At 44.3% G+C, this 57,671-nt stretch carries 47 protein-coding genes and 2 riboswitches (2 of these 49 cut by a window edge); of the genes, 27 read left to right on the plus strand and 20 right to left on the minus strand.

Annotated features, from left to right (window positions below; all coding sequences use genetic code 11):
* From BMW86_RS31415 to BMW86_RS31430, 4 genes are all read right to left on the minus strand, one after another.
* Positions 1-853, minus strand: the 5' portion of a protein-coding gene (locus BMW86_RS31415; RefSeq protein ID WP_089787778.1) for an efflux RND transporter permease subunit. Its footprint begins 2,198 nt before the window's first position; the window shows 853 of its 3,051 coding nt (coding positions 1-853); its start codon is at positions 851-853; its stop codon lies beyond the left edge, outside the window.
* An 11-nt stretch (positions 854-864) separates the two neighbouring features.
* On the minus strand, positions 865-1,935 hold the full coding sequence (locus BMW86_RS31420) for an efflux RND transporter periplasmic adaptor subunit (protein ID WP_089787780.1): 1,071 nt from the start codon (positions 1,933-1,935) through the stop codon (positions 865-867).
* Positions 1,936-1,955: 20 nt separating this feature from the next.
* Positions 1,956-3,338: a TolC family protein gene (locus BMW86_RS31425; RefSeq protein ID WP_089787782.1), complete on the minus strand. Its 1,383-nt coding sequence runs from the start codon at positions 3,336-3,338 to the stop codon at positions 1,956-1,958.
* Positions 3,339-3,483: 145 nt separating this feature from the next.
* Positions 3,484-4,089, minus strand: a complete 606-nt coding sequence (locus BMW86_RS31430) for a TetR/AcrR family transcriptional regulator (RefSeq protein WP_089787784.1) — start codon at positions 4,087-4,089, stop codon at positions 3,484-3,486.
* A 91-nt stretch (positions 4,090-4,180) separates the two neighbouring features.
* Here BMW86_RS31430 and BMW86_RS31435 point away from each other — a divergent pair, with 91 nt between their 5' ends.
* The 4 genes from BMW86_RS31435 to BMW86_RS31450 all read left to right on the plus strand — a co-directional run bounded on the left by BMW86_RS31435 (position 4,181) and on the right by BMW86_RS31450 (position 9,290).
* On the plus strand, positions 4,181-5,101 hold the full coding sequence (locus tag BMW86_RS31435) for an NAD-dependent epimerase/dehydratase family protein (RefSeq protein ID WP_089787786.1): 921 nt from the start codon (positions 4,181-4,183) through the stop codon (positions 5,099-5,101).
* A gap of 167 nt (positions 5,102-5,268) precedes the next feature.
* A riboswitch (SAM riboswitch) is annotated at positions 5,269-5,382 on the plus strand.
* Between the two features lie 151 nt (positions 5,383-5,533).
* A complete protein-coding gene (locus BMW86_RS31440; RefSeq protein ID WP_089787788.1) occupies positions 5,534-6,706 on the plus strand; it encodes a trans-sulfuration enzyme family protein in 1,173 nt (390 codons plus the stop codon).
* Between the two features lie 54 nt (positions 6,707-6,760).
* Positions 6,761-8,077 (plus strand): amidohydrolase family protein, encoded by a 1,317-nt coding sequence (locus tag BMW86_RS31445; protein WP_089787789.1) that lies wholly within the window; start codon positions 6,761-6,763, stop codon positions 8,075-8,077.
* Positions 8,070-9,290: a YdcF family protein gene (locus BMW86_RS31450; protein ID WP_177189459.1), complete on the plus strand. Its 1,221-nt coding sequence runs from the start codon at positions 8,070-8,072 to the stop codon at positions 9,288-9,290. The genes BMW86_RS31445 and BMW86_RS31450 overlap by 8 nt, the downstream gene beginning before the upstream one ends.
* Here the strand turns inward: BMW86_RS31450 and BMW86_RS31455 are convergent.
* Positions 9,247-10,491 (minus strand): dicarboxylate/amino acid:cation symporter, encoded by a 1,245-nt coding sequence (locus BMW86_RS31455; protein WP_089787793.1) that lies wholly within the window; start codon positions 10,489-10,491, stop codon positions 9,247-9,249. The two genes, BMW86_RS31450 and BMW86_RS31455, sit on opposite strands and share 44 nt — an antisense overlap.
* An 85-nt stretch (positions 10,492-10,576) precedes the next feature.
* On the opposite strand from BMW86_RS31455, the gene ygiD reads away from it, so the two are divergent.
* Positions 10,577-11,458, plus strand: a complete 882-nt coding sequence (gene ygiD, locus BMW86_RS31460) for a 4,5-DOPA-extradiol-dioxygenase (protein ID WP_218149271.1) — start codon at positions 10,577-10,579, stop codon at positions 11,456-11,458.
* Positions 11,459-11,750: 292 nt separating this feature from the next.
* Here the strand turns inward: ygiD and BMW86_RS31465 are convergent, their stop codons facing one another.
* Positions 11,751-12,185: a hypothetical protein gene (locus tag BMW86_RS31465; RefSeq protein ID WP_089787795.1), complete on the minus strand. Its 435-nt coding sequence runs from the start codon at positions 12,183-12,185 to the stop codon at positions 11,751-11,753.
* Positions 12,186-12,246: 61 nt separating this feature from the next.
* On the opposite strand from BMW86_RS31465, the gene BMW86_RS31470 reads away from it, so the two are divergent.
* The 5 genes from BMW86_RS31470 to araA all read left to right on the plus strand — a co-directional run bounded on the left by BMW86_RS31470 (position 12,247) and on the right by araA (position 17,978).
* The gene (locus tag BMW86_RS31470; RefSeq protein WP_089787797.1) at positions 12,247-12,900 is read left to right on the plus strand and encodes an HAD family hydrolase; all 654 of its coding nucleotides are present in this window, start codon (positions 12,247-12,249) and stop codon (positions 12,898-12,900) included.
* 160 nt (positions 12,901-13,060) lie between these two features.
* Complete coding sequence (locus BMW86_RS31475) at positions 13,061-13,765, plus strand: NUDIX hydrolase (protein ID WP_089787800.1); 705 nt, start codon at positions 13,061-13,063, stop codon at positions 13,763-13,765.
* 359 nt (positions 13,766-14,124) lie between these two features.
* Positions 14,125-15,762, plus strand: coding sequence for a ribulokinase (locus BMW86_RS31480; protein ID WP_089787802.1), 1,638 nt, complete (start codon positions 14,125-14,127; stop codon positions 15,760-15,762).
* Positions 15,759-16,454 (plus strand): L-ribulose-5-phosphate 4-epimerase, encoded by a 696-nt coding sequence (locus tag BMW86_RS31485; RefSeq protein WP_089787805.1) that lies wholly within the window; start codon positions 15,759-15,761, stop codon positions 16,452-16,454. Before BMW86_RS31480 ends, BMW86_RS31485 begins: the two co-directional genes overlap by 4 nt.
* An 18-nt stretch (positions 16,455-16,472) precedes the next feature.
* Positions 16,473-17,978 (plus strand): L-arabinose isomerase, encoded by a 1,506-nt coding sequence (gene araA, locus BMW86_RS31490; protein ID WP_089787808.1) that lies wholly within the window; start codon positions 16,473-16,475, stop codon positions 17,976-17,978.
* A 34-nt stretch (positions 17,979-18,012) separates the two neighbouring features.
* Here araA and BMW86_RS31495 read toward each other — a convergent pair whose 3' ends face one another.
* Both BMW86_RS31495 and queG read right to left on the minus strand, forming a co-directional pair.
* Positions 18,013-18,555, minus strand: a complete 543-nt coding sequence (locus BMW86_RS31495; RefSeq protein WP_089787810.1) for an RBBP9/YdeN family alpha/beta hydrolase — start codon at positions 18,553-18,555, stop codon at positions 18,013-18,015.
* 91 nt (positions 18,556-18,646) lie between these two features.
* Positions 18,647-19,573, minus strand: a complete 927-nt coding sequence (gene queG, locus BMW86_RS31500) for a tRNA epoxyqueuosine(34) reductase QueG (protein WP_089787812.1) — start codon at positions 19,571-19,573, stop codon at positions 18,647-18,649.
* 90 nt (positions 19,574-19,663) lie between these two features.
* On the opposite strand from queG, the gene BMW86_RS31505 reads away from it, so the two are divergent.
* The 4 genes from BMW86_RS31505 to BMW86_RS31520 all read left to right on the plus strand — a co-directional run bounded on the left by BMW86_RS31505 (position 19,664) and on the right by BMW86_RS31520 (position 26,935).
* Complete coding sequence (locus BMW86_RS31505; protein ID WP_089787814.1) at positions 19,664-21,688, plus strand: transglutaminase domain-containing protein; 2,025 nt, start codon at positions 19,664-19,666, stop codon at positions 21,686-21,688.
* Positions 21,688-23,598, plus strand: coding sequence for a DUF3857 domain-containing transglutaminase family protein (locus BMW86_RS31510; protein ID WP_089787815.1), 1,911 nt, complete (start codon positions 21,688-21,690; stop codon positions 23,596-23,598). Before BMW86_RS31505 ends, BMW86_RS31510 begins: the two co-directional genes overlap by 1 nt.
* A 151-nt stretch (positions 23,599-23,749) precedes the next feature.
* On the plus strand, positions 23,750-26,356 hold the full coding sequence (gene clpB / locus BMW86_RS31515; RefSeq protein ID WP_089787817.1) for an ATP-dependent chaperone ClpB: 2,607 nt from the start codon (positions 23,750-23,752) through the stop codon (positions 26,354-26,356).
* A 99-nt stretch (positions 26,357-26,455) separates the two neighbouring features.
* Entirely contained in the window at positions 26,456-26,935 is a 480-nt protein-coding gene (locus tag BMW86_RS31520) for a nucleoside deaminase (protein ID WP_089788317.1), read from the plus strand.
* A gap of 198 nt (positions 26,936-27,133) precedes the next feature.
* On the opposite strand, the gene BMW86_RS31525 is transcribed toward BMW86_RS31520, so the two are convergent.
* The 4 genes from BMW86_RS31525 to BMW86_RS31540 all read right to left on the minus strand — a co-directional run bounded on the left by BMW86_RS31525 (position 27,134) and on the right by BMW86_RS31540 (position 30,839).
* Positions 27,134-27,313 carry a hypothetical protein gene (locus tag BMW86_RS31525; RefSeq protein ID WP_089787819.1) on the minus strand — a complete coding sequence of 60 codons (180 nt, stop codon included), beginning with the start codon at positions 27,311-27,313 and terminating at the stop codon, positions 27,134-27,136.
* A 175-nt stretch (positions 27,314-27,488) separates the two neighbouring features.
* Positions 27,489-29,687, minus strand: a complete 2,199-nt coding sequence (locus BMW86_RS31530) for a response regulator (protein ID WP_089787820.1) — start codon at positions 29,685-29,687, stop codon at positions 27,489-27,491.
* 126 nt (positions 29,688-29,813) lie between these two features.
* Positions 29,814-30,008 (minus strand): hypothetical protein, encoded by a 195-nt coding sequence (locus BMW86_RS31535; RefSeq protein WP_089787822.1) that lies wholly within the window; start codon positions 30,006-30,008, stop codon positions 29,814-29,816.
* A gap of 135 nt (positions 30,009-30,143) precedes the next feature.
* Positions 30,144-30,839: a LytR/AlgR family response regulator transcription factor gene (locus BMW86_RS31540; RefSeq protein WP_089787824.1), complete on the minus strand. Its 696-nt coding sequence runs from the start codon at positions 30,837-30,839 to the stop codon at positions 30,144-30,146.
* A gap of 128 nt (positions 30,840-30,967) precedes the next feature.
* Between BMW86_RS31540 and BMW86_RS31545 the strand changes: the two genes are divergently transcribed.
* The 4 genes from BMW86_RS31545 to BMW86_RS31560 are packed head-to-tail and all read left to right on the plus strand — an operon-like array spanning position 30,968 to position 37,004.
* Entirely contained in the window at positions 30,968-31,306 is a 339-nt protein-coding gene (locus tag BMW86_RS31545; protein WP_089787826.1) for a hypothetical protein, read from the plus strand.
* Between the two features lie 48 nt (positions 31,307-31,354).
* Positions 31,355-32,755 carry a TolC family protein gene (locus BMW86_RS31550; RefSeq protein ID WP_089787828.1) on the plus strand — a complete coding sequence of 467 codons (1,401 nt, stop codon included), beginning with the start codon at positions 31,355-31,357 and terminating at the stop codon, positions 32,753-32,755.
* 3 nt (positions 32,756-32,758) lie between these two features.
* Positions 32,759-35,956, plus strand: a complete 3,198-nt coding sequence (locus tag BMW86_RS31555; protein ID WP_089787829.1) for an efflux RND transporter permease subunit — start codon at positions 32,759-32,761, stop codon at positions 35,954-35,956.
* Positions 35,949-37,004, plus strand: a complete 1,056-nt coding sequence (locus tag BMW86_RS31560) for an efflux RND transporter periplasmic adaptor subunit (RefSeq protein WP_089787831.1) — start codon at positions 35,949-35,951, stop codon at positions 37,002-37,004. Before BMW86_RS31555 ends, BMW86_RS31560 begins: the two co-directional genes overlap by 8 nt.
* A 96-nt stretch (positions 37,005-37,100) precedes the next feature.
* Here BMW86_RS31560 and BMW86_RS31565 read toward each other — a convergent pair whose 3' ends face one another.
* On the minus strand, positions 37,101-38,036 hold the full coding sequence (locus BMW86_RS31565) for a metallophosphoesterase family protein (protein ID WP_089787833.1): 936 nt from the start codon (positions 38,034-38,036) through the stop codon (positions 37,101-37,103).
* A gap of 79 nt (positions 38,037-38,115) precedes the next feature.
* Positions 38,116-38,955, minus strand: a complete 840-nt coding sequence (locus BMW86_RS31570) for a phosphatase PAP2 family protein (RefSeq protein WP_089787835.1) — start codon at positions 38,953-38,955, stop codon at positions 38,116-38,118.
* Between the two features lie 105 nt (positions 38,956-39,060).
* A riboswitch (Fluoride riboswitch) is annotated at positions 39,061-39,139 on the plus strand.
* Between the two features lie 47 nt (positions 39,140-39,186).
* Here BMW86_RS31570 and BMW86_RS31575 point away from each other — a divergent pair.
* Both BMW86_RS31575 and BMW86_RS31580 read left to right on the plus strand, forming a co-directional pair.
* Positions 39,187-40,443 carry a voltage-gated chloride channel family protein gene (locus BMW86_RS31575; RefSeq protein WP_089787837.1) on the plus strand — a complete coding sequence of 419 codons (1,257 nt, stop codon included), beginning with the start codon at positions 39,187-39,189 and terminating at the stop codon, positions 40,441-40,443.
* 30 nt (positions 40,444-40,473) lie between these two features.
* On the plus strand, positions 40,474-41,421 hold the full coding sequence (locus BMW86_RS31580) for an NADP-dependent oxidoreductase (protein ID WP_089787839.1): 948 nt from the start codon (positions 40,474-40,476) through the stop codon (positions 41,419-41,421).
* A 43-nt stretch (positions 41,422-41,464) separates the two neighbouring features.
* Here BMW86_RS31580 and BMW86_RS31585 read toward each other — a convergent pair whose 3' ends face one another.
* Complete coding sequence (locus BMW86_RS31585; protein ID WP_255373053.1) at positions 41,465-42,427, minus strand: aldo/keto reductase; 963 nt, start codon at positions 42,425-42,427, stop codon at positions 41,465-41,467.
* Positions 42,428-42,653: 226 nt separating this feature from the next.
* Between BMW86_RS31585 and BMW86_RS31590 the strand changes: the two genes are divergently transcribed.
* Positions 42,654-44,825, plus strand: a complete 2,172-nt coding sequence (locus BMW86_RS31590; protein ID WP_089787841.1) for a bifunctional alpha,alpha-trehalose-phosphate synthase (UDP-forming)/trehalose-phosphatase — start codon at positions 42,654-42,656, stop codon at positions 44,823-44,825.
* A gap of 72 nt (positions 44,826-44,897) precedes the next feature.
* Here the strand turns inward: BMW86_RS31590 and BMW86_RS31595 are convergent, their stop codons facing one another.
* On the minus strand, positions 44,898-46,691 hold the full coding sequence (locus BMW86_RS31595; protein ID WP_089787843.1) for a glycoside hydrolase family 15 protein: 1,794 nt from the start codon (positions 46,689-46,691) through the stop codon (positions 44,898-44,900).
* A 116-nt stretch (positions 46,692-46,807) separates the two neighbouring features.
* Here BMW86_RS31595 and BMW86_RS31600 point away from each other — a divergent pair, with 116 nt between their 5' ends.
* The 3 genes from BMW86_RS31600 (at position 46,808) to BMW86_RS31610 (ending at position 50,740) form a co-directional block, all read left to right on the plus strand.
* Complete coding sequence (locus BMW86_RS31600; protein WP_089787845.1) at positions 46,808-49,279, plus strand: AsmA family protein; 2,472 nt, start codon at positions 46,808-46,810, stop codon at positions 49,277-49,279.
* Positions 49,280-49,368: 89 nt separating this feature from the next.
* Positions 49,369-49,782, plus strand: a complete 414-nt coding sequence (locus BMW86_RS31605; protein WP_089787847.1) for a hypothetical protein — start codon at positions 49,369-49,371, stop codon at positions 49,780-49,782.
* A gap of 46 nt (positions 49,783-49,828) precedes the next feature.
* On the plus strand, positions 49,829-50,740 hold the full coding sequence (locus BMW86_RS31610; protein ID WP_089787849.1) for a YihY/virulence factor BrkB family protein: 912 nt from the start codon (positions 49,829-49,831) through the stop codon (positions 50,738-50,740).
* Here BMW86_RS31610 and BMW86_RS31615 read toward each other — a convergent pair whose 3' ends face one another.
* Complete coding sequence (locus tag BMW86_RS31615; protein WP_089787851.1) at positions 50,741-50,983, minus strand: hypothetical protein; 243 nt, start codon at positions 50,981-50,983, stop codon at positions 50,741-50,743. It abuts the gene before it with no gap.
* A gap of 250 nt (positions 50,984-51,233) precedes the next feature.
* On the opposite strand from BMW86_RS31615, the gene BMW86_RS31620 reads away from it, so the two are divergent.
* Both BMW86_RS31620 and BMW86_RS31625 read left to right on the plus strand, forming a co-directional pair.
* The gene (locus BMW86_RS31620; RefSeq protein WP_089787852.1) at positions 51,234-53,423 is read left to right on the plus strand and encodes a S9 family peptidase; all 2,190 of its coding nucleotides are present in this window, start codon (positions 51,234-51,236) and stop codon (positions 53,421-53,423) included.
* 7 nt (positions 53,424-53,430) lie between these two features.
* Positions 53,431-53,817 (plus strand): hypothetical protein, encoded by a 387-nt coding sequence (locus BMW86_RS31625; protein ID WP_089787854.1) that lies wholly within the window; start codon positions 53,431-53,433, stop codon positions 53,815-53,817.
* A gap of 91 nt (positions 53,818-53,908) precedes the next feature.
* Here the strand turns inward: BMW86_RS31625 and BMW86_RS31630 are convergent, their stop codons facing one another.
* The 3 genes from BMW86_RS31630 to BMW86_RS31640 are packed head-to-tail and all read right to left on the minus strand — an operon-like array spanning position 53,909 to position 56,070.
* Positions 53,909-54,553 (minus strand): VIT1/CCC1 transporter family protein, encoded by a 645-nt coding sequence (locus tag BMW86_RS31630; protein WP_089787856.1) that lies wholly within the window; start codon positions 54,551-54,553, stop codon positions 53,909-53,911.
* Positions 54,554-55,786 (minus strand): ornithine--oxo-acid transaminase, encoded by a 1,233-nt coding sequence (gene rocD, locus BMW86_RS31635; protein ID WP_089787857.1) that lies wholly within the window; start codon positions 55,784-55,786, stop codon positions 54,554-54,556.
* A gap of 23 nt (positions 55,787-55,809) precedes the next feature.
* Complete coding sequence (locus BMW86_RS31640) at positions 55,810-56,070, minus strand: acyl-CoA-binding protein (RefSeq protein WP_089787859.1); 261 nt, start codon at positions 56,068-56,070, stop codon at positions 55,810-55,812.
* A gap of 130 nt (positions 56,071-56,200) precedes the next feature.
* Between BMW86_RS31640 and lepA the strand changes: the two genes are divergently transcribed.
* Positions 56,201-57,671: the 5' portion of a translation elongation factor 4 gene (gene lepA / locus BMW86_RS31645; protein WP_089787861.1), read on the plus strand. It continues 320 nt past the right edge of the window; 1,471 of the gene's 1,791 nt are visible here — the first part of the coding sequence; it begins with the start codon at positions 56,201-56,203; its stop codon lies beyond the right edge, outside the window.

The following is a 57,671-nucleotide window of genomic DNA, read 5'->3' on the forward strand; positions in this document are numbered from 1 at the left end:
TCTGTGCTGCAACAACGAATACACTGCGATGCCCGTTGAGGCGGGTGGCGTATGTTTCATCGTCATAACCATAATACACATTGGCAATATCTTTCAGAAAAACATTCTTTCCGGCGCTGTTGTATACAACGGTGTTTTTGATCTGGTCCAGTTGCTGATAACTACCACTGCTTTTGATGTTGAAGGTACGGTTGCCCGCATCTAAACTACCACCCGGCGTATTCACCATTTCATTCTGTAAGCTGGTCATCACATTATCCGCAGTGATACCCATCTGTGCTATTTTGTCTGTTGCCAGTTCTACGCGCACCTGCCTGTTGGGCAATCCATGGATCTCTACATTCTTTAAAGAACGGATACGTTCCAGTTCATCCTGTAATTTCTCTGCATAATACTGTAGCCTGTCGCGGGGTGCATTTTCAGATACCAGTGCTATCTGCATAATATTTACGTCACTGGGCTGAAAGCGCATCACTGTTACACCGATATTCTCCGGTAATTCACTGCGTTTGCCATTCATTACACGCAGCACTTCCTGGTATTTATCATCAACATTACTGTTGTATTTGTATTCTATTCTTATCACGGCAAGACCATCCCCAATGTTGGTGCGTACACGTTTGATATTCTCCTGTGCAGAGAATTCTTTTTCCAGCGGATCAACGATGAGGTTCTCCATGTCTTTAGGACTGGTACCCGGATATACGATGGCTACAGAATAGGTAGGAGCATGCATTTCCGGATCTTCCGAACGGGGCATATTAAGGATGGTGGTGATGCCCAACACAACGATCATAATAAAGATCACCAGCGTGAACTGGTAGTTCTTTACTGCGTATGAAGATATTTTCATGTTCCAGGATATTAATTATTCGTAATAGTGATAGGACTTCCTTCTGTTAAATAAGCACTGCCGGAGATGATCAGTGAACCTGCATTCTCCAATCCTTTGCTGATAATCACATGATCTTTTTCCATACCGGCGATAGTAACTGTTACCTTATGCGCTGTTTTATTATCGGTGGTAACAAATACATATCCTGTATTGCCATCGCCTTCCAGCAGCGCATCATAAGGAATGTCCCATGGGCCGTTACCTTCTGTGGCAGCAGGAACAACAGGTGTGATCTTCGCCTTGCCGAACATGCCAAAAGCAATGGCAGCAGGTTTTTCGCCCATCAGTTTAATGTCTGCTGTAAAGGAGTTATTAGCCGCATTGATACCTTCTGATTTGCGGGAGATAACACCATTAAATGTTTTACCGGGAATAGATTCCACTTCAACCTGTGCTTTATCCTGTATCCTGATGGCGGCCCATTCTTTGTTACTCACGGGTACGCGCAGTAACCAGTTGCCGGATTGAGCACCATTGGTTTCAAACACGGCAGTGCCGGGTTGCACCATTTGTCCTTCGCTGGCCAGTTTGCGTAATACAAAACCATTTGCCTGTGCCCTGATCTGAGAATGACTGCGGTTGAACTGTGCGCTTTTCAATTGTTCCTGTGCAATGTCTACAGCCGTTTGAGTGTTCTGTAACTGTTCCAGTGTAGCAACACTGTCTTTGTAAAGATTCTGTATACGCTGATGATCACGTACTGACTTATCATAGGAAAGCTGTGCCTGTTGTACCTGTGCATCAATCTCAGTAGGGTTGAGGGTAGCCAGTAACTGTCCCTGTTTAATGGCATCCCCTTCTTTTACGAGCAGGCTTTGTATGATCCCTCCGGTTTTAAAAGAAAGCATTACTTCATCATCAGTGGTAAATTGTCCTGATACATTGATCAGGCTGATAGCAGCTATCTGACCATTCAGCGGCAATAGTTTCACCGGTATTTTATCCGTTTCTTTTTTCTGTTCTGCTGATGTTTTTTCTCCGCATGAAACTGCAAAAGAGGAGAGGAGCGCCAGTAAGGCAATAACATGTAATGTTTTCATGTTTCAGTATTTTAAAGAGTTTATAGTTTATAGGTAGCTTGTGTTCTTTCAATTTCTGCGAGGGCAGTCTGCACCTGTGCAAAAGCAACGGAGAGCTGGAGTCTGGCGCTGGTCAGCTGGTTCTGTGCATCGAGTAATTCGATGTAGAGGAGTTGTCCTGCTTTGTATACTTTCAGCTGATCGTTGTAATATTTTTCAGAGAATTGTAACTGCGTTTGTGCGTTGGTGAAACTGGCAGCAGCGGTATGGTAATTATTCTGTGCGGTATTGACTTCCAGTTGTAATGCATTGTTGGTTTCATTGTAAGAAGCCTGTATCACCTGTATATCTGATGCCGCCTGTTTTGCCTTGTATTTGCGTTGCCCGCCGGCGAAGAGGTCCCATTGAAGGTTTACTCCCCACATGTAATAGCGGGATTTATTATCAACATTCCAGTTGTATGCCTGGGAGCCCAGGTCGAGGAATGTGCTGAGTTTAGGAATAAGATAGGAAGAGGATAGTTTGTATTGCAGATCAGCGATCTTTTTCTGTTGGTCCAGCTGAAGCAGTTCTTCACGGGAGCTGATAGAACTACCTGCTTCAAGAGAACCTTTCGCTTCAGAAATACCTGCTAACGCAGGGGTAAAAACAGTACTATCCAGGGTAATGGGAGTCATAAAAGGCTGATTAAGCAGGAAATTAAAATACGCCTGTGCATTCTGCTGTTTGTTCTGAGCTTCTGTAATAGAAGTCTCGATCTTTTGCTGTTCCGCCTGAGCACGTGTCAGAGAAGTATTATTACGCACCCCATTATCAAGGAAACTCTTATTCACCCTGATATTTTCCTGTACCTGTGCTAATGCAGTATTGTAAATCTCCACAGCTTTAACTGCCTGATAATACTGATAATAAGCAGTTTTGATATCCTTTACGAGAGAGCGTTTGTAAACATTGACAGTCGCCTGTTGCAAAGTGATAGCTTCTTTACGGATCTTTTGTGCATACCATATTTCCGTGTTAATCAAAGGAAGAGATGTGCGCACATGTAAATCGTAGTAGTTATCGGGGTTCAGTAAAACCGACTGGTTAGGCAATTGCGGAAATTTCTGACTGTTCGTCAGCGTATTCAATGTGCTATACACCGAATTCAACATATCCCCGACAGGAATATCGATGGTACGCCCACCACCCGCTTTGGTATAAGACCCTGCCACGCCCACCTGCGGATAAAAGAGCGCTTTCGCTTCCTTTAGGGCTAAAAGAGACTTTTCCAGCTGGAAATTACGCTGCTGCAAACCCTGATTATGCTCAAAAGCTTCTTTTATGTACCTGTCGAGTACATTTTCCTGCCCCAAAGCCGCCATAGCAGAGCTAATCAGCAGTAGCATTGTGAACGATAGTTTGTTGATGATGTTTGTTGACATAATGAACACTGTTTATTAATGGCGTTAAAAAAAAGACACATTGAGTGTCAGTTGTTTAAGATGTATAGTTGATGAAGTCAATTAAGTGGGATGGTACTGTTGATAGCGTCAACTAATTAGTGTTACTATCAACAGTATCAATCATTTATCGTGTAATATTATCAATATATTGATCTACAGCTGCCAGGAGCATATCCTGTAATTTATCTTCTGGTAATTCCAGCATTTTGCAGCGTCCCCTTACATTTAAAGAAACCAGGCCATGTACCATAGCCCAGCTGGACATGGCACCCAGCGTGACATCTTCATATTTCAGTTTGTCCATTCCGGCCTGGATGATATTCACCAGGAACTGGAAAGCACTGGAACCGCTTTTCCATTCTTCATTCTTCTCTGCATTCATAGGAGAGCGGAGGATGAACATGAGGTCATACAGATCCGGGTTACTCATACCAAATTCAACATATAATTTAGCCATTTGCCTCAATTGTTCTATTGGTTCTGCAGCAGTTATGCCTTCTCTGAATACCTCGGCTAATTTCTCAAAAGCTTCTGTCTGTAATCCCCATAACAATTCATCTTTATCTTTATAATAGAGATAAATGGTGGCAGGGCTATATTCTATTTTATCAGCTATATTACGGATGGAAGTTTTTTCATAACCATCTTTCACAAACATATCCATGGCAGCGTCCATAATCAGACGGCGCATCTCAAGTTTTTCACGTTCTTTTCTATCAGTGATGCCCATTGTTATTTTATTTACAATGCAAACTTACTAAACAGTGTTCAGTATTTAAAATATATTTTCTATTTTTACGTCAACATATAAAAAATACCCTATGGAATTGTACACAATACTTGGAGCGGGAGGAGTGATAGCGAATGAGTTAACTAAAGAATTACACGCAAATGGGAAGAAAGTAAGGTTAGTGAGCCGTAAGCCAAAGGCCATTGCCGAAGCTGAAACCATGGCTGCTGATATTACTGACCCTTTACAAACCCGCAGGGCTGTAAGTGGTTCTTCTATGGTATTCCTTTGTGCCGGACTGGCATACAATCATAAAATATGGGAAGTCGCCTGGCCCAAAATCATACAGAATGTTATTCATGCCTGCAGTGAGGCGGGTATCCCCCTCATTTTCTTTGATAATGTGTATATGTATGGACTGGTAGACGGCCCAATGACAGAAGAAACCCCTTATAACCCCCGTAGTAAGAAAGGGGAGATCCGGGCCATGATTGCCAATAAAATCATGGACAGGGTAAAAGAAGGCCGCCTGACCGCCAGCATTGCCCGCGCTGCCGATTTTTACGGCCCCGGAGCAGATACTACCGGTATTATGAACCTGCTGGTAATTGGTAACCTGTCAAAAGGGAAAGCGGCTAACTGGCTGGGTAGTGATCAGTATACCCATAGTTATACCTTCACCCCGGATGCAGGTAAAGCATTGTATTTACTGTCTCAGGACAACAGTACTTTTAACCAGATATGGCATTTACCAACCACTAATCCGGCGCCTAACGGGAAAGAGTATATAGAGATGGTGGCAGGGATCTTAAAAGTAAAACCCCGTTATATGAGACTGACTGGATTGATGATCCGCCTTGCCGGTCTTTTCGATACAACTACCGCGGAATTGCACGAAATGCTTTATCAGAGTAATCATCCTTATATTTTCGACAGTACTAAATTTGATAAGCATTTCAACTTTAAACCAACATCTTATGAAGATGGATTGAGGCAAACCATCGGGAGATAATAAAGGTAGTGACTCAGTTTTATTTTTGGGTGCAGGGCGAAGCCCTGCAAAACCCCTTTAATTTTTTGGTGATGGTGCGAAGCTCCATTACCAAAAAATTGCTCTTTGATAAAAAATATTTGGAAGTATAAATATTCCTGTTTTATATTTGCATCAGTTCTTTAAGATTCTTATCAAGAAAGACGGAGGGAAATGGCCCTGCGAAGTCTTAGCAACCATCCTGCTTTAACAACAGGAAAGGTGCTACATCCACCCGGTATAAAACCCGGGAAAGATAAGTCAGTTAGTTTGATCTATATTATTTCCGATATACGAAAACTCACCTGGCTCCCAGGTGAGTTTTTTTGTTTTATAGACAAATCATCTCTCTCTTAGTCTCTCTGATAAGCTGTTTAACAACAATCCTTCATCAAACTAAAAAACAAAAAAGAGATGAGTACAATTACGCAATTAATCCATTCCATTCCGGTAGACGAACAGACAGGTGCTATAGCAGTACCCATTTATCAGACCTCTACTTTCGTACAGGAAGCCCCCGGTGTTAACAAAGGCTACGACTACGCACGCACTAATAATCCTACACGTGAAATACTGGAAAAGATAGTAGCACAGCTGGAAGAAGGAGCGACTGGTATTGCTTTTTCAAGCGGACTGGCAGCTATTGATGCGGTGTTAAAACTCCTGAAATCAGGTGATGAAATAGTAGCAGTAGATGATATCTATGGTGGCGCATTTCGCCTGTTCACTAAAGTGTATGAAAAGTTCGGGATCAAAGTAACGTATGTAGATACTTCGGATATACAGGCAGTGTTTAATGCCATTACACCAGCTACCCGTTTGATATGGCTGGAAACGCCTACCAACCCTACTTTGAAGATCTCAGACATTGCTGCGATAGCCAGAATTGCCAAAGCGAGTAAATGCCTGTTTTGTGTAGACAATACTTTTGCTTCTCCTGTGTTACAGCAACCACTGGAACTGGGTGCAGATATCGTGGTACACAGCGCTACCAAATACCTGGGTGGTCACAGTGATCTGATTGCCGGTGTGGTAGTCACCAAAACAGCAGAACTGGGCGCAGAGATCCGCTTTTACCAGAATGCCTGCGGGGCTATCCTGTCGCCGTTCGACAGCTTCCTGCTGATACGTGGTATTGAAACATTACACCTGCGTGTAAGGCAGCATTGTGCCAATGCACAGCAGATAGCTGAATATCTTGAGAACCATCCGCTTGTAGATAAAGTGTATTATCCCGGCCTTTCATCCCACCCCAATCATTTACTGGCTAAACAGCAGGCTAAAGGTTTTGGTGGTATTGTTTCTTTTACCCTTAAAGAGGATACCGAAGAAGCAGCCAAAGCCTTTGTAACGAATACCCGCTATTTTAAACTGGCTGAAAGTCTGGGTGGTATTAAAAGCCTGCTTTGCCATCCGGCCAGCATGACCCACAAATCCATTCCTGATGAGAAACGCAGGGCGGCAGGAGTAGCGGACAGCCTGATACGCCTTTCCGTAGGGCTGGAAGAACCTGCGGATCTGCTGGAAGATCTGCAACAAACATTTAACAAAATAGATCAATTACAGCCCGCAGTTTCTGGTTTATAGTTCGTAGTTTGCAGTTTCAGGGAGACTGCATGCCATAACTATAAATTGTTAACTATGTATAGAAGGGTATTACTTAGTATAATCATTTCCGTTACCTGTTATCAAACTTTTGCACAAACACTTATAAGAGACGTTACGCTCATAGATGGCAGCGGAGATGCTGTACAATTGCATGCTAATCTGCTGATTGCAGGAGACAGCATTGTGTCTATCGGTACTACTCAGATCCCACCGCGTACAAAAGTGATCAGCATGACCGGTAAAACGGTGATGCCACTACTGATAAGCGGGCATGAACACCTGGGATTACTGAAAGGTAATACCTCTTCTGCAGAGAACTACACACGTGAGAATGTAGTGCGTCAGTTACAGCGTTACCTTAACTATGGGGTAGGAACGGTGTTAAGTCTGGGTACAGACCAGCCACTTGTATTCCCCCTGCGCGATTCTTCCCGTCAGGGGTTGATACCGGGAGCCACTTTGCTCACAGCAGGTTATGGCTTTGGCGCAAAGAACGGAGTCCCGCCCGCCGCTTTTGGAACAGAGATACTGCGTCCGGCAACTCCGGCAGAAGCCATCGCGGATGTGCGCAAACTGGCTTTGTTGAAACCGGATTTCCTGAAGTTATGGCTGGACGATGGGGGAGGTACTATGCCTAAAATGGAACCTGCCGTTTATGAAGCGCTGATAAAAGAAGCGCATCAGCAGGGACTAAAAGTAGCCGCACATGTTTATTACCTCGAAGATGCCAAAAGTCTGGTGAATGCAGGTGTAGACCTGCTGGCGCACAGCATCCGCGATAAAGAAGTGGATGCAGCGCTGATTACTGCCATGAAAGAAAAAGGCACATTTTATATTCCAACATTATCACTGGATGAATATGGTTTTATCTATGCAGGGCAACCTGAATGGTTGAATGATCCTTTCTTTATCCGTTCACTGGAACCGGGTGTACTGGAAATGCTTACCAGTGATGCCTACCGTCAGCAACAACAGCAGGATAAAAGCAGAGAGAAGAAAATGAGGGCCTTCATGACGGCCGTAGTTAACCTGCGTAAACTGGACAGTGCGGGTGTAAAAATTGCGATGGGCACAGATGCCGGTGCCTTTCCGGTAAGAGCGCAGGGATTCTCTGAACACCTGGAGCTGCAACTGATGGTAGAAGCAGGTTTGAGCCCTTTGAAAGTAATTAGCTGCGCAACACAGAATAGCGCTGAATTACTGGGTATTAATAAACAGGTGGGTACTTTAACACCAGGTAAAAAAGCAGATTTTATGATCCTGGAAGGAGATCCTTCTCAGGATATTAATAATACGAGGACGATTATAGAAGTTTGGAAAAATGGTAAAAAAGTTGAGCAGAATGATTAGAAACATATTGACGCTATGCCTGCTGATATTTACTGCTTCTTTGCAGGCGCAATCTTTTACGCCTGATGAACAGGTACAGATCCGGAAATCTTTTTACCTGCTGTATGTGCTGGAAAGAAAAAGTGATGTACACAATATTGTAGTAAAAAATACGGTTTTTAATAATGTGGCGCGTGAACGGCAGGCCAGGATCAGTAAGGCTTACAGTACATGTACTGATGTATCCTGTTTAACAGCTGCTTTGTTATGGACACCTGAAGAAATAAAGGAAACAAGTGCGGAGTTTCAACGTTTATCTGTATCTGACAAGGACTTTAAAGCTTTGATAGAACGGTTGAAAGCAGAAGAGCGTTACCCTGTATACAGTGATGATGCCGATACGGCTTTTATCAGGAAAGCATGGCAGGATGTTACAGAGGGCATCAATTTTATTTGCAGAGTATATTTACAGGGAGTACCACCCCGTTATCCAAGGATAGATTCCATCTCTTTCCGTCCTTCAGATCCTGCTTTTTTCCAGTTGGTAAAAACAAACTTAAAGACGGTAGTAACAGCAGGCAAAGGGAATGCTTTTTACAAACAGCCTTTAGCCGCAGCATTAAAAGCGCTGACGATTAACGGACGTGATGAAGCTACCCGTTACGAACCTTTGTATAAAGATAAAAATGCAGCTCCTTTTGCAAAATCGAGGAGAGTGAACTGGAATGCTTTCCGTTACAGTACTATACTGGTACCGGGTGCCGGGCCGGGTGCGGGTGGACGTTCTATAGACAGTATGGGCATGTATCGCTGCAGGCTGGCAGTGGATGAATATAAAAAGGGAGTAGCTCCTTTTATTATTGTTTCCGGCGGGCATGTGCATCCTTACAAAACACCCTATTGTGAGGCGATAGAAATGAAGAAATATATCACCGGCACACTGGGATTACCTGATAGTGCAGTGATTATAGAACCGCATGCAAGACATACCACTACCAATATCAGGAATGCGGAAAGACTGATGTATTTATTCAATATGCCTTCAACAAAACCAGCACTCATTATATCGGATTCTTTTCAGTCACTTGCTATTCAGAATATGGGTATCCGTTTTATGAATGAGCTGGGATGTATTCCTTATCAGAGTCTGGAAAGGGTAAGTGCTACTGAGAATGCTTTTGTACCATCGCCTAAAGCGTGGCAGCAGAATCCTGAAGAGCCGCTGGATCCTTAAGTTTTGCGCCTGTAAACTTTGTCACTAACATTGCCGCTACGGTATCACCGGTAGCATTTAATATAGTAGCCAGCGGGTCTACCAGGGTGCCTATGATCATAACCGCCGGTAAGGCAGCTACAGGGAATCCATAAACAGATATCACCAGTAATTCTCCGATATAACCACCATTGGGGATCCCACCTTCCACTATACTCACTAATACTGTAATGCCCATTGCCAGCAGGATAGTATCTATGCCGCTGAAATCACGTCCGAACATGGCGAATACCACTCCTATTTTAACGACAGAAGAAATACTGGAACCGTCTTTATGCAAAGTGGCCCCCAAAGGCACTACAACGTTGTTAATATGGTCCGGTACACCCATTTTAACCGCGGCATCCAGGTTAGCCGGGATAGTAGCAATGCTGCTGCAGGAACCCAGGGCTGTGAAGGTGGGTATCACGTTATATTTCCAGTAGGTCCTGATACCTTTTACACCGCCCGCCACAAAGGCGTATACACTGAACATCACTATAAAATAAAAGATACCAAACCCATAATAAACAGCCATGGAACTGGCGTAGGTGCCAAAGAGCTGTGGCCCCAGTGTACCTACCTGGTAGGCAAAATAAGCGCCTAACCCGATGGGTGCCAGGTACATAATGAGTATCAGCAGGTGTTTCATTACCTCATTCCCTGATACCAGGAACCGGCGGAATGGCTCGCCTGCCTTACCGGATTTTAAAGCTGCAAAACCTATCAGGGTAGAGAATATGATAAAGGGCAGCATGTTCTTCCTGGATAATAATTCGAAGAACTCGCCCGTAGTAAGTAGTTTGGTCACCTGGTCCCCGAAATTGCCCACGTTTGTATCTGCTATAAAACCAGCGGCGTCTGTGGTAACAGCCTTTAGCGGAAAGATGCGGATAGTGACGATCGTTAAAAAGGCAGAGATGAGTATTGTACTGAGGAAAACGGCTCCCATTACAGAGAGTATCTTTCCCAGTTTCTGCCCGGGATCTACATTGGCGATAGCCGAGGCAATACTAAAGAATACCAGGGGGATAATCGCTGTAAATAAGATGTTCAGGAAGATATCACCTATGGGTTTAATTACCTCGATACTTTTTCCGAATATCAGTCCCAGTATACTTCCGGCTATGATACCACCCAATAAAAGCAGTATGCCGCTATAGTTTTTTAGTAGTGTTCGCATTATACTGTAATATACATGAAAAAGTACACGTGATACCTATATCTGTCCATTTAATTGTTGCACCATATATTGCTATATTTGTGTTATGAACAGGAAGGACTTTCTGGCTGCTTTAGCCATTTTACCTGTAGGAGGAAAAGTTATGCAACTACAAGAATTGGGGAATATTACCCGGGATTTTAAGAGTACGGCTACTATGCCGGCTATGTTCATCGGGCATGGTAGCCCTATGAATGCACTGGAGGATAACGCATTTACCCGCCGGCTGACAGCCATGGGACAATCCGTGAAAGAGCAGCCGCGTGCTATACTGGTTGTGTCTGCACACTGGCTGACGAGAGGTACACATGTACTGGTATCGGCTAAACCAGTAACGATACATGACTTTGGCGGGTTCCCGCAGGCATTGCATGATATGCAGTATCCTGCACCGGGGGCGCCGGACCTTGCCAGGGAAACGGCCGCACTGATTACCAGCACCCATGTGGTAGAGGATGATCAGTGGGGACTGGACCATGGTACATGGACCGTGTTACGTCATATGTATCCGGAAGCGAACATACCGGTATATCAGCTGAGTATTGATTACAGCAAACCGCCTGAATATCACTTTAAGCTGGCGCAGGAACTAAAAGCATTGCGTAAGAAAGGGGTGTTGATTCTGGGGAGTGGTAACATCGTGCATAACCTGCGCAATATCGATTTCTCAGCAACGGCAAAACCGTTCGACTGGGCCGTGGAATTTGATGAAACGGTGAAAACAAAGATCGAACAGCGTAAGTTTGAAGACCTGATGCATTACCAGCACCTGGGAAAAGCCGCGATGATGTCTGTACCAACTAACGATCATTACCTGCCGATTTTTTACAGTCTGGGTTTAGCAGAGAAAGACGAGCAGATCAATTTCACATACGAAGAAATACAGGCTGGCAGCATCAGTATGCGCTGTTTCCAGATAGGAGAGTAGTACCTTATTGTAATGGCCAGACGGGTGAATCCCGTCTGGCCATTTTTTTTACCTGTAATTTAATTGTAGAATTGACATTTATCATTATATTGCGAGCAGCGGGAGAGGCTATATTCGTCGTAACGTTATGAGAAACAGCGCAATGATATTGCGGATCGATTGTTCCACTTACATGAATGAAATCATCTTAACATTTTTATAACTTTTTGTATGGCTGCATGCATTCTATTGGTAATTTTTGCCGCATGTGGCTAATTCAATAACGTGAACTATAAATCAGCGGAGGTCGAATTCATTCGACCTTCTTCATTTGTACTTGTCCGGCAACGATAAGTACTTCTCCTGTTAATGGCGTTATTTTAGCCGGGATAGTATCTGTCATACGCATCTGCCCCATCATTGGTTCCCCGGTTGTTTTAGGGCTGCAGGAAGCCATTCCGAATACAATCACAATCACCGCTGCTATCTTTTTAAACAGGGGCAGGCTGGAATAAAACACCTGCAAAATGGTATCTTCTACGGGTACATCCAGCTGAGTGGCGTTAAAACGTCCGCATACTTTCTGTGTTGCATTCGCATATAAATAGGCAGCAATAGCCGGTGTATCCCAGTCTGTAAAGTCTACAACTGTTTTACTGCACTGGAGGCAATGGCGTCCCTGGTCTGCCGGTAACATGTTATTCCAGTTTTCATGACAGGGGGTAGGAATGTGAATGAATGTTTCCATATTATAGGTTTTGTAGCAGGATGCAGAAATTCCGGAAATTCCATATTAGCTTTGCAGGATTATGAAAAAGGCTTTTATTTTCGACATGAACGGCACCATGATAGATGATATGGAATATCATGTACATGGCTGGTACAACATCCTGAACGACGATCTGAAGGCCGGACTGAGCCGGGAAGCTGTGAAAAAGGAAATGTACGGCAAGAACCAGGAAGTACTGGTAAGGATCTTTGGACAGGATAGGTTTACAGATGAAGAAATGGATACCCTGGCCCTGGAAAAGGAAAGGCGTTACCAGGAGGCTTACCGCCCGCACCTGGAGCTGATAGCCGGACTGAAAGAGTTCCTGGATATGGCCGCAGAGCAGGGTATTGCGATGGGCATAGGTACTGCCGCTATCCCTTTTAATGTGGATTTTGCACTAGATAACCTGCATGTACGGGATTATTTCCAGACTATCATCACTGCTGATGATGTAGTGAAAAGCAAACCGGACCCTGAAGTATTCCTGAAAGCGGCTGCTGAACTGGGGGCTGTTCCGGCAGATTGTATCGTGTTCGAAGATGCGCCCAAAGGCGTGGAAGCGGCTGCCAATGCAGGTATGAAAGCGGTTGTTATCACCACTATGCATACGCGTGAAGAGTTTGCGGGATATGATAATATCATCGCTTTTGTTGCTGATTATACGGCCATCACTCCCGGGCAGTTATTCTGATGGCAGATTTTAGCCACTGTACACCGGATATTACCATTTTTGTACATAATTGTTGTGGAGACATTTATTTTTCTATATTGTGAGGAAATAAACAGTCCGGGTAAATACTGGCAATATCACCGGGGAGTTTTATATTAGCAGAATTAAACACCAGGAAAGTATGACACGTTATTCCCGGCAAACCCGGATGCTGGTAGCTGTAGACTGTATTATTTTCGGTTTTGACGGACAGGATCTTAAGTTATTATTGATAAAGCGTGGCTTTGATCCTGAAAAAGGTAAATGGAGCCTGATGGGTGGTTTTGTACAACCGGAAGAAGCACTGGATGCAGCTGCTGTCCGTACGCTGAACAAACTGACAGGGCTGGATGGGGTATATATGGAGCAGTTAGCTGCCTTTGGTACCCCTCAGCGCGACCCGATGGAAAGGACCTTATCCGTAGCTTACTTTGCACTGATAGATATCAATCTGTATAAGCAGCAACTGTCGGATGAATACAAAGCGGAATGGTTCTCTCTGAGAGATATCCCCAAGCTGATATTCGATCATGCTGATATGGTACATGAGGCACAGGCACGGTTACGTTATAAGGCAGCTATCCACCCGATATTGTTCGAGCTGTTACCACCCAAGTTTACGATTCCCCAGTTACAGATCCTGTTTGAAGCAGTATATGATGCGGGATTTGATAAACGGAATTTCAGCAGAAAGGTATTATCCACCGGTCTACTGGTGAAACAGAAAGAGAAAGAAAGAGCGTCTTCTAAAAGAGGGGCGTTTTATTATAAACTGGATAAGAGGAAGTACAGTGCAAAGTTCCATGCTTTCCTGAACTTTGTTTCTGATCCGGGAAATTTAAGATAGGGTAGAGACCCGGTTTGATTTTTGGGTGCAGGGCGAAGCCCTGCAAAATCTCTTTAATTTTTTTGTGATGGTGCGAAGCATCATTACAAAAAAATTGGTCTTTGATCAAAATGTCTCAAACTGAATAACTATTCTAAATTATATAAGCCGGATAAGAAAAAGTTTCATACTTTGTTGCTGATTCAGGAATTTAAAATATTCTGATATAACAAAAAGTGTTAAATCAGAAACGTCCTTCAGAGGGCGTTTTTTTTACTCTGTTTTTATAATTGTCGATTTGACATGTAATTATTAACCACTAAATACCTTTGAGATGATCCCTGCCGCCAGGCCGGGGCTCTGCAAAGAGGTCGTACGTTATGGAGAATTCATTTGTAATAGGTGTAGACTTTGGCACCGATTCAGTACGCTCGCTGGTAGTGAATGTGACTACAGGAGAAGAAGTTGGTAGCGCGGTACATTACTACCCGCGCTGGCAGAAAGGAAAGTATTGCGATCCATCCTCACAGCAATACAGGCAACATCCCTTAGATTATCTGGAAGGACTGGAACACAGTATCCGTGAGGCTTTGAAACAATGCCCCGCTGGTACCGCCGCTAAGGTAAAAGGTATTTCAGTAGATACGACCGGCTCTACGCCCGGTCCCGTAAATGAAGAAGGGATGCCCCTGGCATTACTGCCGGAATTTGAGCATAATCCCAATGCCATGTTTGTATTATGGAAAGACCATACCGCAAACGAAGAAGCTGCACTCATCAATGAAATAGCACATAGTAAAGGCACAGACTACACCCAGTATTGTGGTGGTATTTACAGCAGTGAATGGTTCTGGGCCAAGATCCTCCATGTGATCAAAGAAGATGCACCTGTAAGGGCTAAAGCTGCTGCCTGGGTAGAACATTGCGACTGGATACCCGCTGTCCTCACCGGCAACAACAGCCTGAACACTTTATTACGCAGCCGTTGCGCCGCAGGTCATAAAGCCATGTGGCATGCTTCCTGGGGTGGACTTCCTCCGGCAGAGTTCTTACAACAGCTGCATCCTTTTCTTGCCCGGTATGTTAATATGTATACAGACACTGTAGACGCTACCGTTTCTGCTGGCATCATCACCGCAGAATGGGCAGCTAAACTGGGGCTGCCAACAGACGTAGTGATAGGCACAGGCGCTTTCGATGCACATATGGGAGCCGTTGGCGGTGGTATCAAACCTTACTCTTTATGTAAAGTGATAGGCACCAGCACCTGCGATATCCTGGTTGCACCAATAGAAGAAGTAGGACACCTGCTGGTGAAAGGTATCTGCGGACAGGTTGATGGTTCCGTAGTTCCTGATACACTCGGTATGGAAGCCGGACAATCCGCCTATGGCGATGTATTTGCCTGGTTACGCCGTCTCATCATGGGCCCCGTTTACGCTTTATTAAATGAAGCGGACGCACAGAAAATGGAGAGTAAACTGCTGGCCCATTTATCAGAACAGGCACAGCAACTGCCTTTAAAGAAAGACGATCCGCTGGCGTTGGACTGGTTTAACGGCCGCCGTACACCAGATGCAAACCATACCCTGAAAAGTACCGTTACAGGCTTACACCTGGGCGTAGATGCTGCTCAGTTGTTCAAAGCGCTGGTAGAGGCCACTGCCTTCGGTGCGCAAAGCATCGCAGAACGTTTTGTACAGGAAGGCGTACCTATTCACGAAGTGATTGCACTGGGTGGTGTGGCCAAGAAATCAGGTTATGCTATGCAGGTACTGGCCGATGTGATGAACCGTCCTATTAAGATAGTTAACAGCGAAAACGCCTGCGCACTGGGTGCTGCCATGTTTGCCGCTGTTGCTGCAGGATTATACCCAACCATCGGTGCTGCGCAGGAAGCCATGTCTTCCGGCTTTGAAACCGTATGGGAACCAAGAGCACAACATGTTCCTTACTATGCAGAACGCTATCGTAAATTCCAGGAACTGGGTGCCTTCACAGAAAAATTTAACGCATGAGCTATCAATCCATAAAAGAAGCAGCGTACGAAGCCAATATGCAGTTGCCTGCACTGGGTCTGGTATTGTTCACTTTTGGCAATGTCAGCGTGGTTGACCGCAAGGCAGGTGTGTTTGCCATTAAACCAAGCGGTGTTCCCTACACACAATTATCACCGGATAAAATGGTGATCGTTGACTTCGACGGGCAAACAGTGGAAGGCGCTTTACGCCCTTCTTCAGATACCAAAACACATGCAGTGTTATACAAACACTGGGAACATATCGGGGGTATCGTGCATACGCACTCTACCTATGCTACCGCCTGGGCTCAGGCTCAGCGCGATATTCCTGTCTATGGTACTACACATGCAGACCATCTTACCGTAGATGTTCCCTGTGCGGCTCCTATGAGCGATGAAATGATCAAAGGGAATTATGAGCATGAAACAGGATTCCAGATCATGAATTGTCTGAAGGAAAGATCGCTGTCATATGAGGACGTTGAAATGATCCTCGTTGGCAACCACGCGCCTTTTACCTGGGGCAAAACAGCTGATAAAGCAGTATATAATGCAGCCGTAGTGGAAGAAGTGGCAAGGATGGCTTACCTCACGGAAAGTATCCGGGCGGATAGTCCCCGGTTGAAAGAATCTCTGATACGCAAACATTTTGAACGCAAACATGGCCCTGATTCCTATTACGGCCAGTAATCTGAAAAATTCAATAGCATGATACAGTTGAAGCAATTCGAAGCCTGGTTCATTACAGGCAGCCAGCACCTTTATGGAGAAGAAACATTGCAGCAGGTGGATGCACATTCAGCGGCTATAGCCAAATGGCTGGATGCATCTCCGGATATTCCCGTACGCATCGTATTCAAGCCTGTTGTGAAAACACCGGACGAGATCTATCGCATTTGTCAGGAGGCTAATAACGCTCCCAATTGTATTGGGATCATTGCATGGATGCATACTTTTTCTCCTGCTAAAATGTGGATTGGCGGACTGAAAGTATTACAACGCCCACTGCTTCACCTGCACACACAGTTTAACCGGGATATTCCATGGGGAGAAATTGATATGGACTTCATGAACCTGAACCAGTCGGCCCATGGCGACCGTGAATTCGGTTTTATGATGTCCCGTATGCGCATGAACAGGAAGGTAGTTGCTGGTCACTGGCAGGACCCTGAAGTAGTTGGTGAACTGAATACCTGGCTGCGTGCTGCGGCTGGCTGGCACGACTGGCAAGGTGGGAAATTCGCCCGCCTGGGAGATAATATGCGCCAGGTAGCTGTGACTGAAGGCGATAAAGTAGAAGCAGAACTGCAGTTCGGCTATTCCGTAAATGGTTACGGTATAGGTGACCTCGTAAAATACATCAAAGAAGTAAGTGATGCTTCCGTAGGTACGCTGGTACAGGAATACGAACAAAGTTATTCGGTAGGAGCATCCCTTCGTAAAGGGGCTGCACAGCATGCTTCATTAAGAGAAGCTGCACGCATAGAACTCGGTTTGCGTGCATTCCTGGAAGCAGGCAATTTCAAAGGGTTTACAGATACGTTTGAAGACCTTCATGGCCTGGAACAATTACCTGGTATTGCGGTGCAACGCCTGATGGCAGATGGTTACGGCTTTGGCGGAGAAGGCGACTGGAAAACAGCAGCGCTGGTGCGGGCTATGAAAGTAATGGGTAGCGGTCTGCCAGGTGGTAACTCCTTCATGGAAGATTACACCTATCATTTTGATCCATCCAACCGTTTAGTACTGGGAGCGCATATGCTGGAGATCTGTTCTTCCATTGCAACCGGTAAACCTACCTGCGAGATCCATCCGCTGGGTATTGGAGGAAAAGCAGACCCTGTGCGCCTGGTGTTCAACGTGGCCGCAGGACCGGCTATAAATGCCTCTGTAATTGATATGGGTAACCGCTTCCGTTTACTGGTAAATGAAGTAGAAGCCGTAGAACCGCAGCATGAATTGCCTAAGTTGCCCGTAGCACGTGTGTTATGGAAACCTATGCCTGACATGCGTACCGGTTGTGCAGCCTGGATTCAGGCGGGTGGTGCACACCATACCTGTTACAGCCAGAATTTAAATACTGCACACATGCAGGATTTTGCTGACATGGCGGGTATTGAATACGTGCGTATCGCTAAGGATACTGAGCTATATCAGTTCCGCAATGAGTTACGCTGGAATGAAGCTTTTTACCTGTTAAAGGGACTGAAATAATAAAAAGGCCGGAATCTGATTCCGGCCTTTTTACTTATAATGTGTGCCAGTTCCGCACCAGTTCATCTACCAGGGATTGCCCGGCAGACCATTCTCCCAGATTGGAATCTGCATTAATATGACCTTTGTTTCCTGCATTTACAAAACGGCTGCCCCATGCATTGGCGAAGTCAATCGCCCTTTCCGGACTGGCAAATTCATCATTGGTACTGGAAACGACGATACTTTTAAAAGGCAGTGGAGCCAGCGGTATAGGAGCAAACCCCGATGCTGCTTTTGGAAAAGTCTGTCTTTCTGTGTCAGCAGGAGCCACCAGTAAAGCCCCTCTTATTTTTAATTTTGTTTGTTGTGCCCATTGGGCCAGCGCGATACAACCTAAGCTATGGGCAACGATCACTACATCGGGTCCGGCTTCAGCCACTGCTGTTTCTATTGTATGTACCCAGTCACTCATCACCGGCTCATCCCAGTTTTGCTGCTCGATACGTTTGTAACCTGGCATCTTTTCCCATACACTTTGCCAGTGTTGCGGCCCGGAACCATATAAACCGGGAGCGGTCAGAACATTAATTTCCATAGTAAGAAAAACTTTAAGGCATACTTTATCGGAGGTAGTTGGCGTATCTAAATTTACGCAAAAAAGAAAAGAAATAAAAATGACACAAACGTTATATGCCCTTCAAACGTAGATTCCTGCGGATCCCATCATATTTGGACCGCTTAAGAGGAGAGTGGCGGAAGATCTTTTTGAACTCCTCTTCTGTCAATGCTTCCCAGTCTTTCGTACTGAAATTAAGTATAGCTGGTATAGGGGTAAATTCAACTGTTTTATTAGGCTTGGAGAACTTGTTCCAGGGACATACATCCTGACAGATATCACATCCGAACATCCAGTTCTCAAAACGATTCTGCATGTTTTCAGGAATCAGCATTTCCTTCAGTTCTATCGTGAAATAGGAAATACAACGACTGCCATCTACTACGCCAGGTTCTACGAGTGCATCCGTAGGACAGGCATCCAGGCAACGGGTGCAGGTACCGCAGTGGTCCCCGACCGGACTGTCATATTCCAGGGCCAGGTCTGTAATAAGTGTGGCAATAAAAAAGAAGGAGCCAGACTGTTTATGGATAAGATTTCCATTTTTGCCCAGCCATCCCAGGCCGCTACGCTGCGCCCAGCTTCTTTCCAGTACAGGCGCAGAATCTACAAAACCACGCCCGTTCACTTCCCCGAATGTTTCCTGCATTCTCAGCAACAGGATCTTTAATTTGGCTTTTATTACCTCATGGTAATCATTCCCATAAGCATATTTGGAGATCTTAGGCGCATCAGGATTTTGTTGCTCTTCCGGATAGTAATTTAATAACAGTGTGATCACCGACTGCGCATTATCCACGAGTTTGCGGGGATCAATACGCTTATCAAAGTTATTCTCCATGTAGTGCATGGAGCCATGCATTCCCTTATTCAGCCAGGTTTCCAGCCTGCGGGCATCATCATCCAGCTGTACGGCACGGGCAATGCCACACTGGTCAAATCCCAGATCAGCCGCCTGTTTCTTAATGAATGCCGTATAGTTTGCCGTTATGTTCATGCGGTGTAAAGTTACTAAAATGAAATGCCGGTATTCTAACTTTTTACATATCTTCATATACACAACTTATACCTTACACTATTTATCTATATGCAGCACATCAAATCTGTCGCGTTCCCCATGCACCTTCTATTCGGGTGCCTTTTAACTTTTACGGCTTTTTCCCAGGACAAGGATAAATTCAAATTTGGAAAAATAGACCCCAAAGATTTCGAAAAAACAAAGTTTGAGCTGGATACCAGTGCGCATGCCGTTGTGCTGGCAGATATAGGCAGTTCAGAATTTGAATCGGAAAGGGATCACCTGGAAATCAGGGTGAAAAGGACCCGTCGTGTGAAAATTGTAGACAAGAACGGATATGACGCTGCTACAGTAGAAATATACCTGTCCAAAAATGCCCAGGAGGAAGAAAAGATGATCAGTCTGAAAGCCTCTTCTTATAACCTGGAAAACGGGAAGGTAGTAGAGACCAAAATGGAAAGTAAAAGCGTTTTTACAGATGAACTGAGTAAAAACCTGATTGAAAAGAAGTTTACACTCCCTGCGGTAAAGGAAGGAACAATCATTGAATATACTTACACATACAGCTCCCCTTTTTACTTTCACCTGGAACCCTGGGCTTTTCAGGGGGAATATCCCCGCCTCTGGAGTGAATATTCCGTAACAATCCCAGAATTTTACGACTTTATCTTTCTCCGTCAGGGCTACATCCCTTTTGAAATAAACGGAGCAAGACAGTCAGACAGGCGGACTTATAGTCTAAGCTACACTCCGAATGGAGGAGCCGGACGTACGGAATATACTTCCATTTCAGCCAATACCACTACCCACAGATGGGCGGCTAAAGATGTACCGGCGCTGAAAGAGCAGGCATTTACCACAACACTCAATAATCATATTGCCAAAGTAGAATTTCAGCTGGCGGCAAAGAGATACCCGAACTCACCCATAGAACCCGTAATGACTACCTGGCCAAAGCTGTATGAAACACTGATGAAGGATGATGAATTTGGTGCAGCGTTGGACAAAAACAATGGTTATATGGGAGATGTAGTGGAAAGTTTGACAAAAGACTGTACAACCGATACTGCAAAGGCAAGGAAGATCTACAATTATGTAAGACAGAATTTCTCCTGTACAGAGCATTCCCGTTTATTCATGGATAAATCTCTGAAAACAGTATTTACCTCTCATAACGGTAGTGAAGCAGATATCAATCTCCTGCTGGTGGCAATGCTGCGCAAAGCAAACCTGGAAGCAAATCCTGTTATATTAAGCACACGGCAGCATGGTATTACTTACGAAATGTATCCGCTCATTAACAAGTTCAATTATACAATTGCGAGCGTGAATACCCAAACAGGTACCTACTTTATGGATGCTTCGCTTTCTTATCTTGGCTTTAACAAACTGGATAGCCGTTGTTATAACGGGCACGCGCGTATAATTTCTCCTGCTATTCCTGCTGTAATGTTTGAAGCAGATTCTCTAGTGGAGAAGAAATCGACCTATGTTATGCTGATGGGGGATAGTGGTGTTATCAAAGGTTCTTTCCAGCAAAGGCCTTCGTATTTTGAATCCTGCGCGATACGTGAAAAGATAAAGGAAAAAGGGAAGGATGAATATTTTAAACCCCTTGCCAAAGAATTCGGCATGGAAACAACTATTAGTAATGGGGTAATAGAAGACCTGGATGATCATGAAGTGCCAGTTAAATTAAGCTACGATTTTGTAATGAAACCGGAAGCTGACGGCATATTGTATATTAATCCCATGTTCATGGAAGCGCAGCGCGACAATCCTTTTAAATCAGAGGAACGTTTCTATCCGGTAGAAATGCAGAACACCTATGATGAAACGTATACGTTGAATATGACTATACCGGAAGGATACGAAGTTGATGAACTGCCCAAACCAGCTATCGTACAGTTTAATGAAAATGATGGCGTATTCCAGTACCTGGTGCAGAAAAGCGAGAATCAGATCCAGTTGCGTTCCAGGGTAAAACTGAACAAGGCTACTTTTGCACCCGCAGAATACAACTCACTGCGTGACTTCTTCGATATGATTGTAAAAAAACAATCAGAACAAATCGTCCTCAAAAAAACTAAGTAATGTCCCTTTTTAATAACAAACTGTTAGGTATTTTCATCTGTATATTTTACCTGCAACCTGCATTCGCCGGTGATCCGGACTATAATGTCAGCACTATTCCTGCTGCATTGAAAGAAAAAGCCCATGCGGTAAAACGTACGGAAGAACTGATCATTAACGTTTCGTCTCCTTCTGAACAAAGAGTCATCCACCGTTTTGCTATTACGGTACTGGATGCTGGTGGAGATGAATATGCACGCGTTATCGAGTCTTATGATAAATTCAGAAGTATCCGTTCTATCAGTGGTACCTTATATGGTGCAGATGGTAAACAGATAAAACGACTGAAACAAAGTGATGTGGAAGACCTGAGTGGTGTGGGTAGTTCTCTGATGACAGATGACCGTATAAAAAAACATTCTTTTCACTATACTGTATATCCCTATACGGTGGAATACGAAATAGAAGTAAAGATAAGCAACACCTTTTATTTAGAAGGGTGGATACCACAGGAAGGAGAAGAATTTGGTGTTGAAAAGAGTAAACTGGTAGTAACTGTTCCGCTTGATTTTCCATTACGTTTTCAGAGTTTCCATTATAAAGGAGAACCTGTTATTACAACAGATAAAGACTCCCATACCTATACCTGGGACGCAAAAGATATCACACCTCTACCGGACGAGAATTATGTACCAGCCTGGCACAGACGTACTACATCAGTTTTACTGGCTCCGGCAAGTTATGAAATGCAGCACTATAAAGGCAGCATGAATACCTGGGAAGAACTGAGCCGCTCTATGTATGCGCTTAATCAGGGAAGAGACCAGTTACCGGATGCTGTAAAACAAACAGTACACCAGTTAACAGATGGCCTGAGCCGGGAAGAAAAGATCACAAAACTGTATCATTATGTGCAGGAGCATACTCATTATGTAAGTGTGCAACTAGGCATAGGCGGCTGGCAAACCTTTGATGCGAATTATGTGGCCACTAACGGATACGGAGATTGTAAAGCCTTGTCTAATTTTACTTGCTCCCTGCTGAAAGAAGCAGGGATACCGGCTTATTGTGTGCTGGTAAATAGTGGAAAAGAGCAGATCACCTTTGAAGAGGAGTTCCCATCCAACCAGTTCGACCATATGATTGCCTGTGTTCCCGGTGAAAAAGATACTACCTGGCTTGAATGCACCAGTCAATATCTGCCGGCAGGTTATCTGAGCAGTTTTACAAACAACAGACCTGTACTGCTACTTACTGAAAAAGGAAGTAAACTGGTACATACACCTGTTTATACTATGGAGCAAAACCTGCAGCTGCGTAATATAACGGCTACTGTTAATGAAAACGGAGATTTGCAGTTGAGCGCCAATACGCATTTCACCTGTTTACAACAGGACTACCTGCAAGGCATGCTGCATGTACTAACCAGAGAAAAACAGCTGGAAGCATTAAAACATGATTTACCATTAGCCAGTTATGATGTCAATAAGTTTGAATGTAAGGAACTGCCGGGTTGTCTGCCGGCAATAGATGAACTGCTGGAAATAAATGCGCGCAACTATGCCAGCATTTCCGGAAAACGTATGTTCATTACGCCAAACCTTTTGAACAAATCAATAAAGCGTCTGGATCAAACGAGTGCCAGGCAGTCTGAGATACTGAAACGATCTTCATTCATAGATGCAGATACGGTGAAAATTATTGTACCTGCGGGATATACAGCAGAAACCGTTCCGGCCGCGGTAAACCTTCAAAGCGACTTTGGTACCTATAGTTGCAGTACAACTATTACAGGTAATGTAGTTACCTACATCCGTAATATATCCATGAAAAGTGGACTTTATCCTGCCGCTTCGTACCCAATGCTGGAAACGTTCTATGCTGCTATTGATAAAGCAGACAGGGCCAGGGTGGTATTAGTTAAAAATTAACTGAAATAATAGCAGTCATACTCCGCTAAACCTGTTAAAAAAGCAGTCAGACATCTTATTTTCTGCCAAATTTGCTCCGGGGATAACCTTGGAGCATGTTTTGTTGTTGACCAAACGTGTTCATTAACGTGAAACAAAATTTACAACACTTATGAATCTTAATAATTTCACCATTAAATCGCAGGAGATCCTGCAACAGGCGCAACAACTGGCATTTAACAGTCAGCATCAGGCCATAGAAACAGGGCACCTGCTCAAGAGCCTACTGGACGACCAGGACAGCTCCATTGATTACCTGCTTAAAAAGAATAACGTAAACGTAAATTTTCTGTCATCCAGACTGGATGATCAAATAGGCAAATATGCCCGTGTAAGTGGAGAAGGAGGACAGGTACTGAGTCGTGATGCCAATACAGCTATGCTGAGGGCTGGCGCCAGTATAAAAGAATTTAAAGACGAGTTTGTAAGCGTAGAACATTTATTGTTAGGCTTACTCGAAGGCAGTGACGATACAGCCAAACTACTGAAAGATGTAGGGCTTACCGACAAGGGATTAAAAGCTGCCATTAAGGAATTACGTAAGGGCAGTACTGTTAACTCTCAAACAGCGGAAAACCAGTATAACTCTTTACAGAAATACGCCAAGAACCTCAATGAACTGGCCCGTGAGGGTAAGCTCGATCCGGTAATCGGTCGTGATGAGGAAATCCGCAGAACTTTACACATTCTTTCCCGCCGTTCCAAGAACAACCCTATCCTGGTAGGAGAACCAGGGGTAGGTAAAACCGCCATCGTAGAAGGACTGGCACACCGTATTATCAACGGTGACGTTCCGGAGAATCTGCGTTCTAAAATCATCTATGCCCTGGATATGGGGTCATTGATGGCAGGCGCCAAATACCGGGGTGAGTTCGAAGAAAGGCTGAAAGCCGTGATTAAGGAAGTCACCGAAAGTGACGGACAGCTCATCATGTTCATTGATGAAATCCATACACTGATAGGTGCCGGAGCAATGGAAGGCGCTATGGATGCCGCAAACATCTTAAAGCCAGCCCTGGCACGCGGAGAGTTGAGGGCTATCGGTGCTACCACCCTCAATGAATACCAGAAATACTTTGAAAAAGATAAAGCTCTGGAACGCCGTTTCCAGAAGGTGATGGTAGACGAACCCAGTGTGGAAGATGCGATTTCTATCCTTCGCGGACTGAAAGAGCGTTATGAGAGTCACCACCATGTACTGATAAAAGATGATGCGATCATTGCGGCGGTAGAATTATCGCACCGCTATATTACAGACCGCTTCCTGCCGGATAAGGCCATAGATCTGATAGATGAAAGTGCGGCTAAACTCCGCCTGGAAATGAACTCTATGCCGGAAGAACTGGATGAACTGGAACGCAGGATCCGTCAGCTGGAAATAGAAAGGGAAGCCATCAAACGTGAGAATGATGAAGCGAAACTGCGTGAGCTGAATGAAGAAATAGCCAGACTGGGAGAACAACGCAACACCTTTAAAGCAAAATGGCAGGCAGAAAAAGAGGTGGTAGACAAATTACAGAATGCAAAGGCTGCCATAGACAACCTGAAACAGGAAGCCGAACAGGCAGAACGTAACGGAGACTACGGCAGGGTAGCTGAAATACGCTATGGTAAAGTAAAGGAACAGGAAGAACTGGTAGTGAAATACACCGCCGAACTGGCTGTGATTTCAACAGACCATAAACGCCTCTTAAAAGAAGAAGTAGATGCGGAAGATATAGCGGAAAATGTGGCCAAAGCTACCGGTATACCGGTACACCGCATGATGCAGAGTGAAAGGGATAAGCTGTTAAGACTGGAAGACGAACTGCACAAACGTGTGGTAGGGCAGGAAGAGGCTATTATAGCCGTTTCTGATGCTATCCGCCGCAGCCGTGCAGGCTTACAGGACCCTAAAAAGCCAATCGGTTCGTTTATCTTCCTGGGTACTACCGGCGTGGGTAAAACGGAGCTGGCAAAAGCCCTGGCAGAATACCTGTTCGACGATGATAGTATGATGACCCGTATAGACATGAGCGAGTACCAGGAAAAGCATGCGGTAAGCCGCCTGGTGGGTGCCCCTCCGGGATATGTGGGTTATGATGAAGGCGGACAGCTTACGGAAGCTGTAAGACGTAAACCTTACTCCGTGGTACTGCTGGATGAGATAGAAAAAGCGCATCCTGATGTCTTTAACATCCTGTTACAGGTACTGGACGATGGCCGTCTGACTGATAATAAAGGCCGTGTGGTGAACTTCAAGAACACCATCATCATTATGACCAGCAATATGGGTAGCCAGATCATCCAGGATAATTTTGAAAAGATAGATGAAGAGAACCGTGAAAAGATTGTAGACGGTACCAAGGCAGAAGTAATGGAATTACTGAGAAAAACCATCAGACCGGAATTCTTAAACCGTGTGGATGAAGTGATTATGTTCCAGCCATTATTACGCGACGAGATCAAGGGAATAATTAACATTCAATTACAACAATTGAAAAACCTGCTCGCACAAAATGGCATAATATTGGATTTCTCAGACTATGCATTAGAGTACCTGGCGATACAGGGTTATGATCCTTCCTTTGGAGCAAGACCGCTGAAACGCCTCATACAGAAAGAAATAGTAAACCTGTTAAGTAAAAAGATCCTGGCAGGCGATATTGATAAGTCTAAACCGGTATTGATAGATGTATTTGACGGAGTAGTGGTAATCAGGAATAATCATACCGCATAATGCAAGTGAAATAGTTTTAAATACGACGATATACAGTTACAGAACACCCGGACAATTCTTTGTCCGGGTTTTTTTGTGTATTTTGAAATAAAAAAAGATATGGCGGGCGATAGAGAAAATCACTTTATGCAAATAGCCGTGGAACTGTCCCGTAAAGGGATGGAAAGCGGTGACGGAGGTCCTTTCGGAGCTATTGTGGTAAGGGGTGATGAAATTGTAGGCAGGGGCTGGAACCAGGTATTAAATAATAACGATCCTACGGCCCATGCAGAGGTGATGGCTATACGGGAAGCCTGTACCCACCTGGGTACTTTTCAGCTGGCAGATTGCGAGATATATACGTCCTGTGAACCTTGTCCGATGTGCCTGGGTGCTATCTACTGGGCAAGGCCGCAACGGGTCTATTTTGCCAATACAAAGGACGATGCAGCAGCCATTGACTTTGACGACTCTTTTATTTACCAGGAGTTACAGGTACCACATGCGGAGAAGAAAATACCTTTGATAGCATTGCCGGTGAAAGAAGCGCTGGAGGTATTCAAAGACTGGCAGAAGAAAGGGGATAAGACATTATATTAGGAGACCCCTACGGGGTCAGTATTTAATATATCTTATTCTCTACAAACACGAAGCTCCTACGGAGCTGAAAAGATTCTCTGCATATAACAAAACATAATAGGCTCCGTCAGGAGCCCCGTGTTTGTAGCAAAACATGTATAAAAACGAAAAGGCAGACCGCGTGGTCTGCCTTTTCTATTAACATTGAAGCATTGCTGATTAAGCAGCTTTCTTTGCAGCGTGATGAGCTTTCTTAGCTGGTTTAGCAGTGTCAGCAGCTGGTTTTTCAGTTTTAGCTTTCTTTGCTGGCTTAGCAGGAGCTGCTGGAGTCTGAGCAAAAGTGAAAGCGCTGAAGCTTAATAATAAAGTTGCTGCAATAAGACTTTTCTTGATGTTCATGATTGTAATTTTTAAGAGTTATTATTTTGTTTATAGTTTCTGATGTAAATGTACGCCTGCTAACAGCTGTTTTTGGACCGGTTTCGGTGAACAGGGAATAACTGTCGTTGAAAAAGGAAAAAGGAAAGTCAAGGCTTGATTAATGAGATATTACGAATAGATAATTAAAGCAATATTATAACAGGATGTTGAGCGTTTCCTGCATAGCCTGCACGCATAACTGTTTGAGATTGTTGAACTTATCTGCAAGCACTGCCGCATTATAGCTGGCAGCATCCAGCGTTTCCATAGGCTCCAGTAAAGGATATAACCTGGATTCCAGACCAATAAAAGAGATCGTTGTTTTCAGGTTATGTGCAGCACTACGGATATCAGCAATATTCTCTTCCGAAATAGCTTTTTTCAATAGTGCAAGATCTTCCGGAAGCTGCGTAATAAACTGTTGCAACATCCCGTTTTCAAAATCTTTATCGCCTTTAGATAACTGTTGTAAATATTGTAACTGAACAATATTACTATCAGCATCAGCATGATACCCGTTATGGTAAATATATAACTCAGGAGAACTGTTTTTACCGGTAAATACCTGTATCATCCTGTATAATTCATCTTCCCGTATGGGCTTGGCAAGATATTCATTCATCCCTGCCTGCAAACATTTCTCCCTTTCTCCGGCCATAGCATGTGCCGTCATAGCGATGATAGGAATATTGGAATGCAGTTCCGTACGGATCTTCTTAGCAGCAGTATAACCATCCATTTCCGGCATCTGTATATCCATCAGCACAAGATCAAAATGATTTTTAGAGAGCGCAGTAATAGCATCCTGCCCGTTCGTTACCAGCTGATAATGCAGTTGCCTGTTACCCAGTAAATGACGCAGCAGGTCCTGGTTCATCTTATTATCTTCCGCTACCAGCAAACGTATATCCGGTTGTTGCGGCAGCACAAAATTCTCCTGCGAATAGCCATCACCGTTTTCTGGTAACATTTCCCCTAAAGCATAGGGTAATTCTACCTTAAAACTACTGCCTTTGCCCGGTTCACTTTCAACGATCAAAGCCCCATGCTGTAGCTCTACCAACTGTTTTACGATAGTCAGTCCAAGCCCGGTGCCACCGTATTTACGGGTAGTATCTGCTTCTGCCTGATTAAACCGGTCGAAGATAGCGGAGAGTTTATTAGCTGCAATACCTATCCCGGTATCGGTGACGGTAAACAACAGCCGTACCGTCTGATCTATAGCTCCCAGTTTGCTTACCACTATACTCACATTTCCCTGGTGCGTGAATTTGATAGCATTATTGGTAAGGTTCACCAACACCTGTGTCAGTCGCATAACATCTCCGAAAAGAATATCCGGCACGGCATCTTCAATCTCCACACTCAGCGACAATTGCTTTTCACTGGCTTTGGGCTGGAACATTGTTTGCAGGGAATGTAACATCCCCCGCAGGCTGAATGATACAGGTTCCAGCCGCATCATCCCTGATTCTATTTTAGAAATATCAAGTATATCATTGATGATATCCAGCAGGTTCTCACCTGCACTATGAATAGCCGTTACGTACTCCCGCGATTTCTCGTTCATGGGCTGCTGTTGCAGCAGGTTGGTAAAACCCAGCACTGCATTCATGGGGGTACGTATCTCATGACTCATATTCGCCAGGAACTGGTCTTTGATGGCAGTCAGTTTTTTCTCCTGCTGCTGCGACTGATCCAGTGCATCTATCAGTTGTTCCTGTTTATGGATCCTGCCGATAATATATAAGAAGGCCAGTATGCTTGAAATACAGGCAAACACCATCATGATGGTGCCCCAGTTCTGTGCTTTCTGACCGCTGGTGTCTATAAGATGGGTAGTACGGTTTACTTCCGTTTGCCGGGTAGTATCTAACTGGTGAAGAATACCATTAATGGCTTCCCCCAGCCGTTTACCTTTTTGCGCATTGATCAACCTTTCCGCAGACCATTTCCCATGGCTGTAGAAGGAGTCAAGCACGGCAATATTGAAACGGTTTTTTTCTTCTACCAGGTAGTTAAGCTGAGTGAGCAGCTTTTCCGTACTATCGTTAAGAATAAGTTTATTGATCTCTTTAAGATCAGCCTTGATAACGGCTACTTCGGCTTCAATGCCGGTGATATTAAGTGTATCCTGGGAGATGACAGTACCTCTTACTTTACTGTCTGTTTTGGCGATGCTGGTTTGCAGCTTCTGGAGTTCGTTCTTTACGTTCAGCTCATTCAGTAACTGTTCATTACCGGTGATGAGTTTACGTATATTCTGGGCGGAGTTAAACTGCAGCACAATAAATAATACCATGCCTGTAATAAACAGGCCTAACAAGTAATATTTAATCTGTTTAGGCTGCATAGAGATTTAATAATGGTACGCTGGAAAGCAGGTTAAGATAATAACGAATGATCAATGGCGGATTACAGCAGGGAATATCATCCCCAAAGTAATTCGCGATTGATCATTCGCAGAGGTAATTAAACCTTATTTAGCTTTCGGAGCTGTAGTTGCTGCTTTCTTGTGACCTTTGTGGTGATGTTTGTGATGCACCTTAGGTTTTGCAGTTTGTTCAGTTTTAGTAGCCTGTTTAGCTTTAGCAGCTGGTTTAGCAGCAGAAGCGAAAGTAGCGGTACCAACTAACAGCATGGCAGCAGCCATCATTATTCCTAACTTTTTCATTTTAGTGTTTTTTTGTTTTGTGATTGATTAGTATGCTGACCTAAAGGTACATTCACATAACACCTGAAACAGTCACAAGTTGTTTAAAAGGCATTAGTAATCGTTAGAAAAGGAAAAACTGTCGTTTTGGGATGATTACAACAGGTTTAACCTGCCGTTAAGCGCTGATCTGTAAGCATCTGCAACAGGAACTGCGTTTTTCATGATCACGATAGTGCCATCTTCAATAGCCTCTATTTTGTCCAGGGCCACTATATAAGAACGGTGAACACGCATAAAACGGCCCGGAGGTAATTTCTCTTCCACCGCTTTAAGGGTGGTATGAATAGCGTAGTATTTTTGAGGAGTATGGAGCTTTACGTAGTCGCCCATAGCTTCCAGGAACAGGATCTCGTCTATTTTAACACGTTTCAGCACCCCGTTATCCCGAATAAAGACAAATTCATTATCGGATACCTGCAGGTCCTGCGACTGCCCCTCATGGATTTCCCTGGCCCTTTCAATGGCCTGGATGAAGCGGGCCGGACTTACCGGTTTTATCAGATAATCTGCCACGTTCAGCTCGAAGGCTTCTACCGCATAGTCTTTCTTTACAGTAGTGAAGATAATGACAGGCGCTTTTTTACCCAGATTACGGGTCAGTTCTATGCCACTCATGCCCGGCATTTCAATGTCCAGCAGCAGGAGGTCTATCTTTTCCTTCTGTAACAGGTTGTAGGCTTCTATAGCACTGGCGCATTCGCTCAGTACATTGAGATGTTCTACGTGGCTGGCCAGTTGCTTCATTGCAGTACGGGCCATTTTATTGTCATCAACAATCAGGCAGTTCATACCTGCAAATATAACGAAACATCGCCCCTAAGATGACGGTATTGGCAGATTATAATTTGCTTAAAAAGAGATGGTCATTATAAAATGTAACACATAATAAATATCTTGCAAGCTCTAAAAGGTCTCCATTGAAACAGCTTAAGCAGCTAGTACTATTTATTTCCTGTTTATTCCTGCTGCAGATAGTGCAGGGGGAGAAGCACAGTACTGTTTCTTCTGCAAATGAGGAGCGCCTTGTTAAAAGCACGCATCCTGGTATAAAGGATCTTTCTTTCGGAGAGAAACGGCAACGGTTCTTTTACCGCACAAAAGCCCTGAACGACTTCCACGAACAAAGCCTCTTTGTTTCAAGTATCAGGATCAAGCCTCTTTACGTATTTATCCGTTCTCATTATAAGGGCTACACTCAGTCCTATATCAGCGTAGCTATATCTCTCAATCACTGGAGAGGTCCGCCCACAGCCTAATCTCATATCTCCGTATCATTTTTATTTTCTTAAACATATTCCGTCAGTATGCGATGTAACATTACTGCAGGAACGTGGGTGATATTGCTATGCCTTGTCATAGGTATTGTCCCCTGTTCTTTTGCACAATTACCGTTGCAGCAGGCTATCACGCTTACGCTGCAGCACTATCCAACTTTAAAAGTTAAAAAGTCATTATCTGAAGCAGCAGGGGCGCATACCACAGATGTAAAACATCAGTGGTGGCCATCCATGAAAGTGTTGGATGAAGTGAATGCGGGTACGGACAACGGTATATACGGATCTTATTTTCCTATGAGCACCATCCCTTCTACCTCTGGTGGTATAAGAGATGACAACCGTTCAGAAGTAATGAGCGGGAATATTGCTCTGGCACAGATGCAATGGGAAGTATACAATTTCGGGGCTTACCGGAGTAAACGCGAAGAGGCGTTGCAACAGCAAAAAGTATATGGTGCCGATGCAGATATTACCGCTAATGACCTCACGGTTTCCGTTATCCAGGATTATATCAGAATGCTGCAATACTATGCACTCATGCGTATTCAGGCAGATAATATTGCCCGTACAAAATCCGTACAGCAGGCGGTTACCGTAATCGTCTTACACGGACTTAAACCCGGGGTAGACAGCTCCATCGCTGCGGCTGAATTATCTAAAGCCAGGCTGAATTATCTGGATATGCAGAACGGGTACAACCAGGTGCGTATGCACCTTGGTATTTTAACCGGTTTGGACAGTACCGCTATACAACCGGATACCCTCTATAACAAAGGCTTACTGCAACTATTAGAAAGCGCTGCTGATACTGTAGCTGTACAATCAGAACATCCTGCCCTGCAATACTATAATGCACTATTCAATCAGCAAAAGAAACATGAGGATGTAATCCGTAAGGATGCTCTGCCGAAAGTCTCTTTGATGGCAGCCGGTTGGATGCGGGGTTCCAGTACGCAGTACAATGATATCAATAAGCCTTTCTTAAGCGGGATCGGCTACAGCCGTTACAACTATCTCGCAGGTGTAAGCATCACTTACAACTTCACCGATATCGCTCATACCCGCGATAAAATGCGTGAGCAACGTATCCGTACACAGGCAGCAGAAAACCAGCTGGAAGCCTCGCATACTTTGCTGGACAACCAGCTGATGCAGGCGCAGATAGATATCCGCACTGCCATGGATAAACTGCAGGAAATGCCGGCTCAACTGAATGCGGCCAGGGCTGCTGCTATGCAGAAAATGGCGCTGTACAAGGGAGGGCTTACCAACATCATAGAAGTGACGAACGCTTTATATGTACTCAACCGCGCGGAAACAGACCTGGTGCAAACACATAATGCAGCCTGGCAGGCGCTTTTCATGCAGGCATTTGCCAGCAATCATATTCAGGAGTTAGTACAGCATCTGGAATCATCTAAAAACTAAATTATGTCATTAGTATCTACTGCCCTGAAAAAGCCCTTGTCCGTGGTCGTACTGACTCTCGGCCTGTTCCTTTTCTCCATACTGGCAGTTATCAGTATACCCATAGATATCTTCCCAAAACTGAACCTGCCTACTATCTACGTGATAGAACCTTATGGGGGTATGTCTCCCCAGCAAATGGAAGGCTTTTTTGCTACCCGATTACAGGATCAGTTCCTGTACGTAAACGGTATCAAAACCATCAGCAGTAAAAATATCCAGGGCCTCACCATGATCAAACTTACTTTCTATGAAAGTACTAACATGGCCGAAGCTTCTGCACAGGTAGCCTTACAGGTAAACCGTGCAATGAACTTCTTTCCACCAGGGGCTGCACCTCCACAGGTAGTACGTTTTGATGCTTCTTCACTGCCAGTTGGACAACTGGTCTTCAGTTCTCCTTCCCGCTCTTTAAAAGACATCTACGACCTGGCCAACACCCGCATCCGGCCTATGTTCTCCTCTGTACCCGGACTTTCAGCACCGCCTGCATTTGGTGCCAATGCCCGTTCTGTAGTGGTGAACATTATGCCGGACAGACTACGTAGTTACAACATGAGTGCAGATGAAGTAGTAGAAGCCATCGCAAAGAATAATGCGATGACGCCTTCCGGTAATATCCGCATCAACAATAAAATGTACCTCACTACCATCAACTCGCTGGAAAAACAGGTAAAGGACTTTGGGGATATTCCGATTACTACCAACGGTAATGCTACCGTGTTTGTAAAAGATGTAGCAAACGTAGCAGATGCTGCGGATGTAACAGTAGATTATGCACTGGTAAACGGGAAGCGTTCTGTATACATGCCTGTTGTGAAAACTGCGGATGCATCTACCTGGGAAGTAGTAAAACAACTCAAAGCCAAATTGCCGGAGATGCAGGGACTGTTACCGGAAGATACAAAGATCACCTATGAATTTGATCAGTCGGTAGCCGTAATTAATGCCGTAAAAGGGCTAATGACAGAAGGTATACTGGGTGCTGTTTTAACAGGGTTGATGGTATTGCTTTTCCTGCGCGATCTGAGAAGCTGCCTGGTCGTTGTCATCACCATTCCGGTAGCGATATTATGCGCTGTATTAGGATTACAACTCGCCGGACAAACCATCAACCTGATGACGCTAAGCGGCCTTGCGCTGGCCATAGGAGTATTAGTGGACCAGGCTACAGTAACGATAGAAAACATTCACCAGCACCTGGAAATGGGCAAGTCTAAACGACAGGCCATCTATGATGCCTGCGAAGAAATAGCCTTTCCGCTGTTACTCATCCTGCTTTGTATCCTGGCAGTATTCGCACCTTCTCTCATTATGACAGGCGTACCCAAAGCAATGTTCTTACCCTTGTCTCTTTCTATAGGATTTGCGATGATCGCTTCCTTTTTCGCCGCACAAACACTGGTGCCTGTAATCGCTAACTGGTGGCTGAAAGAAGAGAAATACCAGCATGCACACGCAGGACTTGCTCTCGATCAGGAAGAAATCGACGAGGTAAATACTCATTTGGAAGATCAGCAAAAACACCCTGAAAAAAACACAGGTTTCGAAAGCTTCAAATCATGGTTCATCCGCACACTGGAAATACTAGGTAAACGTTCTGCTTTAGTCATTACTATATATGTGATTGTTGCATTCGGTGCCGCAGCGACTTGTTACGTAGTAATAGGAAAAGACCTCATGCCACATATTAATGCCGGACAATTTCAGCTGCGCATAAAAGAACCGGACGGTACAAGACTGGAAAGAACAGAAGAAAAAGTACATCAGGTATTACAACTGATAGACAGCACCACCAATGGAAATGTTGCTATCAGCTCTGCTTACGTGGGATTGATTCCCAGCAGCTTTGGTTCCAGTAATCTCTATGTATTCAATGCAGGTACACATGAAGCTGTATTACAGGTAAACCTGGATGAACATTACAAAGTAAACATTGATGAATTAAAAGAGGAACTGAGGGATAAAATAGCCGCTCATTACCCTGAGCTCCGCATCTCTTTTGAGCCGATAGACATGACTGAAAAGATCATGAGTCAGGGTGCTGCCACTCCCATAGAAGTGCGCGTAGCCGGTAAGGATATGCAGCAGATAGAAAAATACGCAACGCAATTAGTAAATAAGCTGAAAGGGGTAGATTATTTGAGAGATGTACAGATTGTGCAGCCATTACATTACCCGGTAATAAACATCAGCGTAGACCGCTTTAAAATAGCGCAGATGGGCTTGAATATCTACCAGGTAGCAAGATCCGTTACCGCATCAACCTCTTCCAGCCGTTTCTCTGAGAAAAACCAGTGGCTGGATGAAAAAGGCGCCTACACCTATCAGGTACAGGTGCAGATCCCGGAATACAGTATGCAAACCGTAAACGATCTGAAAGAGATCCCGCTGGTAAAAGGACAACCAAGGCCGGTACTGGGGGATGTAGCCACATTCTCCGACAGTGAAATGCCGGGAGAATATGACCGTGCAGGTCCACGTAGGTTCCTGACGGTCAGCGCCAATATTCAGGATAAAGATTTGGGTGCAGCTACTACTGCCGTACAAAAGGAAATTGATGAACTGGGGCCACCGCCAAGAGGCTTAAAAACAGAACTGAAAGGAAGTTCCAGTTTACTATTGGAAACATTAAATGGATTGCAAAACGGATTGATGCTGGCCGTAGTTGTCATCTTCCTCTTACTCGCAGCCAACTATCAATCCTTCAAACTCAGTTTTGTAGTACTGGTAACAATACCCGCTGTAATAGCCGGATCACTGATCATGTTGTTACTCACCGGTTCCACACTCAATCTGCAATCGTACATGGGGATGATCATGTCTACAGGAGTATCTGTAGCCAACGCTATCCTGATAGTCACCAATGCAGAAAAATTAAGACTGGAATACAAAGACGCTTACAAAGCAGGTGTCGTAAGCGCGGGCATCCGTTTACGCCCCATCCTCATGACCAGCCTGGCCATGATCGCCGGTATGATACCCATGGCATCCGGTATGGGAGAATCAGGAGATCAGACAGCCCCGCTGGGCCGTGCTGTAATAGGAGGACTTATTGCTTCCACGCTGGCCGCGTTATTTATATTGCCACTGGTATACGCCGCCATACAACGCAAAACGACTTACAATTCTCCATCATTAATGCCTGTCACTCATGTATAAAACAATCCTCTTCATCGCTGTAATTTTCGCCGCTTGTAATGCCGCGCCAAAAAAGAAAAAGGAAAGTACCGTCCAAAAGTATACGCTTACAGAGGTGATAAAAGAACCACTCTCTTCCAGCATACAATTACCCGCTGTATTAACCGCTTATCAGAAGGTAAGCATCTTCCCGCGTGTAAATGGTTTTGTGAAAACAGTAATGGTAGACAGAGGCAGCCAGGTAAAAAAGGGACAAATACTATTGGAATTGGATGCACCTGAAATCATCCAGCAATATTATGCTGCTCAGTCTAAATATTTACAGGCCAAAGCTATTTATGCAGGCTCTAAAGACAACTATGAACGCACCGTAGCTGTAAGTGAAACACCGGGTACTATTTCTCCGCATGATGTAGAAGTAGCCAATGCGCGCATGCTGGCAGACAGCGCTATCATGAACAGCGAACTGGCCAACTTCCGCGCCCTGGAAGCTACCCGCAGTTACTTAACCGTTACGGCTCCATTCGACGGTGTCATCACAGAACGTAATATACATCCGGGAGCATTGGCTGGCCCTTCCGGTACAATCCCCATGCTTACACTGGAACAGGAAGACAGACTGCGTCTGGTTATGCAGGTCCCTGAAATGTACAGTGCACAGTTATCTGATTCCAGGCAGATTAACTTTCATGTAAACGCATTACCGGGAGAAAATTTCACTGGTGGTATCAGCCGTCAGGCAGGCTCTCTGAACGACCGCTACCGTTCTGAAGCTGTGGAAGTTGATGTACAAAATCCACAACACCGGCTTAAACCGGGTATGTATGCAGAAGTAGTGATACCGGTAACTGGTTCCGTACAGGCATTGGTAGTACCAGGCAGTGCTATCGTCACTTCTACCGAAAAGAAATACGTGATAGCCGTAAGGCATGGCCGTACACATTGGGTAGATGTGCAGGAAGGGAACAGGCATACAGATTCCACGGAAGTTTTCGGCAGTTTAATGCCTGGAGACAAAGTAATCCTACAGGGATCAGATGAGATTAAAGAAGGGATACATATAGAATAAGGGGTAATTTTTTGGGTGCAGGGCGAAGCCCTGTAAAACCCCTTCATTTTTTTGTGATGGTGCCTAGCACCATCACAAAAAAATCAAACGAACCCGTTAAATAACTTTCCAGCCATAAGGGATATATTCGTTCTCAAAACTACCATCATCAAACAGGTTTACCATGGCATACCCATTATCTGTCTGGTAGCGTTTTCCTTTCCACCAGTTACCACTTACCGCTCCATTGCTGATATAGGTAACGCCATTGTACATGATCTGTTCATACAGATGTATATGACCGCTTAAACAGAGTTTTATATTAGGATGATTATCGAATAAAGCTACTATGCGCGCAGCATCCATATGCATGGAACTTAATCCAAGCTCGTACCCGATCTCATCTTTATATTTATTATCTACCACTACAGTAGCCGCAGATACGATAGGCGCATGTGAGAAAACAATGATGGGCATTGTAGTATTTGCCTGTAAATCTTTTTCCAGCCAGTCGAATTGTTCATCATCCAGTTTACACGTATACCACACGCCATCTTTTTTAGGCTGTATACTATCCAGTACAATAAAATGCCAGCCGGCCTTATTAAAACTGCGGTAAGGCTTTTCAAGATGCATCATTTCCAATGCATATTTCTTACCATAAAGAAGATCTGTTGTTTGTCCTGCACCCCAGCAGTCGTGGTTACCGATGCAATATTCTATGGGCAGACTATTATCACTTTTCATCAGGTTATGCCACAGTTTCCACTGCACTTCCACCCGGTCTTTCGGTTGTTTCAGAGCATCCATGATACAATCTCCTGTATTCATGATAAAAGAAGGTTTGTCTTTCTGAGACTGAATATGATGGAGGCATTTGGCAAGCCCTTCCGATGCATGCATTTCGGGTTCCAGGTGTACATCAGTCAGATGAGTAAATCTCAGCACACGTTTTTTACCAGGAGCAGTTAACGCGGCAATAGAGCGGGTACCCGGCATGGCGCTTACAAGTGCGCCAAGACCCAGGCTTTTCAGCAATGAACGACGATCCATAGAAGAAGATGTTTTTACAAACTTATTTTCTCTGATGATCAGTTAACAGTGTCGGCCCTTTTATTAATGAAAAAATAACTTACTTTTTAGGCAGGAAGACCAGGCCCACACCGAATGTTTTCCAGTCGGCATTATAGTTAGGCATCACCATCACATTCATAGATGATTTAGGCGAAAATACCTTTTGCAGTTTAGGATAAAGGAAATAAGCGGCTTTGGTACTGAGTATACCAATACCGGCCCCTGTTACCACATCGCTCAGCCAGTGACGGTTATTATACATGCGTAATGCACCGGTAGTTGCGGCCATTGCATAACCGGCTACGCCATACCACGGACTTACATCCTTGTATTCCATCCGCATAAACTCTGCTCCCATAAAGGAAGTGGCGGTATGACCGGAAGGGAAGGAGTTATAGGTGCTGCCATCTGGTCTTAAAACATGTGTACTGCTCTTCAGAATTCCTACAGTGCTGGTCATCAGCAGGGTAGAGATCCCCAGGATCATGGTACGGTCACGGAAATTATGTTCTCCATGAATACCAGCCAGGTTCAATGCATATACGCTCAGTGCCGGAGCGTACTCCAGGTAATTGTCTATATGAGTGGAAAAATTAGGATGATCTTCTCTCAGCTCCGCTTTGGTACTATGGTTCAGTGACTGAAGGGTAGGGTTCTTCAGTGCAAAAAATCCATAACTGATCAGCAGAATAGGTACGGTCATACCCGCCACCGTAGGACGATAATCTTTCACAGCCGCTGGTCTTGTACGAAAAAGGTTTGTGTCAATAACCGGACCTTTATGAAGATAATTGGTATCAATCGTAGGTGGTAATGTAGTATCTGCTGGCAGGGACGAAGCAGTAGCGGAATTTAATATAAACAGTTGTAGGCAAAGCGTATATGATATTATTTTCATTTAGTACAGCTTGTTTAACGGCAAAATTGCATTAACTTTCTAAAGACTTTCTGAAGATACACATAAGAAAATGTTAATCTTTAGCACTAACATGCTATATTTGTCTCTATACCAGGAAATGGTGTCTTCCTGCACAAGAACCGTCCGGGCGATCCAAAGCCGGTCTGATGGCGCCTACAAATAGTAACGGATGCTGCTGTAAAGGGGCATCATATTCTTTATTTGTAGGTTATGAGATCAATCAGACAGTCATTAGAACAATTAACTATCGCTTATCAGCTTATCCGCTGGACCATCATCATCATTCCTCTGTCAATTGTTGTAGGCTCACTGGTAGCCCTTTTCCTCTGGTTACTTGAATTAGTGACCCAATATCGCTATCATCATCAATGGTTATTATACATCCTGCCCATAGCAGGTATAGGTATCTACTTCATTTACAAGCTATTCGGTAAAAACTCCGAAGCCGGTAATAACCTCATCATGGATGAGATCCATGAACCGGGAGGAGGTGTGCCTGCCCGTATGACGCCTTTAGTACTGCTTACCACTATCGTTACCCACCTTTTTGGCGGTTCTGCCGGCCGGGAAGGTACTGCCGTACAGATAGGGGGCAGTATGGCCCAGCTCCTGGCCCGCTGGATGCGCTTAAAGCCTGCTGATATACGCATCCTGCTCATGACTGGGATAGCCGCCGGTTTCGGGGCTGTATTCGGCACCCCGCTCACAGGAGCAGTATTTGCCCTGGAAGTGCTGGCTATTGGCGTTATCCGCTATGATGCACTGATTCCCTGCCTGATCGCTGCCGTTTTTGCCGATTATGTGTGTTGTGCCTGGGGCATCCATCATACCCACTACCAGATCTTATTTCACGATCCCCAACATTTTGACCCCTTATTACTGGCAAAGGTGATCATCTGTGGGGTAGCCTTCGGACTGGCCGGTTTTGCTTTCTCCAGCTGTATGCATAACATAAAAAAGTATGCTAAACAGTATATCCGGCCTGCCTGGCTCATACCTGTCGCAGGGGGTATTATCATCATTCTGCTCTGCCGGGTACTGGGAACGTATGACTACACCGGATTAGGCGTTACTTCTGCCGATCCTGCCGGTATTAGTATCATTAATACTTTTAAAGGCGGATATATCCCCACCTGGGCATGGTTGTGGAAATTACTTTTCACCGCTATTACATTGGGAATGGGATTTAAAGGGGGAGAGGTAACACCACTGTTCTTCATCGGCGCCACTTTGGGGTATACATTGGCGGTATTGCTGGGTGCTCCTGTAGACCTGTTCGCAGGCCTTGGTTTTATTGCGGTATTTGCAGGAGCCACCAATACGCCTATCGCCTGTACGTTAATGGGAATAGAACTTTTTGGCACGGAGCATGCGCTGTACTTTGCCGTGGCCTGTTTTACGGCTTACTATTTCAGCGGACATGCAGGTATTTACAGCGCACAGCGCACTGAGGTCCCAAAGAAGTAATTTCATCATCATATTAATTTATTGAAATCCATGAAAGCTGTTGCAGTTTCTAAATTTAAAGATGCTCCCGAAGTGATGGAGCTGCCTACTCCGGTATTGAGGCCAGGTACACTATTGATACGTGTAGTCGCAGCAGGTATAAATCCGTTCGACTGGAAATTGATAGACGGTATCATGGATGGACATATGCAGCACCAGTTCCCGTTGATTATGGGCAATGATGCTGCCGGTACTGTGGAAGCAGTGGGAGAGGGTGTCACCCGTTTCAAAGCAGGTGATAATGTCTATGGTCAGTTTATCCATTCGCCTATTGGCGAAGGCGCCTATGCAGAATATGCCATCGTACCGGAAAAGGCATTGATCTCACGCACCCCTAAAAAAGTATCCATGCTGGAAGCTGCGGCTATACCTACTGCTGGTATGACGGCACAGCAACTGATAGAAAAATCAGGGTTAAAACATGAACAGATCCTTTTACTGGTAGGCGCTACCGGCGGAGTGGGTTCTTTTGTGATACAGCTGGCAGCCATGCAGGGCATTTATGTCATTGCTACCGTAAGTGATGAAGAAGGTGCAGAACGGGTGACTAAACTGGGTGCAAAAGAAACAATCAATTACAAAAAATTATCAGTAGAGCAACAGATAAAAACAAAATATCCTGATGGGGTAGATGGATTGATAGATGTGGCGAGTAACCCGGATGGATTTAAAGCCATGAGTGGATTAGTGAAAAAAGGGGGCGTTGCATTAACCATTACTTTTGTAGCGGATGATAATGATCTGAAAGAAAAAGGTCTTACAGGTGGCAACTTTGAAATGAAAGGCACTGTAGCTACCCTGGATGCTTTAACGGATGCTGTTGATAGTGGTATGCTACGTGTGCCGGTAGAACAGGTGATTAGCCTGGAAGAAGTACCGGAGGCGATTGCATTAAGCCGTCAGGCAAAAGGGAAAGGGAAAACAGTAATAAAAATTTAATTTTTTTGTGATGGAGCTCTTTGCTCCATCACAAAAAATATTCTCATCCTTCTGTATAATCACTTGCTATATTCAATTTCTCCAACGCTCCTGCATCTAAATTCAACTGCGTTGCTTTAAACAATTCATCTAACTGCTCTACCTTAGTCGCACTCACAATAGGCGCTGTAATCCCTTCCCGCTGTACTAACCATGCAATGGCTACACTCGCCGGTGTTGTATGATAACTCTTCGCTACTTCATCCAGTGTATCTAAAATATTCTGCCCGCGTTCATCTAAATAACTCAGCGCATGTTGTCCCCGCGGGCTCTTCGCCGCATCTTCTTTAGTCCGGTATTTCCCACTCAGAAAACCGCTGGCCAGCGAATAATAACTGATCACTCCCAACCCATACTGTTGTGTAACAGGCTCATACTCCTTCTCAAATTTCTGGCGGTTGTACAGATTATATTCAGGTTGCAATGTCTCATATCTTGGATACCCATGCTGCTCACTGGCATCCAGTGATAATAACACTCTTTCAGGACTCATATTCGAAGTGCCGATAACACGGATTTTCCCTGCTTTTATCAGCTTTGAATAAGTCTCCAGTGTAGCTTCCACAGGAGTAGAAAGATCATCATAATGCGTCTGATAAAGATCTATATAATCTGTCTGCAAACGACGTAAAGAATCCTCAATCGCTTTCTCAATATATTGCGGAGATAATCCCTTTTTATCCGGTGCCATTTCAGCACCCACTTTAGATGCAATCACCACCTTATCCCGTTGACCACTTTGTTTCAACCATTTACCAATAATCGTTTCAGATTCTCCACCCTTATTACCCGGTACCCATTTGGAATACACATCTGCAGTATCTATCAGGTTAAAACCTGCTGCCACGAATGCATCCAGTAATTTAAATGCCGCCGCTTCATTTGCTGTCCACCCAAAAACATTTCCGCCAAATGCCAGTGGCGCCACCTTTAACTGTGATTTACCTAATTGTCTTTGTTCCATCATAAATGATTTAATTGCTTTATTGCCGCAAAAGGGATACCAGATATGACGTAAAAAAAATACCGTAACTTTGCGTCTCCTATCACATCCCTATCATCTGTACCAACAATACCCAGGGGCAGTATTTCTTTCCCGCATTAATTTAAGGAGCGTTTTTTGTAAGTGCATTCTATTATATAGGACAGGCATCGCCAATAGCTTTGATTTTTGATTTAAAGACAACTGTATTATGAGTAAAACCATTATTGTATCTAACAGGCTGCCAGTAAAGATTACAGAAAAAGAGGGGGAGTACCTGTTAAATCCGAGTGAGGGTGGTTTGGCCACAGGGCTGGGCTCCATTTACAGGGAGGGTTATAATATCTGGATAGGATGGCCCGGAATAGATGTTCATGAAGATGCACAGCCCCGTATAAGGGAACAATTAGGAGAGATGAACCTGATGCCGGTTTATCTGACACAGGAAGAAATAATTAACTATTATGAGGGATTTTCTAATGAGGTATTGTGGCCTGTTTTCCACTATATGTCCGTTTATGCCCGCTATGAACAGATATATTGGGATTTCTATTTCCAGGTAAATATTAAGTTCAGAGACGCCATATTGCAGGTGGCAGAACCCGGAGATGTGATCTGGATACACGACTACCAGTTATTACTGTTACCAGGTATGGTGCGTGGTTCTTTACCAGATGTTGCAATCGGTTATTTTCAGCATATTCCATTTCCTTCTTTTGAATTATTCCGCTTAATACCCTGGCGTGCAGAAATACTGGAAGGTATGTTAGGCGCCGATTTATTAGGCTTCCATACTTTTGACGACAGTCATCATTTCCTGAATGCTGTCACCCGTTTATTACCAGTGAATGCTACGTCCAACGTTGTACTGGTAAACGACAGGGCAGTCGTTGCTGAAACATTCCCTATGGGAATAGATAATGATAAATTTGAGATACTGTCCAGCGATCCCGAAGTATTAAGACAACTGGATAGCTTACGCGAGAATTTCCAGCATACACATATGGTGCTGTCGATAGACCGGCTGGATTACAGCAAAGGTATCATTCAACGCCTGGAAGCATTTGAATTATTCCTGCAATTATACCCGGAATACGTTGAGAAAGTTGTACTGTATATGATTGTTGTTCCTTCCAGGGACACCGTTCCGCAATATAAAGAACTAAAGGAAACAATAGACAGGATAGTTGGTGGTGTCAATGCCCGTTTCCGTACTATGAACTGGCATCCGGTAAATTATTTCTACCGTTCATTCCCGGTAGAAACGTTATCCGCATTATACAACTTCGCCGATGTAGGACTGGTAACACCTATGCGTGATGGTATGAACCTCGTCAGCAAGGAATATATTGCCAGCCGTATCAATAACACAGGTGTACTGATCCTCAGCGAAATGGCCGGTGCATCCAAAGAACTGATAGATGCATTAATAGTAAACCCCAATAACATCGGGGCTATCGCACGCGCATTACACGAAGGTCTGAATATGCCGGAAGAAGAACAGGCCCGCCGTATGAAACCTATGCGGCAGGTAGTTTCCAAATTCAACATCTCTCACTGGGTAAAACTATTCATGACCCGCCTGCAGGAAGTAAAACAAATGCAGCAATCCATGCTGGCCCGCCGTATGAGCATCGAGATGCAGAAACATGTATTGAGAGATTATAAGGCAGTTGCCAAACGTGCTATCTTCCTGGATTATGATGGTACATTAGTTGGCTTCAATGTAGATATAGATGCGGCTTCGCCGGATAAAGATTTATACCAGTTACTAAAAGATTTATCCGATGATCCGGCCAATCAGGTAGTTATGATCAGCGGACGTAAACATGAAACCCTGGGGCAATGGGTGGGCCATATGAACCTGGACCTGATTGCTGAACATGGTGCCTGGCATAAGAAACAGGGGGAAGAGTGGCAAAAGCTGCCCGGACTTACAGATCAATGGAAGCAGGACATACAACCTATACTCGAAACGTATACAGACCGTACCCCCGGTTCTTTCATAGAAGAAAAGAGTTTTTCCCTGGTATGGCATTACCGTAAAGTAGAATCCGGATTAGGTGAATTACGTGCGAATGAGTTAATGAATACATTACGCTACTTCACCAGTGATATAGGATTACAATTACTACCCGGAGATAAAGTAATAGAAATAAAGAACGTAGAAATCAATAAAGGAAAAGCCACACTGGCCTGGTTGCAGGACAGGGAGTTTGAATTTAAACTGGCTATCGGAGATGATTATACGGATGAAGATATCTTTAAAGCATTACCGCAGGATGCTGTTACTATTAAAGTAGGCAGCCAGGTATCTGCTGCTAAATATTACCTGAGAAATTATTTAGAAGTAAGAAGCTTCTTGAGATCTCTCATCGCTTAATTGGGTGCAGGGCTTCGCCCTGCAAAAACCCTTCATTTTTTTGAGATGGTGCTTAGCACCATCTCAAAAAAATCATTTCTTATTCAACATAAATATCGGTACATCTAATTTCATCGCAATCCTGTAAGCCGCATTCATCAGTCCAACATGACTATATGCCTGCGGGAAGTTGCCCCACTGACTACCATTTTCCTCATCCACATCTTCACTGAATAATAACAGGTGATTGGAATACTTCATCAGGTTCTCAAACTCTTTCACCGCATCATCTATACGCCCCACACAAGCCAATGCTTCCACATACCAGAACGCACATACGAGGAAAGTTGTTTTAGGCTTCCCGAAATCATCAGAATGCAGGTACCTGTAAAACAATCCATTCGGTGTTTTCAGTTCCTGCTCCAGCGCAATCAGATGATCCTTTGCTTTTTCAGAAGCAGGGTCCAGGTAATTCATCATGATCAGCTGTAATGTACTGGCATCCAGATGCTGACTGCCAGCTGCATTGGTATACACTTTACGTACCGGATCATAACAGCTTTCTATATGCGCAGCTGCCCTGTTCTTCAAAGAAACAGCCCTTTCTTCCAGTTCTTTATTGCCAATAGTATGGGCCATTTTTTCTGCAGCAGAACAACCGGCCCACTGGAACAGGTTACTGTAACAATGGATATTGGCAAAGTTGCGAAACTCCCATATGCCCGCATCTTTTTCATCAATTGTATTCTCAATCTTATTTAAAAGATATTCTATCCACCAGGTAGAATCCTTCCTTTCAGAAAATACAAAACGATGATCTGTATACAAAGGCAGCATGGAAATTAACACCTGCCCGTAAATGTCGTTTTGAATATGCTCATAAGCCTGATTTCCGACCCTTACAGGCTGGTTACCCATATACCCATCCAGATGGGGTAAAATCTGCTCTGTGAGGGTCTTTTTGCCCGTTATGCCATACAAAGGCTGATACCTGTTATCTCCCGAAAAAGAAATATCCGCTACATAGCTGAAATACTTCTCCATTTCTTCAAAATGACCAATATGATTCAGCGCCGTAATTACATAGTAAGTATCCCGCAACCAGCAATAACGGTAATCCCAGTTACGGCCACTGCCGGGAGACTCCGGCAGACTAGTAGTGCTGGCCGCTATAATGGCACCGGTATCTTCATACTGATGGATCTTAAGCGCCAGCGCAGAACGGATCACGGCAGGCTGGTAAAAGTTAGCGATATTAGAGTGTTTGATCCAGGTACGCCAGTACTGGGTAGTTTCCCGAAGGAAGGCTTCTGCCGTGCTGTTTAATGGTGCTTCCAGTGGATTACCATAACTTAACAGCAGGTACTTATCTTCATTGAGTACAAAGTATTCCTCTTCAAAAAGATAACTCATCGGGATATTGGTAGTAAGACGGATATTCTCCTCACATCCCAGAAATTCTATATGGTTGCTGCCCCGTTGTGCCCGCAGCTTACGGCCACCATAATCACATACCGGTTCACACTTTACTCTTACACGGGGAGTCCCTTCCAGCATTTCTATTTTACGGATCAGCATCAGAGGCTTAAAGTAGCGCTCGTACTGATAAAAGCGCGGTGCATAATCAATGATCCGGTATTTACCGGTAACACTGGTAATTTCAGTACACAGTACATTCGTATTCTCCAGGTAATACTGTTTGGATGTGTATGTATCCGGAGGCAGTATGGAAAATTCCCCACCCTTTTTCTTATCCAGCATACCACCGAAAACAAAGCTGCTATCCATGCGTGGCCAGCAAAGCCAGTCTATATTCGTATTCTTATTAACATGCGCCAGGTAGGCACAATTCCCAATGAGACCCGTCTGATAAGTATGTCTTTCCATAACTGAGTAGTTCCGTTTAATACATTTGTCCGCTTCAATTGTTCAATCTTTACGCAAAAGCCATTCCAACTACCTTATTTTAACATCTTATAAATCTTTTTTCGTAAATTCCATGTATGCGGAAATGGATTCGTATAGCCTTCATTGTTTTTGGTAGCCTCCTGGGAGTGCTGGTAATCCTTTGGCTGGGATTGGCGTGGTATATACGACAGCATAAAACAGAACTTTTACATCAGATCAGCGATATTCTCAACGATCGCCTGCATGGTGGTCAACTGGTAATAGGAGATATGGAACCCTCACTGGTACGGAGTTTTCCGGATATCTCTGTTTCCTTGGAAGACCTGTCTGTGAAAGATAGCCTGTGGGCACAGCATCATCATAACCTGCTGGAAGTCTCCCGCGTTTTCGTAAAAGTTAATACTCTTGCACTGCTACATAAGAAACTGGACATAAAACAGGTGAGCCTCGAAAAAGGGACTATTTATCTGTATACAGACAGTACCGGTTATACAAACACCAGTGTGTTAAAACGTAAAGCACAGGGGGACAGTGCTACGGCAGCAGGCCGTAGTATGGGCCCGGATATCACCGGACTGCAACTCGTAGACATGCGTTTTGTGATGGATAATCAGGAAAAGGAGAAACTGTTTGATTTTGATATTGATAAACTGAAAGGCACACTAAAGAATAATGATACCGGCTGGGTTTTCTCTATGAGTACATCTGTGCTGGTAAAAAGCCTTTCATTCAATACGGCCCGCGGAAGTTTTATTAAAGATAAACGCGTGGAAACATCACTGGATGTTGAGTTCAACAGGAAAAAGAAAATACTTTTTATTCCTCAGCAGGGATTGGAGATAGATGGACAACCTATCTCAGCAGGAGCAAATTTCTCTTTTGGCGATAGCTCCCGCCAGTTTAACGTACACATTGTAGCAGAGCAGGTATTGCTCAGTCAGGCAGCTTCCTGGCTCACACCTAAAATATCAGAAAGACTGGATAGCATTCAACTGCAAAAACCACTGGACGCAGAGTTTGCATTAACGGGTCATATGGTCCCGCACGATTTACCTCTGGTAAATGTAACATGGAAAACAAAGGATAACATCGCTATCACCAAAGGCATGGAACTGGATGAATGTAGTTTCGGTGGAGGATTTACCAATGAATGGGTGAAAGGACAACCACGTACTGATGATAATTCAACCATCAGTTTATACAGCCTCAAAGCCCGCTGTTATGGCATTCCCGTAATGGCTGATACCGTACATATCACCAACCTGCGGCACCCGGCCCTTACCGGTTATTTCAGGTCTGAATTCCCGTTAACGGATCTCAATAATGCAAGTAATGGAGATGGGGTATTCAGCTTCACATCCGGCACCGCTAAGGCAGCCCTGTACTATAAAGGAGGGATCACCACCGGCGATACCATCACTCCTTATCTGAAAGGAACTGTACAGGTGAAACAAGGAGTACTGGAATACACACCACGTAATCTGCAATTCAAAAACTGTAATGCCACACTGGATTTCACCGGGCAGGACCTTTACCTGAAAGATGTCAGTATTCAGACGCAGAACAGCAGCCTGCTGATGGATGGAAGTGTACGTAATATCACTAACCTGTATTTCACCGCACCTGAAAAGCTGCAACTCGACTGGAATGTGCGCAGCCCTTCTATCAGTCTGGATGAATTCCGTTCTTTCCTGGGCAAACGTAAATCGGGTGTAGCTGTCTCTAAAGCTGCCAACAGGAGGAAAGTCAGCCGTGTAGCCAGTCAGTTGAACGTAATGCTCAATTCCTGTAACGTGAATTTAAAAGTCCTGGTAGATAAACTCACTTATGGTCATTTCATTGCCCAGAAAGTAACTGCTGATATGGCACTTTCACAGACAGAGATCCTGTTGCGGAAAATCGCTTTATCGCATGCTGGTGGCAGTATTCAGCTAACAGGTAATGTAAATCAGGATGGTACCAATAACCGTTTTAAAATCAATACTGATATCAGTAATGTACATATAGACCAGTTGTTTTATGCATTTGATAATTTTGGGATGAAGTCCCTGAGTTCTAAAAACCTGCAGGGTATTTTCTCTGCTAAAGTAAATCTCAGCGGCAATGTAAAAGACAACGGGCAAATGGCGCCACAATCGATGTATGGTATGATCAGCTTCGATCTCCGCCAGGCAGCCCTGATTCATTTTAAGCCCATTGAAGACATAGGAGATGTCGTGTTCCGCAAGCGTAACCTGGGGAATATCACATTCGACAATCTTAAAAACACACTCACATTGCAGGGGAATAAAATCCTGATCCCTGCCATGCAGATCAATTCAAGTGCACTATATATGAATGTGAGCGGGGTATATGGAATGCCCACAGGCACAGATTTATATGTAGATGTTCCTCTCCGCAATCCCAGCAAAGATGAAGGCATTACAGACGCAGAAGAAAGGAAAAAACGCAGTCGCAGGGGAATTATATTACACCTGCATGCTACTGATGATAGTAATGGAAAAGTGAAAATCAAGCTGGGAGGGAAGGGCAATCCGGCAGCAGAAAAAGATAAAGAGGAAAAGTAACATTTTCAGAAGAAAGGCGTTTTAATGATTGTTTATCAATCATTTGACAGAAAATATCTAATTTTGCAGCCTTTCAACGAATAATATACATGAGGAAGATACTGGCTTTATCTCTGCTGATTTTCATTTCCTGTAAGAAAGATAATAACACTGGGCAACAGTACAACTATACAGGCAAATGGAATATATCTCAATCCATCAGCAAAGAATATACACTGGAAAACGGAGATACTATTTATACAAAGAATGAAGTAACGGATTATGGTGCGGGTGCTGCCTGGATTAATTTCCAGTCTAAATATGCGCTGATGTACATCAACTCCAGTCTGGATTCCATGACATATGAACCTATCACCCAATCGTATTTCAACCTGGATTCCACACTTTGTGAAATCACCTCTTTTTCAGATTCAGCTTTCCTTTTTAATACATTGATCTTCGATAATACCACCATACCAGATAAGATTCAGGTGAAACAGGACTTTTTCACATTATCGAAATAACAAGGCATGGTTTTTTATTGTTATAAAGACGACCATGTAGAATTATATGTCCAAAGCATATCTGAAAGGAATCGTACAAACATTAAAGGCAGCCTTTCAATTGCTGCAGATCAATGATCCCCTGCGTTTGGCAGGAGCTACCGCTTTTTTTGCCAGTTTCGCATTACCCTGCATATTACTGATCCTCATCCAGGTGATGGGATTACTGTTCGATCGCAGAAGTATCGGTAAACAACTCTTCCTGCGCCTGGGAGATATAGTAGGGAAGGAGAGTGCGCACCAGGTAATCATTACCCTCAGGGGGTTCAGGGGATTAGCCCAGACCTGGCCGGTAGCCATTATGTTGTTTTTATTCCTCTTATTCGTTTCCACTACCTTACTTAAGGTCATAAAAAGTTCCCTCAACCAACTCTGGATGATCCGCATTACCGCAAAGGAAAACTTCCTGCAATCCATCATGGGCAGACTCCGCTCACTAATAGTGATAGGGGCAGCAGGTATCCTGTTCCTGGCCGGATTGATGGCAGAAAGCGCACACGCGTTCTTAGGCACCTATATGCAGGACCTCTATCCAGGTGTAACCTTTGTATTCAATGGTGTGTTTACCCAACTGGTATCACTCATCATTGTTACTGCCTGGTTCACGGTATTGTTCCGTTATTTACCAGATGCAAGGCCCGACTGGAAAGTGGCGTTTGCAGGCGCACTTTTAACCGGTGTGTTATTTAATATAGGGAAATTACTCTTGAGAAGGTTGTTATCTGGGGGCAACCTTGGATTGCTTTACGGGGCTTCTGCCTCGGCCGTACTGTTAATGCTCTTCATCTTTTACAGCGCTATTATCTTTTACTACGGGGCTGCTTTTACAAAAACGTGGAGCGAATACAAGAACCGGCCAATGCAACCGTTACGGAAAGCTACCTTTTACGAACTAGCTGATGTTGAAATAACCACCTGATTATTCCCCACGCATAATACTCTCAATTTCATTCTTAATCTGGCTGCTGAATCCTTCCAGTTCAATCTTAGGATGCTGATCCAGGTTGATTCTGATCTTCCCGTTTTCATTTAATAAAGAGTCGGATAAAGGCTCCAGTAATGCATGCATCTGCCTTACACCCATCTGTGCAAGCTGATTCATAAAGGAGTCTTCCAGCTGAAAAAATTCTCGGTTCTTGTAGGAATACGTTACTTGAATCATGTTAAACGATTTTCAAAGGATATTAATAATTAACTGAATTGATCAAATATGGCTATGTATATGTCCCGGCTCTTCACACAGATCTATGTACAATTACTGTGCTAATTCGTTTGCCGGTATAAATATATAAATTATATTAATAACTTGTTGTTATTCACTCGTATAAAACTTTTCCACAATAGGTTTTCCACAGATTAAGCTTGCCCATGGCTTATCAAAAAGATTTATATTGCCGCTTCAAATTCATCAAATGGGATCACTTCGTTATTTGAGGGGATTTATTTCCCTTATTCTTTGTTTGCTGGCAGGATATGCACAGGCTCAACCAGGCGAATCCATTAAGTGGAGCCGTGATGGACAGTCTATGTATATGCAAAATGGGGCTGCCATCGTAGCTTACCAGTTAAAAGACAGTAAAAAGACTGATAAAATCACTGCTGCCCAGTTAACTCCTGCGGGTGGAAGTCCATTGGACATAAGAGATTTTGCTTTTTCTGCTGATGAAAAGAAACTACTGATCTATACGAATTCAAAGAAGGTTTGGCGCTACGAAACCCGTGGCGATTACTGGCTCCTTGACCTGGCCACCAATACCCTGAAACAGCTGGGGAAAGGCTTGCCAGCTTCTTCACTGATGTTCGCTAAACTATCTCCGGATGGCTTACAGGCTGCTTATGTAAGCGGACATAATATTTATGTGGAAGATCTCGCTACCCATAAAAGAAAGGCTTTAACTCAGGATGGCACCACTCATCTGATCAATGGTACCTTCGACTGGGCCTATGAAGAAGAGTTCAGTTGCCGGGATGGTTTCCGCTGGAGCCCGGATAGTAAATCCATTGCTTACTGGCAGATTGATGCCAATAAGATCAGGGATTTTCTGATGATAGATAATACAGATTCTATCTACTCCTTTACCGTACCGGTAGAATATCCCAAAGCAGGTGAAAGTCCTTCTGCCTGCCGTATTGGTGTCGTAGACCTTGCTACCGCTAAAACCACCTGGTTACAGGTGCCTGGCGATGCGCAGCAGCATTACATTCCCCGTATGGAATGGCAACCCGGTAAAAATGACCTGATCATTCAGCAGTTAAACCGTAAACAGAACGAGAGCATCTTATATATATGTAACGCAGTCACCGGAAAAGCAAAGAAGCTCTATACCGAAAGTGATCCTGCCTGGCTGGATGTAAAGTCCCGCTGGAATGAACGTGATATCACCGGTTGGGACTGGAGTAAAGACGCTACCTCTTTTGTATGGGTAAGTGAAAAAGATGGATGGCGTCACCTCTACCGCATCGATATGAACGGTAAAGAAACGCTGCTCACTCCGGGTAAATATGATGTGATCAACATCCTTAGCATAGACGAAACAAATAACCAGGCATATATCCTGGCATCTCCGGATAATGCCACCCAGCAGTTCCTGTACAAAGTAACCCTGGATGGTAAAAGTGCACCGGTACGTGTTTCTCCTATAACAGAAGAAGGTACGCATGAATACGAAATTTCTCCGGATGCACAGTATGCACTGCATAAATTCTCCAATCACTTCTTCCCGCCACAAAGCGAAATAGTATATCTGCCAACGCATAACAGCGGAGAAGGCAATCCTATTTTCAGGAACCTGTTATCCGCCCGTTATGCACCACACCAGGAATTCTTCCAGGTTACTACTGCAGACGGAGTAACTATGGATGGCTGGATGGCTAAACCCAACAACTTCGATTCTACTAAAAAATACCCTATTGTATTTTATGTATACGGCGAACCTGCCGCTACTACTGCAACAGATCAATATGGAGCAGGCCGCAACTTCCTCTACGATGGTAACATGGCAGAGGACGGATACATCTATGTGACGATGGATAACCGCGGCACACCCGCTCCTAAAGGTCGTGAGTGGCGTAAATGTATCTATCGTAAAGTAGGCATCATCAATGCCCGTGATCAGGCACAGGGTGCACAGGCGTTGTTTAACCGCCATAAATACATAGATACTTCCCGCGTAGCTGTATGGGGCTGGAGCGGTGGTGGTTCCATGACGCTGAACCTGATGTTCCAGTATCCTGCTATCTATAAAACAGGTATTGCTGTTGCGGCAGTAGGCAACCAGCTTACTTACGATAACATCTACCAGGAACGTTATATGGGATTACCTCAGGAAAACAGGGAAGATTTTGTAGCAGGATCTCCCATCACTTATGCAAAGAACTTACAGGGGAATCTCCTGTACATTCATGGCTCCGGTGATGATAACGTACATTATCAGAATGCAGAAATGCTGGTGAATGAGCTGGTGCGCTATAACAAGCAGTTCCAGTTCATGTCTTACCCTAACCGTACGCACAGTATCAGTGAAGGAGAAGGTACTTTCAGACATCTGTCTACTTTGTACACTACTTATTTAAAAGAACATTGCCCTCCGGGAGCCAGATAAAACAGCTATGTCAAAAGCAAGGATTTTCGGATTAATATCCGTAGTGATAGTTATTATCAGTGCTTTTCTTCCCTGGTTAACGGTAGAAAGCAAACATATTATGTTTACAGGGCTCAATACAGCCGGTTCCCGTTTCGGAGAACCCGGTAAACTGAATATTATAATGGCAGTATTAACAGGTATCTTATTCCTGGTACCGGGTAAAGTGGCGCCAAGGTTCACCCTTTTCACTGCTGCTTTTATGGCGGTATGGGCCTTCCGTAATTTCTTATTATTTAGCCGTTGCGAGATGGGAGAGTGCCCGGACAGGGGGATGGGATTGTACTTATCTTTAATAGCTGCAATAGCAGCTTTCATCTGCGTATTATTCAACAACGGAGAAAAGAAAGACTAATTTTCGGGGTTTAATTTTCGGGTGCAGGGCGAAGCCCTGCAAAACTCCTTCAATTTTTTTGAGATGGGCGAAGCCCCATCTCAAAAAAATATTATCTGAATATCATCTGTAAAATAAAAGCGCCTGACCAAACAGCCGCTGTATAAGCTATATTCCTTAATATCAAAGGTATCGCCGCCTGATTCGTCATTTTAGACTTTACAAAACTAAACAGCACCATCACCCCAAAAGCTAGCAACACACTCTTATGACTTGCCTCAGGAAAATTCTCATTAGATAAATAAGGCCAGAAAGGTAACAACCCACCCAGTAAAAAGAACACCCCTGTAATCAATGCATTCAACAAGGCCCTGCCTAAATGGTAATTGCTCACCTGCACATTCTCTTCCTGTAACGTATGCTCCCAGTCACTCGCATCTTTAGCCATTTCTTCTGCAATATCCGCAATCACATTCTCACTGATATCCAGGTTTTCCAGTTTCTTTCTTTCTTCAGGAGACAAGGTACTTTCATCATGCTGGGAATCCCCTTTATTAGCCAGGTAAGCGGTAACTACCACCACCACACTGCCTATCAGCCATATACAGGCATTCACCGTATAAAACTTTTGTACGGTGATGTTGAGGGCATGAGAAAGGAAAGTAGTAAAAAACAACAGCAACAGACCTTCCGGAAATCCTATCAGAAAATCGGTGATCCATCCACTGCTCCGGATAGCTTTGAATTCCTTGGACATCTATAATATTTCAAGACTGTTGGCAATGATCTCCACACACTCTTTCACCTGGGCCGCAGTGATAATCAGCGGTGGTGCAAATCTTATTTTATCACCATGAGTAGGTTTGGCCAATAGACCATTATCTTTTAATTCAAGGCAAAGGTCCCAGGCAGCTTCCGGGTTATTATGCTGAATAACGATCGCATTTAATAATCCCCGGCCCCTGATGGTTTTAATAAAAGGAGAGGATAACTTAGCCAGTTCTTCCCGCAGTAAAATCCCCATGGCTTCCGCGTTTTCTGTCATCTTTTCTTCCTTCAGCACTGTCAGTGCAGCAATAGCCACTTTACAGGCCAGTGGATTACCACCATAGGTACTGCCATGTTCTCCCGGTTTGATGGTGAGCATAATCTCATCATTCGCCAGTACGGCAGCCACCGGTAACACACCTCCGGAAAGGGCCTTACCCAGTATCAGTATATCAGGACGCACATTTTCATGATCGCAACACAGCATCTTACCCGTACGGGCCAGCCCTGTCTGAATTTCATCAGCAATAAACAACACCTGTGCATCTTCACAATACTGACGGGCCTTCTGCAGGTATCCATCATCAGGTACTACCACACCGGCTTCCCCCTGTATAGGTTCTACCAGGAATCCTGCTACATTTTTATCCTGTAACGCTTTTTCCAGCGCCAGCAGGTCATTATAGGGAATCACTTCATATCCCGGCATGAACGGCCCAAAGTCCGTACGGGAAGAAGGATCAGTACTAAAAGATATTACGTTCAGCGTGCGGCCGTGGAAGTTATTGGCGCATACAACGATTTTGGCCTTATTCTCAGGAATCCCCTTTACCACATATCCCCAGCGGCGACAGAGTTTCAATGCTGTTTCCACCGCTTCCACACCGGTATTCATGGGCAATACCTTATCATAACCGAAATAAGTAGTAATGAATGCAGCATATTCTCCCAGCAGGTCATTATGAAAAGCCCGGGAGGTCAGCGTCAGTTTCTGTGCCTGTTCCACGAGTGCTTTAATAATGGCCGGATGGCAATGCCCCTGGTTTACAGCAGAATAACCGGAAAGGAAATCGTAATAACGTTTCCCATCCACATCATACAGAAATACACCTTCTCCACGGTCCAGTACTACTGGCAGCGGATGATAATTATGCGCACCATATTGCTCTTCGAGGTCAAGGTAGTGCTGCGTTTTCTCACTGATCTTAAATGTGTGTAACATACTCCCCAAAGTTAGTCAATATGTTATTTACCCTGTAATTTATTCACCAGCTGAATATATTCCTGCATAGCTGCCTCTTTGGATTTCCCTTTCAGTTCTTCCCAGGCATTGTACTTTGCTTTGGCTACAAAGTCGAAAGGATTGGAAGGAGCTTCTCCGTTTACATCACCTTCATTGCCTTGTTTGTAGAGAGAATACAGTTGGAGCAGGGTTTCGTTATCGGGTTTTGAGGGGAGGGTTTTACTGGCCGTTGCAGCGGCTTCAAATTCTTGCCGGAGATCCATGATATTTTTTATACTAATGTAGGGGAAATACTCCTAAATACCCTAAGTTCACGTGTACCGGAATAGCAAAAATTTGAATACCTTTGCGCCCTGACGTAAGGCGCTTAAACGCCTGGTTTTAAAAGCATATATGAAGAATATCCGGAATTTTTGCATCATTGCGCACATTGACCATGGTAAAAGTACATTGGCTGACAGGCTGTTAGAGCATACAAAGACTATATCCGACAGAGATATGCAGGCTCAGGTGCTGGATGACATGGACCTGGAACGTGAAAAAGGTATTACGATTAAAAGTCATGCCATTCAGATGAGCTATATCGTGAAAGGTGAGCAATATGTATTTAACCTGATCGATACTCCCGGCCACGTAGACTTTTCATACGAAGTATCCCGCGCCCTGGCTGCCTGTGAAGGAGCCTTGCTGCTGGTAGATGCTGCTCAGGGTATTCAGGCCCAGACAATCTCCAACCTGTACCTGGCACTGGAAAACGACCTGGAAATCATCCCGGTTATCAATAAAATAGATATGGATGGTGCTATGATCCCTGAAGTGCAGGACCAGATCATAGAACTGATAGGCTGTAAAGTGGAAGATATCCTGCTGGCATCTGGTAAAACGGGTATCGGTATCGAAGCTATCCTCGAAGCCATCATAGAACGTATTCCTGCTCCTAAAGGAGATTACGAAGCACCGCTACAGGCGCTGATTTTCGACAGCGTATTCAATTCCTTCCGTGGGATTATTGCTTATTACCGCATTTTTAACGGGGTTATCAAAAAAGGAGATAAGATCCGTTTTATCAATACAGGACAGGATTACTTTGCTGATGAGGTGGGAACCCTGAAAATGGGCCTCATGCCACAAAAAGAAGTAAAAGCAGGTGATGTAGGTTATATCATTACCGGTATCAAAAATGCCAAAGAAGTGAAAGTGGGTGATACCATCACCCTCGCCAACAATGCCAGCATTGATGCCATTAATGGTTTTGAAGAGGTGAAACCAATGGTATTCGCCGGTATCTACCCGGTAGATACAGATCAGTTCGAAGAGCTGCGCGACTGTATGGAGAAACTCCAGCTGAACGATGCTTCCCTTACTTTTGAACTGGAAACATCCCAGGCACTCGGTTTCGGGTTCCGTTGCGGATTCCTGGGCATGCTGCACATGGAAATTGTACAGGAACGCCTGGAAAGAGAGTTTAACCAGACAGTAATCACTACCGTTCCAAACGTTAGCTTCATTGCACATACCACCCGTAAGGAGACTATTATAGTGAACAACCCGTCAGAAATGCCGGAGCCTACTAACCTGGAACGTATCGAAGAACCTTTCATCAGGGCGCAGATCATTACCAAACCAGATTACATTGGTAATATCATGACCCTCTGTTTAGGTAAAAGAGGAAATCTCCTCAATCAGAGCTATCTCACACCTTCCCGTGTAGAGCTGATCTTTGAAATACCATTAACTGAGATAGTATTTGATTTCTATGATAAGCTGAAAAGCCAGACCCGTGGTTACGCATCGTTCGACTATGCGCCTATCGGTTACCGCGACAGTGACATCGTAAAAATGGATATACTCCTGAATCAGGAGA

Origin of the sequence: Chitinophaga sp. YR573 (assembly GCF_900110995.1) — a bacterium.
Taxonomy (GTDB): domain Bacteria; phylum Bacteroidota; class Bacteroidia; order Chitinophagales; family Chitinophagaceae; genus Chitinophaga.

Excerpts from the sequence above, each read along its gene's own strand:
- BMW86_RS31420 (WP_089787780.1), bottom strand. The coding sequence starts at position 1,935 with ATGAAAACATTACATGTTATTGCCTTACTGGCGCTCCTCTCCTCTTTT.
- BMW86_RS31425 (WP_089787782.1), bottom strand. The coding sequence starts at position 3,338 with ATGTCAACAAACATCATCAACAAACTATCGTTCACAATGCTACTGCTG.
- BMW86_RS31430 (WP_089787784.1), bottom strand. The coding sequence starts at position 4,089 with ATGGGCATCACTGATAGAAAAGAACGTGAAAAACTTGAGATGCGCCGT.
- BMW86_RS31435 (WP_089787786.1), top strand. The coding sequence starts at position 4,181 with ATGGAATTGTACACAATACTTGGAGCGGGAGGAGTGATAGCGAATGAG.
- BMW86_RS31440 (WP_089787788.1), top strand. The coding sequence starts at position 5,534 with ATGAGTACAATTACGCAATTAATCCATTCCATTCCGGTAGACGAACAG.
- BMW86_RS31445 (WP_089787789.1), top strand. The coding sequence starts at position 6,761 with ATGTATAGAAGGGTATTACTTAGTATAATCATTTCCGTTACCTGTTAT.
- BMW86_RS31450 (WP_177189459.1), top strand. The coding sequence starts at position 8,070 with ATGATTAGAAACATATTGACGCTATGCCTGCTGATATTTACTGCTTCT.
- BMW86_RS31455 (WP_089787793.1), bottom strand. The coding sequence starts at position 10,491 with ATGCGAACACTACTAAAAAACTATAGCGGCATACTGCTTTTATTGGGT.
- ygiD (WP_218149271.1), top strand. The coding sequence starts at position 10,577 with ATGAACAGGAAGGACTTTCTGGCTGCTTTAGCCATTTTACCTGTAGGA.
- BMW86_RS31465 (WP_089787795.1), bottom strand. The coding sequence starts at position 12,185 with ATGGAAACATTCATTCACATTCCTACCCCCTGTCATGAAAACTGGAAT.
- BMW86_RS31470 (WP_089787797.1), top strand. The coding sequence starts at position 12,247 with ATGAAAAAGGCTTTTATTTTCGACATGAACGGCACCATGATAGATGAT.
- BMW86_RS31475 (WP_089787800.1), top strand. The coding sequence starts at position 13,061 with ATGACACGTTATTCCCGGCAAACCCGGATGCTGGTAGCTGTAGACTGT.
- BMW86_RS31480 (WP_089787802.1), top strand. The coding sequence starts at position 14,125 with ATGGAGAATTCATTTGTAATAGGTGTAGACTTTGGCACCGATTCAGTA.
- BMW86_RS31485 (WP_089787805.1), top strand. The coding sequence starts at position 15,759 with ATGAGCTATCAATCCATAAAAGAAGCAGCGTACGAAGCCAATATGCAG.
- araA (WP_089787808.1), top strand. The coding sequence starts at position 16,473 with ATGATACAGTTGAAGCAATTCGAAGCCTGGTTCATTACAGGCAGCCAG.
- BMW86_RS31495 (WP_089787810.1), bottom strand. The coding sequence starts at position 18,555 with ATGGAAATTAATGTTCTGACCGCTCCCGGTTTATATGGTTCCGGGCCG.
- queG (WP_089787812.1), bottom strand. The coding sequence starts at position 19,573 with ATGAACATAACGGCAAACTATACGGCATTCATTAAGAAACAGGCGGCT.
- BMW86_RS31505 (WP_089787814.1), top strand. The coding sequence starts at position 19,664 with ATGCAGCACATCAAATCTGTCGCGTTCCCCATGCACCTTCTATTCGGG.
- BMW86_RS31510 (WP_089787815.1), top strand. The coding sequence starts at position 21,688 with ATGTCCCTTTTTAATAACAAACTGTTAGGTATTTTCATCTGTATATTT.
- clpB (WP_089787817.1), top strand. The coding sequence starts at position 23,750 with ATGAATCTTAATAATTTCACCATTAAATCGCAGGAGATCCTGCAACAG.
- BMW86_RS31520 (WP_089788317.1), top strand. The coding sequence starts at position 26,456 with ATGGCGGGCGATAGAGAAAATCACTTTATGCAAATAGCCGTGGAACTG.
- BMW86_RS31525 (WP_089787819.1), bottom strand. The coding sequence starts at position 27,313 with ATGAACATCAAGAAAAGTCTTATTGCAGCAACTTTATTATTAAGCTTC.
- BMW86_RS31530 (WP_089787820.1), bottom strand. The coding sequence starts at position 29,687 with ATGCAGCCTAAACAGATTAAATATTACTTGTTAGGCCTGTTTATTACA.
- BMW86_RS31535 (WP_089787822.1), bottom strand. The coding sequence starts at position 30,008 with ATGAAAAAGTTAGGAATAATGATGGCTGCTGCCATGCTGTTAGTTGGT.
- BMW86_RS31540 (WP_089787824.1), bottom strand. The coding sequence starts at position 30,839 with ATGAACTGCCTGATTGTTGATGACAATAAAATGGCCCGTACTGCAATG.
- BMW86_RS31550 (WP_089787828.1), top strand. The coding sequence starts at position 31,355 with ATGCGATGTAACATTACTGCAGGAACGTGGGTGATATTGCTATGCCTT.
- BMW86_RS31555 (WP_089787829.1), top strand. The coding sequence starts at position 32,759 with ATGTCATTAGTATCTACTGCCCTGAAAAAGCCCTTGTCCGTGGTCGTA.
- BMW86_RS31560 (WP_089787831.1), top strand. The coding sequence starts at position 35,949 with ATGTATAAAACAATCCTCTTCATCGCTGTAATTTTCGCCGCTTGTAAT.
- BMW86_RS31565 (WP_089787833.1), bottom strand. The coding sequence starts at position 38,036 with ATGGATCGTCGTTCATTGCTGAAAAGCCTGGGTCTTGGCGCACTTGTA.
- BMW86_RS31570 (WP_089787835.1), bottom strand. The coding sequence starts at position 38,955 with ATGAAAATAATATCATATACGCTTTGCCTACAACTGTTTATATTAAAT.
- BMW86_RS31575 (WP_089787837.1), top strand. The coding sequence starts at position 39,187 with ATGAGATCAATCAGACAGTCATTAGAACAATTAACTATCGCTTATCAG.
- BMW86_RS31580 (WP_089787839.1), top strand. The coding sequence starts at position 40,474 with ATGAAAGCTGTTGCAGTTTCTAAATTTAAAGATGCTCCCGAAGTGATG.
- BMW86_RS31585 (WP_255373053.1), bottom strand. The coding sequence starts at position 42,427 with ATGATGGAACAAAGACAATTAGGTAAATCACAGTTAAAGGTGGCGCCA.
- BMW86_RS31590 (WP_089787841.1), top strand. The coding sequence starts at position 42,654 with ATGAGTAAAACCATTATTGTATCTAACAGGCTGCCAGTAAAGATTACA.
- BMW86_RS31595 (WP_089787843.1), bottom strand. The coding sequence starts at position 46,691 with ATGGAAAGACATACTTATCAGACGGGTCTCATTGGGAATTGTGCCTAC.
- BMW86_RS31600 (WP_089787845.1), top strand. The coding sequence starts at position 46,808 with ATGCGGAAATGGATTCGTATAGCCTTCATTGTTTTTGGTAGCCTCCTG.
- BMW86_RS31605 (WP_089787847.1), top strand. The coding sequence starts at position 49,369 with ATGAGGAAGATACTGGCTTTATCTCTGCTGATTTTCATTTCCTGTAAG.
- BMW86_RS31610 (WP_089787849.1), top strand. The coding sequence starts at position 49,829 with ATGTCCAAAGCATATCTGAAAGGAATCGTACAAACATTAAAGGCAGCC.
- BMW86_RS31615 (WP_089787851.1), bottom strand. The coding sequence starts at position 50,983 with ATGATTCAAGTAACGTATTCCTACAAGAACCGAGAATTTTTTCAGCTG.
- BMW86_RS31620 (WP_089787852.1), top strand. The coding sequence starts at position 51,234 with ATGGGATCACTTCGTTATTTGAGGGGATTTATTTCCCTTATTCTTTGT.
- BMW86_RS31625 (WP_089787854.1), top strand. The coding sequence starts at position 53,431 with ATGTCAAAAGCAAGGATTTTCGGATTAATATCCGTAGTGATAGTTATT.
- BMW86_RS31630 (WP_089787856.1), bottom strand. The coding sequence starts at position 54,553 with ATGTCCAAGGAATTCAAAGCTATCCGGAGCAGTGGATGGATCACCGAT.
- rocD (WP_089787857.1), bottom strand. The coding sequence starts at position 55,786 with ATGTTACACACATTTAAGATCAGTGAGAAAACGCAGCACTACCTTGAC.
- BMW86_RS31640 (WP_089787859.1), bottom strand. The coding sequence starts at position 56,070 with ATGGATCTCCGGCAAGAATTTGAAGCCGCTGCAACGGCCAGTAAAACC.